The organism is Vibrio sp. 10N.286.52.F8, from assembly GCF_041468745.1.
Lineage (GTDB): Bacteria > Pseudomonadota > Gammaproteobacteria > Enterobacterales > Vibrionaceae > Vibrio > Vibrio crassostreae_C.
Map to the genome: position 1 here is coordinate 1 of NZ_JBFRJF010000027.1, position 49708 is coordinate 49708.

34 protein-coding genes are annotated in these 49708 nt (G+C 44.5%); 14 read left to right on the forward strand and 20 right to left on the reverse strand.

The window, feature by feature from the left end; all coding sequences use genetic code 11:
- Positions 1–235 precede the first annotated feature (235 nt).
- Positions 236–1429, reverse strand: coding sequence for an acetate/propionate family kinase (locus AB4133_RS14190; protein WP_372055964.1), 1194 nt, complete (start codon positions 1427–1429; stop codon positions 236–238).
- A 730-nt stretch (positions 1430–2159) separates the two neighbouring features.
- On the reverse strand, positions 2160–4229 hold the full coding sequence (locus tag AB4133_RS14195; RefSeq protein WP_080582207.1) for a DEAD/DEAH box helicase: 2070 nt from the start codon (positions 4227–4229) through the stop codon (positions 2160–2162).
- Between the two features lie 309 nt (positions 4230–4538).
- Between AB4133_RS14195 and rnb the strand changes: the two genes are divergently transcribed.
- Both rnb and AB4133_RS14205 read left to right on the forward strand, forming a co-directional pair.
- A complete protein-coding gene (rnb, locus tag AB4133_RS14200; RefSeq protein ID WP_372224831.1) occupies positions 4539–6545 on the forward strand; it encodes an exoribonuclease II in 2007 nt (668 codons plus the stop codon).
- 203 nt (positions 6546–6748) lie between these two features.
- Entirely contained in the window at positions 6749–7579 is an 831-nt protein-coding gene (locus AB4133_RS14205; RefSeq protein ID WP_017064362.1) for an AraC family transcriptional regulator, read from the forward strand.
- Positions 7580–7763: 184 nt separating this feature from the next.
- On the opposite strand, the gene AB4133_RS14210 is transcribed toward AB4133_RS14205, so the two are convergent.
- Positions 7764–8126 (reverse strand): DUF3024 domain-containing protein, encoded by a 363-nt coding sequence (locus tag AB4133_RS14210; RefSeq protein WP_017059495.1) that lies wholly within the window; start codon positions 8124–8126, stop codon positions 7764–7766.
- A 264-nt stretch (positions 8127–8390) separates the two neighbouring features.
- Between AB4133_RS14210 and AB4133_RS14215 the strand changes: the two genes are divergently transcribed.
- Positions 8391–9206 carry a phosphate ABC transporter substrate-binding protein gene (locus tag AB4133_RS14215; RefSeq protein WP_017068410.1) on the forward strand — a complete coding sequence of 272 codons (816 nt, stop codon included), beginning with the start codon at positions 8391–8393 and terminating at the stop codon, positions 9204–9206.
- 91 nt (positions 9207–9297) lie between these two features.
- Here the strand turns inward: AB4133_RS14215 and AB4133_RS14220 are convergent, their stop codons facing one another.
- The 3 genes from AB4133_RS14220 to AB4133_RS14230 all read right to left on the reverse strand — a co-directional run bounded on the left by AB4133_RS14220 (position 9298) and on the right by AB4133_RS14230 (position 14619).
- Positions 9298–9984, reverse strand: a complete 687-nt coding sequence (locus tag AB4133_RS14220; RefSeq protein WP_017059493.1) for a MaoC family dehydratase — start codon at positions 9982–9984, stop codon at positions 9298–9300.
- A 334-nt stretch (positions 9985–10318) separates the two neighbouring features.
- Positions 10319–13471 carry an efflux RND transporter permease subunit gene (locus AB4133_RS14225; protein WP_372224833.1) on the reverse strand — a complete coding sequence of 1051 codons (3153 nt, stop codon included), beginning with the start codon at positions 13469–13471 and terminating at the stop codon, positions 10319–10321.
- Between the two features lie 11 nt (positions 13472–13482).
- Complete coding sequence (locus tag AB4133_RS14230) at positions 13483–14619, reverse strand: efflux RND transporter periplasmic adaptor subunit (protein WP_017059491.1); 1137 nt, start codon at positions 14617–14619, stop codon at positions 13483–13485.
- 259 nt (positions 14620–14878) lie between these two features.
- On the opposite strand from AB4133_RS14230, the gene AB4133_RS14235 reads away from it, so the two are divergent.
- Positions 14879–15322 carry a dCMP deaminase family protein gene (locus AB4133_RS14235; protein ID WP_017059490.1) on the forward strand — a complete coding sequence of 148 codons (444 nt, stop codon included), beginning with the start codon at positions 14879–14881 and terminating at the stop codon, positions 15320–15322.
- Positions 15323–15408: 86 nt separating this feature from the next.
- On the opposite strand, the gene AB4133_RS14240 is transcribed toward AB4133_RS14235, so the two are convergent.
- The 3 genes from AB4133_RS14240 to pepT form a co-directional block, all read right to left on the reverse strand.
- Positions 15409–16251, reverse strand: a complete 843-nt coding sequence (locus tag AB4133_RS14240) for a mechanosensitive ion channel family protein (RefSeq protein ID WP_372133027.1) — start codon at positions 16249–16251, stop codon at positions 15409–15411.
- 120 nt (positions 16252–16371) lie between these two features.
- Positions 16372–16839, reverse strand: coding sequence for a DM13 domain-containing protein (locus AB4133_RS14245; RefSeq protein WP_017064357.1), 468 nt, complete (start codon positions 16837–16839; stop codon positions 16372–16374).
- Positions 16840–16915: 76 nt separating this feature from the next.
- On the reverse strand, positions 16916–18148 hold the full coding sequence (gene pepT / locus AB4133_RS14250) for a peptidase T (protein WP_017059487.1): 1233 nt from the start codon (positions 18146–18148) through the stop codon (positions 16916–16918).
- Between the two features lie 348 nt (positions 18149–18496).
- On the opposite strand from pepT, the gene AB4133_RS14255 reads away from it, so the two are divergent.
- The 3 genes from AB4133_RS14255 (at position 18497) to AB4133_RS14265 (ending at position 20978) form a co-directional block, all read left to right on the forward strand.
- A complete protein-coding gene (locus tag AB4133_RS14255) occupies positions 18497–18643 on the forward strand; it encodes a hypothetical protein (protein ID WP_017059486.1) in 147 nt (48 codons plus the stop codon).
- 372 nt (positions 18644–19015) lie between these two features.
- Entirely contained in the window at positions 19016–20068 is a 1053-nt protein-coding gene (locus tag AB4133_RS14260; RefSeq protein ID WP_032545660.1) for an aldo/keto reductase, read from the forward strand.
- Between the two features lie 175 nt (positions 20069–20243).
- Positions 20244–20978, forward strand: coding sequence for an RNA methyltransferase (locus AB4133_RS14265; protein ID WP_065584752.1), 735 nt, complete (start codon positions 20244–20246; stop codon positions 20976–20978).
- A gap of 96 nt (positions 20979–21074) precedes the next feature.
- Here AB4133_RS14265 and fdxA read toward each other — a convergent pair whose 3' ends face one another.
- Positions 21075–21398 (reverse strand): ferredoxin FdxA, encoded by a 324-nt coding sequence (fdxA, locus tag AB4133_RS14270; RefSeq protein WP_004737806.1) that lies wholly within the window; start codon positions 21396–21398, stop codon positions 21075–21077.
- 253 nt (positions 21399–21651) lie between these two features.
- Between fdxA and AB4133_RS14275 the strand changes: the two genes are divergently transcribed.
- The 4 genes from AB4133_RS14275 (at position 21652) to AB4133_RS14290 (ending at position 25905) form a co-directional block, all read left to right on the forward strand.
- Positions 21652–23283 (forward strand): NAD(P)/FAD-dependent oxidoreductase, encoded by a 1632-nt coding sequence (locus AB4133_RS14275; RefSeq protein WP_017059483.1) that lies wholly within the window; start codon positions 21652–21654, stop codon positions 23281–23283.
- 196 nt (positions 23284–23479) lie between these two features.
- Complete coding sequence (locus AB4133_RS14280; RefSeq protein ID WP_017064352.1) at positions 23480–24676, forward strand: DEAD/DEAH box helicase; 1197 nt, start codon at positions 23480–23482, stop codon at positions 24674–24676.
- 133 nt (positions 24677–24809) lie between these two features.
- Positions 24810–25211: a PPC domain-containing DNA-binding protein gene (locus AB4133_RS14285; protein ID WP_017059481.1), complete on the forward strand. Its 402-nt coding sequence runs from the start codon at positions 24810–24812 to the stop codon at positions 25209–25211.
- A 70-nt stretch (positions 25212–25281) separates the two neighbouring features.
- Positions 25282–25905 (forward strand): PolC-type DNA polymerase III, encoded by a 624-nt coding sequence (locus tag AB4133_RS14290; protein ID WP_372224836.1) that lies wholly within the window; start codon positions 25282–25284, stop codon positions 25903–25905.
- A gap of 72 nt (positions 25906–25977) precedes the next feature.
- On the opposite strand, the gene AB4133_RS14295 is transcribed toward AB4133_RS14290, so the two are convergent.
- Positions 25978–26814 carry a DUF6279 family lipoprotein gene (locus tag AB4133_RS14295; protein ID WP_017059479.1) on the reverse strand — a complete coding sequence of 279 codons (837 nt, stop codon included), beginning with the start codon at positions 26812–26814 and terminating at the stop codon, positions 25978–25980.
- Between the two features lie 303 nt (positions 26815–27117).
- Between AB4133_RS14295 and AB4133_RS14300 the strand changes: the two genes are divergently transcribed.
- Entirely contained in the window at positions 27118–27291 is a 174-nt protein-coding gene (locus tag AB4133_RS14300; protein WP_017064349.1) for a hypothetical protein, read from the forward strand.
- A 140-nt stretch (positions 27292–27431) separates the two neighbouring features.
- Here the strand turns inward: AB4133_RS14300 and dbpA are convergent, their stop codons facing one another.
- The 9 genes from dbpA to AB4133_RS14345 all read right to left on the reverse strand — a co-directional run bounded on the left by dbpA (position 27432) and on the right by AB4133_RS14345 (position 46501).
- Entirely contained in the window at positions 27432–28811 is a 1380-nt protein-coding gene (dbpA, locus tag AB4133_RS14305) for an ATP-dependent RNA helicase DbpA (RefSeq protein ID WP_017064348.1), read from the reverse strand.
- 148 nt (positions 28812–28959) lie between these two features.
- Complete coding sequence (locus tag AB4133_RS14310) at positions 28960–29868, reverse strand: aldo/keto reductase family oxidoreductase (RefSeq protein ID WP_017064347.1); 909 nt, start codon at positions 29866–29868, stop codon at positions 28960–28962.
- A gap of 217 nt (positions 29869–30085) precedes the next feature.
- On the reverse strand, positions 30086–30673 hold the full coding sequence (locus AB4133_RS14315; RefSeq protein ID WP_017071598.1) for a hypothetical protein: 588 nt from the start codon (positions 30671–30673) through the stop codon (positions 30086–30088).
- A 210-nt stretch (positions 30674–30883) separates the two neighbouring features.
- Positions 30884–31828 (reverse strand): PstS family phosphate ABC transporter substrate-binding protein, encoded by a 945-nt coding sequence (locus tag AB4133_RS14320; RefSeq protein WP_372224838.1) that lies wholly within the window; start codon positions 31826–31828, stop codon positions 30884–30886.
- Positions 31828–32466, reverse strand: a complete 639-nt coding sequence (locus AB4133_RS14325) for an OmpA family protein (protein ID WP_372224840.1) — start codon at positions 32464–32466, stop codon at positions 31828–31830. The genes AB4133_RS14320 and AB4133_RS14325 overlap by 1 nt, the downstream gene beginning before the upstream one ends.
- Positions 32466–33779 carry a TolC family outer membrane protein gene (locus tag AB4133_RS14330; RefSeq protein ID WP_102321358.1) on the reverse strand — a complete coding sequence of 438 codons (1314 nt, stop codon included), beginning with the start codon at positions 33777–33779 and terminating at the stop codon, positions 32466–32468. The genes AB4133_RS14325 and AB4133_RS14330 overlap by 1 nt, the downstream gene beginning before the upstream one ends.
- A gap of 34 nt (positions 33780–33813) precedes the next feature.
- Positions 33814–35139: an HlyD family type I secretion periplasmic adaptor subunit gene (locus AB4133_RS14335; protein ID WP_372224842.1), complete on the reverse strand. Its 1326-nt coding sequence runs from the start codon at positions 35137–35139 to the stop codon at positions 33814–33816.
- Complete coding sequence (locus tag AB4133_RS14340; protein ID WP_372224843.1) at positions 35132–37291, reverse strand: type I secretion system permease/ATPase; 2160 nt, start codon at positions 37289–37291, stop codon at positions 35132–35134. The genes AB4133_RS14335 and AB4133_RS14340 overlap by 8 nt, the downstream gene beginning before the upstream one ends.
- A 33-nt stretch (positions 37292–37324) precedes the next feature.
- The gene (locus AB4133_RS14345) at positions 37325–46501 is read right to left on the reverse strand and encodes an RTX toxin (RefSeq protein ID WP_372224845.1); all 9177 of its coding nucleotides are present in this window, start codon (positions 46499–46501) and stop codon (positions 37325–37327) included.
- A 249-nt stretch (positions 46502–46750) separates the two neighbouring features.
- Here AB4133_RS14345 and AB4133_RS14350 point away from each other — a divergent pair, with 249 nt between their 5' ends.
- Both AB4133_RS14350 and AB4133_RS14355 read left to right on the forward strand, forming a co-directional pair.
- Complete coding sequence (locus AB4133_RS14350) at positions 46751–48598, forward strand: M3 family metallopeptidase (RefSeq protein ID WP_372224847.1); 1848 nt, start codon at positions 46751–46753, stop codon at positions 48596–48598.
- Positions 48599–48854: 256 nt separating this feature from the next.
- Positions 48855–49706: a hypothetical protein gene (locus AB4133_RS14355; protein WP_372224849.1), complete on the forward strand. Its 852-nt coding sequence runs from the start codon at positions 48855–48857 to the stop codon at positions 49704–49706.
- The last annotated feature ends 2 nt before the right edge of the window (positions 49707–49708 follow it).

Consider the following 49708-nt stretch of genomic DNA (forward strand, 5'->3'; position numbering starts at 1 on the left):
AATACGTGGATTCCATATATGAAATGGGGCAAGCAATGATCGCGCTTAGAAAAGTCTGGGCATAAACAAGCCAACACTAACCTCACTAGTTTGGAGCTAAAAAGTGAATTGCAGCAGTCAATGTAGGGAGCGATGAGTGCTCGGCATTCGCGTGCTTTGCGATGGTCTATCCAACATATGAGCACAAAAAAAGCGAGCACTAAGCTCGCTTTTAACCATCTGTTTTTAAAGTAAATTACAGTAGTTCTACCGACTGTTGAGCAATCACGAATTCTTCATTGGTTGGGATAACCATTGCTAATGCGTTTAGCATTTCAGACTTACCGATGATGCCTTCAGCACCAAAGCGAGCAGATTCGTTACCTGCTACATCTTCAACGAAACCTAGAATCTTAAGGTTGTTTAGGATTTCACGACGAATTGGTAGAGAGTTCTCACCGATACCACCAGTGAAGATGATGCCGTCTAAAGAATCTAGCGTTGCAAGGTAAGAAGCAATGTATTTTGATACGCGGTAAGTAAACACCTCAAACGCAAGCTTAGCGCCTTCATGGCCCTCTTCCATTGCTTCTAAGATGCCACGAGCATCGCTCGTAAGACCAGACACGCCAAGGAAGCCAGACTCCTTGTTTAGAGAGTTAAATACTTGCTCTTGTGACCAGCCTTTCTTAAGTAGGTATTCGATGATGCCTGGGTCTAGGTCACCACAACGTGTGCCCATCATTAGGCCAGAAAGTGGTGTGAAGCCCATTGAAGTATCAACACTGTTACCGTCTTTGATTGCACATACAGATGCGCCATTACCTAGGTGAACAGAGATAAAGCTAGATTTTTCGATAGGCTTGTTAACCATCTTCGCAGCTTCACGGCTAACGAAGTAGTGGCTCGTACCGTGGAAACCGTAACGACGTACGCCGAAGTCTGTGTATAGCTCTTTTGCGATTGCACCAGTGAATGCACGTTGTGGCATTGTTTGGTGGAAAGCCGTATCAAATACAGCAAATTGAGGTAGAGAAGGGAAAGCTTCAATCGCAGCACGAATGCCGACAGCACCTGCAGGGTTATGAAGTGGAGCTAGGTCAGATAGGCTTTCAATTTCGTTCGTTACTTCTTCAGTAATACGAACGGTTTGAGTGAACTTCTCACCACCGTGAACGATACGGTGACCGATAGCCACGATATCAGCAGTGAAGCCTAGATCTTCCATCAGGCCAACCAATTTGCCAATGGCAATTTTGTGGTGGTTATCTTCGCCTTGAATGGCAATTTCAGTTTTCTCGCCTTGATATTTCCAGCTCATACGAGCATCTTCAAGACCAAAACACTCCCCTAGGCCACTTAATACTGCTTCACCAGAAACAGAATCGATTACAGCAAATTTTAGGGATGAACTACCCGAGTTAATAACCAGAACAAACGAATTAGACATTGGATATGGATCCTGTTTCAGTACGAATTGGATGAAGTGTTTACTTCAATTTTAGTTAAGTCCATTATTCAATAATTTTTGAATCTTTCAACTTTTGTTTTGAAAAAATCACTAAATGAACACAATTAAGTTGATCTTGGTCATTAAATTATTTATTTCGAGAGCGAAATTAAAAAATAGTTGAATAAGAAAATTAATGAACAGGTGACGCAAACGAGTGCTCACGTTATTTTTAACTTGATTCAGTTAATTAAAGCGACTCGAACAAATGCAGGTGATCCGCTTAAAAAACAACCACCCTTCCCTTTCGTCTGCTTATCATTACCGATAACTTTTTGCTCGATTTCTCAATTGCTCAGTGTTTGCATCAAAAAGCTCACTGAAGTTGAGAATAGTGATCTGATCTTATTTTGATTGCCTTCGAGCACAACTCTACGAATAGATGCACTGTAACGACGCTTAGATAGCCTTCACTCTTTGTTTTAGAATGTTTTGGTATAGGCTTAGAACGCGATACAGCTAAGTTTTGGCACTAACATTCGTTCTAGGCGCGATGCTTAGTTTCATGGACGAAGCATAGTTACAGGAACGAAGCTTGATTAAAGTAAGTTAGCTACGAATATCGAGCCAACCAAAGCTTAAGTTCAAATAGCAGGCACAAAAAAGCCGAGCATTACGCTCGGCTTTTAAATTCAGTGTCTAGACCTAAAGCGTCTAAGCGACAGGTTGATTAACCTTCGTTGCGCTCTGGACGACGACCACGGTTACCACCGCCATTGCCGTTACCATGGCCACGTTCGCCACGGAAGTTACCACGGTGATCGCCACCACGGTTACGGTCGAAACGACGTTCGCCATCACGTCCGCCAGCAGAGTTACCATCGCGAGCACCATCACGGTTACCACGGTATCCACCACGACCGCCTTCACGGTTACCACCTTCGCGGTTGCCGCCTTCACGGTTACCACGGTAGCCGCCACCATCACGACCGCCACGGTTGCCACCACGGTTGCCATCACGACCGCCGCCGCCACGACGAGGCTCACGGAAGTCATTGAAATCAACAACTACAGCGCCAGCTTCTTTTTGACGAATGCGAAGTTTGCTTAGCTTACCAGCAGTTTCAGAGTTCATTGCTTTTGGCAGTTGAACGTAAGTAGAACCTTGGTCTAGCTTGATAGCACCGATAGAACCTTTAGTTAGGCCAAGTTCGTTTGCTAGTGCGCCAACGATGTCTTTAACCTGAACGCCTTGCTCACGGCCAACTTGTAGTTGGTAAGTATCCCAATCTTGAGTATTGAAGTTGCGACCACCACCGTCACGGCCGTTGTCACGATCTTCACGACGCTCTTTGCGACGGTTCTTATCACGCTCAATAGCAGCGATCATTGGGTCTTCGCCAACGTAGAATAGTGGGCTCTTACCTTGCTGACGCTTAAGAAGCATTGCAGCTAGAGTAGCAGCATCAACTTCTAGAGACTCTTGAAGAGTAGAGATAAGACCTGCAAAGTTTTCTAGTGCTTTGCTTTCTTTCTCAGTTTCAAGTTCAGCGCCAAGCTTAGCAACACGTGCAGCAGCAACTTGGTCACGTAGAGGAAGTTGAATTTCTTCCATTTGAGACTTAGTTACGCGCTCGATTGTGCGAAGCATGCGAATTTGGTTAGTGCGAACTAGTAGGATCGCTTTACCTTTACGTCCAGCACGGCCAGTACGACCAATACGGTGGATGTAAGATTCAACATCGAATGGGATGTCGTAGTTGAATACGTGAGTGATACGTGGAACATCAAGACCACGAGCTACAACGTCAGTTGCAACTAGGATGTCGATAACACCTTGTTTGATGTGATCAACAGTACGCTCACGTAGAGACTGAGGAATATCACCGTGCAGTGCAGCAGCTTTGAAGCCACGTGCAGATAGCCAATCAGCTAGACGCTCAGTGTCTTGACGAGTACGTACGAATACGATTGACGCGTCAGTTTCTTCGGTTTCTAGAAGACGAGACATTGCTTCGTCTTTTTCTACGCCTTTAACAACCCAGAAGTTCTGCGCTACTTTATCAACTGTGTGGTTAGTACCAGCAACGTCAACTTTAGCCGGGTTACGTAGGTAACGGTCAACAATAGTCTTAACCATTGGAGGCATAGTTGCAGAGAAAAGTACACGTTGTGCAGATTCTGGAGCTTGCTCTAGGATCCAAGTAACGTCATCTACGAAGCCCATTTTCAGCATTTCATCTGCTTCATCAAGAACAAATGTGTGTGCTTCATCTAGGTGTAGACGGTCACGAGTTAGTAAGTCTTTAACACGACCTGGAGTACCAACAACAATGTGAGCACCGCGGCTTAGAGCACGCATTTGGTCAACAATTGAAGCACCACCGTAGATTTCAATAACTTTAAGACCTTTGATATCACGGCCAAGGTTTTTGATTTCCGCAGCAACTTGAATCGCTAGCTCACGAGTAGGAGCCATGATGATTGCTTGTGGTTTGTGTTGGTTCAGGTTGATTTTGTTAAGTAAAGGCAGAGAGAATGCTGCTGTTTTACCAGTACCAGTCTGTGCTTTACCTAGTGCGTCACGGCCTTCAAGAAGAAGAGGAATAGCTGCTGCTTGGATTGGAGTCGGAGAAACGAAACCCATGCTATCAAGAGCTGAAAGAATGTTATCGTTTAGGGCTAATTCATTAAATTGAATTACAGATTCGGACATTGGGATCCCACTATATATAAGTAAACAAAAGGTCCCGGGAGCTCTATCAATTCCAATACTGATCCAATCAGATACTGATTCCATTCAGAGTTACGAAGCAGTAATAAAACACTTCAAGCCATTAGGGACGTCTAAGGGAGGCGGATTATTCCCTAAATGCATAAAAAAATCCAGAAAAAATTGAAATACATCACATATTTTTCGCTTTTACATCAATACTGGTTATCATATCGTCAAAACTTGATGAATATCTCGTCACAGCACCCATCTCCTAGCAAATTGACCTAGTTAAATAAGAGGGCAATTAATTAACGCTCACTTCGCCTTTAAGTAGTAATCAAGCCTCGCAATGATTATAGTGTGCTCAATTGTCCTCGATAGATAAAAGTCAAAATGTTTCAAGATAATCCTCTACTCGCTCAGCTCAAGCAGCAAATCCAAGAAACCCTCCCTAAAAAGGAAGGTACCATCAAAGCCACTGAAAAAGGTTTTGGTTTTCTCGAAGTTGATAGCAAAACAAGCTTCTTTATCCCGCCTCCGTACATGAAGAAATGTGTGCACGGTGACAAGGTGATTGCCATCATTCGCACAGAGAAAGAGCGCGAAGTAGCAGAGCCTGAGGAATTGGTTGAACAAGGTCTTACTCGCTTTATTGCACGAGTTAAGCTTTTCAAAGGCCGATTGAACGTTGTTCCTGATCACCCGCAGCTCAAAAAACTGCAACTTAAAGCGAAAGCAATGAAGGGTCTAAACCCTGAAACGCTTAAAGAAGGTGACTGGGTTGTTGCTCATATCGTTCAACACCCATTAAAAGGTGACAATGGTTTCTTGGCTCAGATCTCTGAGAAAATCACAGACGCTGACGACAAGATTGCACCTTGGTGGGTAACGCTGGCACAAAACGATCTACCAAACAGCGAGCCTGAAGGCATCGACAACTGGCTAATCAACGATGACGCCGATCTTGAACGTGTAGACATGACGCACGTCCCTTTTGTGACTATCGATGGCGAAAGCACAAAAGATATGGATGACGCGCTTTACGCGAAGAAGAAAGAGAACGGTGATTTTGAACTGACTATCGCAATTGCTGATCCAACGGCTTACATCTCTCCAGATGATGCGATGGATAAAGTGGCACGCGAGCGCGGTTTCACTATCTACCTTCCTGGTCGCAACATCCCAATGTTGCCTCGTGATCTTGCTGACAACCTATGTTCACTGATCGAGAACGAAGTTCGTCCTGCACTTTGCTGCACAGTAACGGTATCTAAAGGTGGCGTTATCGTTGATGACATTAACTTCTTCGCTGCAAACATCAAATCTCATGCTCGTCTTGCTTACGACAACGTATCAGACTGGCTAGAAACAGGTGCATCAGAGAAATGGCAACCATCAGAAGAGATTGCTGCAATTGTTTCTGATCTTCACCAATTTGCTCAAGCACGTTCAGCATGGCGCTCAGCAAACGCTGTTGTGTTCCCAGATCGCCCTGACTACCGCTTTGAACTGAGCGAAGATAACGATGTTGTCGCTATCCACGCTGACATGCGTCGTAGCGCAAACAAGCTGGTTGAAGAATCAATGATCAGCGCGAACATCTGTGCGGGCCGAGTACTAAAAGAGAGCTTCAACCAAGGTGTGTTTAACTGCCATTCTGGTTTCAAGGCTGAGAAAATCTCCGACGTTCTTGAACTGGTAAACCCGCAAGCGGAAACGCCGTTCACTGAAGAGCAAATCATTTCTCTAGAAGGTTTTGCTACTCTACGTCGTTGGTTAGGTTCTTTAGATAACAGCTACTACGACAACCGTATTCGTAAATTCCAAGCGTATAGCGAGATCAGCAATGAGCCTGCACCGCACTACGCGATGGGATTAGATATTTACGCAACTTGGACTTCTCCAATTCGTAAATATGGCGACATGATTAACCACCGTATGCTTAAAGCACACATCTTAGGTAAAGCGCCAATTCAAACACCAGATGAAACTATCGGTGATGAACTTGCCCTGCACCGCCGTCACCACGGCATGGCTGAGCGTAATGTTGGCGATTGGTTGTATGCTCGCACTCTAGCCAATGCTCCAGCAGAAGAAACTCGTTTCCAAGCTGAGATTTTCGATATTAACCGTGCAGGTATGCGTGTACGTTTACTTGAAAATGGTGCTGCTGCATTTATCCCTGGATCTCTCATTCTTAATAATAAAGAAAGAATAGAGTGCAACGGTGATATGGGTACTGTATCTATCGATAAAGAAATGGTATACAAACTGGGAGACGTTTTAGAAGTAGTTCTCTCTGAAGTTAATCAGGAAAACCGTAACTTAGTAGCAAAACCTACTCAAGTATTTGCGGACTTGCCTAGCGAGCCTGAAACGACAAACGAAACCGAAGCTTAAAGGCGTTAACAGCTACAGCTTTCAAGGTTTCGGCTTTCAAGGTCAAAGCTATCAAGGTCAAAGCTATCAAGGTCAAAAGCTTCAAAGGTTCACTTCTAAAGGCGCTAATTATTAGCGCCTTTTTTGTAAATGTCTCATGCTTAAACAATACTTAAAAAAAACAATCAATAAGCAATCAATTTACAACGTCAAAGAAGCTCACTATGTCATCAATCACAGTTACTCAGTTCAGAAACTTCATTCCCAGGAGACGAGAACGTTATCCTGCCTCTAAAAACGGTATCTTTATAGTGTCGAAAGGCAGCATTTCTTTTGTGTTGCCCAATGGTACTCAAGCCTCGTTGCAAGCGGGAGATTTCACCCTTTACAATTCTGGTCAGATTAAAGACATCACGGTTAACACTGAAAATGGCGAATTCAGCGCAACCTGCTTAGATTTTGATTTGGCTATCTTTCAAAAGTTCATTAATCAGTTCAGCGATTTAGAGTCCGCTCGAATCCCAGACAAGTACATTAAGTTCAATCAAACGGATACTGAGCTCTGTCAGTTGAAAGATCTCATCATGTCACTGGCCAACTCTTCTTCTCAGAATGACTACGCACTCACTCAATTAGGCTTAAGTTTACTGTCTTTGATGGTGGAACAGTACCCAGCTCTATTGGCTATTATTGCTCGAGCTTCAAGGTTAACCGTGACCCAAAGAGTCATTCATTACATCGAGCAAAACATTGAAAACAATATCTCTTTGGATACGCTCGCCAGTTACATGGGAATGTCACCGGCTACACTTAAACGTCGCTTATCGGCTGAAGATCTGTCGTTCTCAAACTTATTAAAGATAAAACGTATTGCTCATGCAGCCACTCAGCTAAGAACATCGGATAAGTCGATCACTCAAATCGCGTATGAGTCAGGCTTTAAAAGTGCCGCTCACTTCAGCACGGCCTTTAAAACGTATCACGGAAAAACACCAAAAGACTTCCGATCGCTAGTGGCACAAGCACAACTGCAGAGCGTAAAGCCGCAAGTTTAAAGAAACAAAGCGATAGATTGATGTGGACGTCTTAGTTGGGAACTGGTGTAAACCAAGTGGCTTCAATATTAAGCCACTTGGGTGTGGGATGAGATGATTTGGCTTTGGGATTCAGTGGTTGAGTTTTGATACTCATTGATTCAGCTTTGCGAGCAGGCCACCAGCAAACGTGAAAACAGAGTGACTATGACCAGAAGTACGATTTAGGGTCTTTTTCTATTTCCGCCAAAATAGCATCAAGATCCTTCGATTTAGGAAGGTACGGATACGGCCCCCAATTCACAGAGTCGGTTTCGACATCCCCTTCAAGCGGCACCATCACTAACCAACAAGACAGCGACTCATCAAAAGTCACGCAGACGATCTCGTTTGTATAATCACTGTGAGATGAGTCGAGTAGATAATGCGCCTGAGAAAACAGCACACCACCCTCACACTCTTCATATAGGGATTTGCCTAGCTCGACAGGTAAACTTCGATTTCGAGATGTACAGAGCCTCTCGGCCCCAATTAAAAGACGATTCAGCTCGATATGAATGACGGACATAACACCCCTTGTAACTTCATAGAAACTTCATAGAAACTTCTAAGTAGTGAATTCCTCTACTTAGCTTAGGACTCAACAAACATTTTAGCGAACAAGCGTAATCAAAATACCTGCCCTGCTCCCAGAAACGAATCTTGCTTTCGGAAACCCAGAAAGCTACGACTCATCAAGCGAACAGCTATACATCGAGAGTATGGAATTTCACAAAAGTGTCATATAACCGACCTATCATATGCGACAAATGTTATTAACTAGGAGTTGTTTATGTTACGAGTCGCGCTTGCCTCTCTTTTATCCTTAGCCCTGTCTTCTCATGCTGCTTTAGCACAAGAAACCACTATTTCGGGCTCCACTTCAGTATCACGAGTGATGGATGTATTAGCTGAGGAGTACAACAAGACTCACCCTGATAACTATATTGCGGTTCAGGGCATTGGTTCTACAGCAGGTATTACCATGGTTAATAAAGGTGTCTCTGACATCGGTATGAGCTCGCGTTATTTAACCGACCGCGAACAAGACGAGAAGTTGAAGGTATTTCCAATTGCCTTTGACGGCCTAGCTGTAGTAACTAACCGCTCAAACGCTGTAAGCAACGTTACACGTGAGCAGCTATTCGATATCTACAAAGGCAAAATCACGAACTGGAAAGCTGTGGGTGGCGCAGATCAGCCTATCGCAGTTGTCACTCGCGAAGCATCTTCTGGCTCACGCTATAGCTTCGAAAGCTTGCTTGGTTTAACGAAGATCATTAATGACCGTCTAGTGTCTGACATCAACCCAAATAACTTGGTTGTAAACAGCAACAGCATGGTTAAAACGATTGTTAACCATAACCCACACGCGATTGGTTTTATCTCTGTTGGTTCAATCGACCGTTCGATTAAAGCAATTACATTTGAAGGCGTAGAGCCAACATCTAAGAACATTGCTAACCACAGCTATGAATTGGCTCGCCCATTCTTGTTGCTGCACAAGACAGACTCAGTTTCTGACGAGAGCAAAGACTTCATCAAGTTCGTGAAGTCAAAGCAAGGGCAAGAACTTATCGAAGAGTACGGCTACACTCGCATTAAATAAGTGGGATAGTTTTATCTAATGTAAACAAAAAGAGAGAGCACTATGCTCTCTCTTTTTTTGAATCTTTATAAATCGCTTCTTTACAAACCACTTAGAAGTGAAGTTGAATCACTGAAACGATCACAGCGCCAGGACGACGAATACCTTCGATTTCGACGCGAATTTCGCGTTCAATCTCTAGGCCTTTCTTAATTGGCGTTACTTTTGTTAGCGTACTTTTAGCACGAACATTACTGCCCGATTTAACAGGGTATGGGAAACGTACTTGGTTAAGACCAATGTTTACGACCATCTTCGCTGTTGGGAATTGAGACTTGTCAGGGTCAACACTGTCAGTCAATCGAGGAAGCAGAGATAAAGTTAAAAAACCATGTGCGATGGTTGTTTTGAACGGAGAGTCTGTTTCCGCTTTTTCAGGCTCAGTGTGAATCCACTGCATATCTTCAGTAACAAGGCCGAACTGGTTAATACGGTCTTGACTTACATTGATCCAGTCGCCAGTATGGATGACTTCACCGATCTGTTGATTAAGCTCATCAAACACAAGTTGTGCTTCTGGCTTAAGTACGATCGGCTGTTCCACCGGCATCTCTGGTGCATCTTCATTGACAGCAGGTTTGTGGTGATCACGAACCCACGCAAAGAAATGGCTATTTTGCGTACGATTAAGAAAGTCGCCCCAGTAATCTCTAAGAGCTGGAGACATCCATTGCATAAACTCTGAGTGTTGCGAAGACATGCTATCGCCTCGGTGTTTAAATAAATCAATGACTTTCATAAGAACCTCAATGCACAAAAAATTTCAATATAACTTCGTAATTTTGAAACACTTCACACTATTGTGCAAATGTTTTCGAGCATACAACCGTTAGCTGAACCTTGTTAAAATCATATTAAACATATACTTACCAATAAAACATCATTTTATTACAAAACCCAAATTAGAGTGTTAGCTCTATCACATGACAAACATTTGTTTATATAAAAGGCGTTTTTATTCATAAGTGGAATAAAAAAAGGCTTAGCGCAATGCTAAACCTTAGTTTTTACAAGGAATTAGTTTTCCGAGGGTTGGTCTTGTAAGAGACGAATCTTACAAGACACTCAATCCTCTATTCGTCATCAAGCGGAACCAGCTTGGTATTACCACCGTGTGCTTTCTCACGCTTACGTTGCACGAATGCGTAGAAGCCAGGGATTAGGAACGTACCCGCCAGTAATACACATAACAGGCCGCCGATCAGTGAAATACCCAGAGAGTTCTGACTCACGTGACCTGCGCCCGCAGCGAAGATAAGCGGGAAGATACCTAAGATGAACGACCAAGACGTCATGTTCACAGCACGGAAACGCAGTGTACCGCCCTTCACCGCTGCATCTTCAATCGGTGCGTCTTTCTCTTCACGCTCTACCTTTGCGAATTCCACAATCAAGATTGCGTTCTTCGCGGCCAAGGCTATCAAGAGAACCAAACCTATTTGTGCATAAAGGTTCAGCGGAGTGCCCGTTAGATTCAATGCCAAGAAGGAGCCTAAGGTTGCGACAGGTACCACGAGGATAATCGCAATCGGAATTGTCCAACTCTCGTATTGAGCCACCATAAACAGGTAGATGAAGATCAGAGCCAGTGCGAAAGCAAAGATCGCTTGGTTACCTGCTAGTACTTCTTGGTAAGCCATGCCTGTCCATTCGTACTGATACCCCTGAGGCAATACTTCTGCAGCTACGCGTTCCATTGCCGCAATCGCATCACCACTTGAGTAACCTTCTGCAGGTTGACCTTGAATCACGGCACTGCGGTACATGTTGTAACGCCATGCTACATCTGGTTCGAAGATCTGATCGTAAGTCACCAATGTGCTTAACGGGATCATCTCGCCATTAGACGAACGAACGTGGAATCGTTGTAGGTCGTCCATGCTGCTACGGTGTTCACTGTCAGCTTGCATGGTTACGCGGAAGTTCTTACCAAACATGGTGAAGTCGTTCACGTACAACGAACCAAGGTTACCTTGTAGTGTTTGGAAAATTTCCGACAACGGAATACCTAATTGCTGCGCTTTCTCACGGTCAATATCGACATAGTAGTGAGGTACGTTCGCACGGAAAGTACTGAATGTGTGTGAAATCTCAGGCTGTTTGCTCGCCTCAGCTATCACGTCATTCATCACCATAGCAAGATCAGTACGGCTTCGGCCTAGCGTATCTTCAAGTACAAACTCGAAACCAGACGCGGCCCCCATGCCCGGAACTGCAGGAGGCCCCATCGCAAACACGACAGCTTGAGGAAGTTCAGTCGCAGCACGACCATTAATACGCTGTGAGATAGCCTGAGCAGAGTGTTGACCATCCAGTGCATTACGGATGTCCCAATCGTGAAGCTTGATGAACATTGACGCACCATTCGACGCAGAAGCGCCCGTCATAAATGCGTAGCCGTTAACCAGTGTTACGCCATCAACACCCGGCTCTTGTTCAACCATTTCAAGCAGCTGCTTAGTCACTTCTTCGGTTCGAGACAAGGATGCCGCGTCAGGAAGCTGAACGTTAACCAGCAAAATGCCTTTATCTTCTTGAGGTACAAACGCCGTAGACGTTGTCTTCGCAAAATAAGTCACAGCCGCCAAAGCCACAAAGAAGAAAGTGAACAGCAGAACGCCTTTCTTAACTAAGAAGCCAGCCACTTGACCGTATTTGTTAGTAACAGACTCTAGACCACGGTTAAATGCTTGGTACCAACGCGCCGTGTTACCACCACCCTGCTTAAGAACCAGTGAACACAATGCAGGTGATAGCGTTAATGCGTTAATTGAAGAGATAACAACCGCGATACAGATAGTCAGAGCGAACTGACGGTACATGATGCCAGTAATACCAGGAAGCATTGCAACAGGGATGAATACCGCAAGTAGAACCAAGGTCGACGTAATGATCGGCCCCGTTACTTCTTTCATCGCAATAAGCGTGGCTTTACGCGGTGAAATGGTTGGGTCTTTAGCCATTGTGGTATCAACGTTCTCGATAACCAAGATCGCATCATCTACTACGATACCAATCGCTAGTATCAAACCAAACAGGGTTACCGTGTTGATGGTGAAACCCGTCATCTGCATGATGGCAAACGTACCAATCAAAGATACCGGAATCGCAACTACAGGAATCAAGGTTGCACGCGCACTACCCAAGAACAGGTACGTTACCGCAATAACCAGCAAGATGGCTTCGATTAAGGTCTTTACTACCCCTTTGATCGACTCAGCAACAAACAGTGTAGTGTCGTAACTTGCTTCATACGCCACGCCTTCTGGGAAGTTCTTGCTTAAGTTTTCCAGCATCGCCATCACAGCTTTGCCACTTTCCAGCGCGTTAGCGTCTGATTGAAGTGACAGCGTTACGATCGACGCATCTTGACCACGGTATTTACCATTACCGTCGTAGAACTTTTTACCAAGCTCAACACGTGCAATGTCTTTTAAGTAAACCGTTGAACCGTCTTGAGTTGCACGAAGAACAACATTTTCAAACTCATCAGCTGTTTCTAATCGGCCTTTTGTTACCAAGTTGAACTGCACTTCTTGTGCGTTGTTATAAGGTGCAGCACCAATACGGCCTGCAGCAACTTGAACGTTCTGCTCTGCCAACGCGCGATTCACGTCTGAAGTGGTGATATTGAGGTTAGCCATTTTCTCAGGATCTAACCAAACACGCATCGCGTATTCACCACCACCCAACACGTTAACTTCACTGATGCCCTTCACACGAGCCAGTTGGTCTTTAATGTTTAGGTTAATGTAGTTGATCAAGAATTGATCGTCGTACTCACCGTTTGGCGAATAGAAGTTCAATACCATCAAAAGGTCTGGTGAACGCTTTTTAACGGTGACACCCACCATTCGAACTTCTTGCGGAAGCTTCGATTCGATTTGAGCAACTCGGTTCTGAACGTTGACCTGAGCCATATCTGGGTCAGTACCAACATCAAAGGTCACATTAAGGTTGTATGAACCATCGTTAGCGCTTTTAGAAGACATGTAGATCATATCTTCAACGCCGTTAACCGACGTTTCTATGGGGTCGGCTATCGCCTGTTCCACCACTTCAGCACTTGCGCCCGTGTAGAATGCCGACACACTGACCGACGGTGGACTAATTTTTGGATATTCAGCCACTGGCAAGATAGCGAGAGAAATCGCACCCGCCAGCGTTAAGATTATGGATATAACAAGGGCGAACTTAGGCCTTTGAATAAAGAAACGACTTAACATAAATAGTCCCCTTACTCAGCTTGTTCAGCAGAAGCTTGAATACGAACAGACATACCATTACGTACACGCTGTAGGCCTTGAGTGATGACTGCGTCGTTTTTCTCTAATCCAGAATGAACAATCACACCACCTTCAACCTGACGACCCATTTCGATGTTTCTGCGCTCAGCAACGGGTTCGGCTTCTCCTTCAACTAATACCATCACGAAGTCGCCTTCGAGGTCGGTTTGCACTGCACGACGAGGAATAGTCACAACATCAATAGGTTGTTTTTCACGTAGATCAACGCGAACGTGTTGGCCTGGAAGTAGTTGCTGATTCGGGTTATCAGCAATCGCACGCATCGCGATCGTACCAGTATTAAGGTTGATACGGTTGCCCAAGAAGTCAAGCTGACCTAGATGTTCGAACGCTTCACCGTTCTCAAGCATGATCTGAACTTCAACACCTGCAGAGTCGCTGCTGCCATCGCCTTCGATGCGGTCCATACCCAGCTCAATACGCTCTCGCTCACTGATGCTGAACGATGCGTGGATTGGGTCTAGGCTAACCAAAGTCGTCAGTACACCTGAAGACGGCGAAACCAGATCACCCGTGCTCACTTTGGTATCGCTAATACGGCCAGAGAAAGGCGCGATGATTTTGGTATGAGAAAGCTGAACATTCGCAGCATTAAGCTGTGCTTGGCTTGCTTCAAGCTGTGCTTGAGAACCTAACAAGTTTGCGGTTAATGCATCGAATTCAGATTGAGAAATACTGCCTTTCGGAAGTAGGTTTTTACCACGGTTAAAATCAAGCTCGGCTTTCTTAAGGTTCGCGTTTGCTTGAGCAACAGACGCTTTTGCGCTTGCAACTTCAGCTTCAAACGAAGATGGCTCAATGGAATATAGCAGCTGGCCCTTTTCGACCATTTGACCTTCATTGAAATGACGGCTTTGTAGGTAGCCAGAAACTTGCGCTGTGATAGCCGTGTCTTCAACGGCTTCAATACGACCGATGTACGACTTACTTTGCTGGTGAGAAACAACGCTAACATCCTGTACAGCTACGAGAGGTAAAGGCGCTTGCTTAGCATTTTGAGCATCTTGCCCACATCCAGCAAGAATAAGAGAGCTTGCAAGAGCCGTAAGGATCAACTTTTTACGCATGGTTATACCGTCACTTATTAGTATTTGAACAGCATAAAATTTACGTAACACACTCGTTACCATTGTCCGAGGAATATCAATTATAACTAGTCAAAGTGTATCAATATGTTAATTGAAACCAAGTGCTTATAAAGTGATTACAAACACGCTACAATTCCTAAGTAAATCAACCTCTCAGCTTTTGTTCTCTATGGATATTGTCTAACATAATGTATTGTCAGACAGATAAGCATTCACATTTAATTGTTAAGGAATTCTCATGATTTCAAAATGGGCTAAACGTTTCTATCAAATGGCGGAATTGGTCGGTTCTTGGAGTAAAGATCCTTCAACTCAAGTCGGCGCCGTAATCACTAAGCACAACCGTATTGTTTCCGTTGGCTTTAATGGCTACCCACATGGCGTGTCTGATAGTGCGGATACTGATGACAGAGAGATGAAGTACCTAAAGACACTTCACGCTGAAGAAAATGCGATTCTATTCGCTAAGCGTGATTTGGACAGTTGTGAAATATGGGTAACCCACTTCCCTTGTCCGAACTGTGCAGCGAAAATCATCCAAACCGGTATTTCTGCGGTTCACTGCCCAGAGCAAAGTGAAGACTTTCTTTCTCGCTGGGGAGACAAAATCAAAGTGAGCCAAGATATGTTTGAACAAGCAGGCGTAAAAGTCGATTGGTTGCCACTGGCTGACCTAGATTAAACGAACAGATAGTTAGAACAAAAAAGCCGAGAGTCGATATTATCGCTCTCGGCTTTCTTTTGTTTGGGGCTCAGCGGACTGCAGGATTAAGCACTGACAGGAAATGCTTCAGCGTATGCTTCCATGAAATCTTTACGAATCTCTTGCTCTAGATGAACCGCCTTCTCGGTTGGACAGAAAATCATAAAATGGACTTCTTGCTCACCTGTCGAACTGCTTGTGATATGGATGTGAGGCTCAGAACCCGGAAGGTCAACACCAGCGTGCTTTTCGATCACACCGTTGTAACGGCGAGCAACATCGATAAACTCTTCGCAATGCTCTTCAATTTTCACAATAAGACCCGGCACCATAGGGTATAGGTTTACAAAGTCTTTCACCGTCACAAAAAAGTTATGATAAACATAGCGCTTCATAAAGTTGAGGTTCTTTACCGGATAGGTGAAGAACATACTATTAGGCAGCGTGGCTGTCTTACCAGTGAAGTGATATTGCCCATGATACAAATCGATTTCTTGAATCACAGTCGCCATCAAATTGTGCTCAATCACCTCACCGCTTATTTTACCCACTTCGATCCAGTCGCCGATTCTAAATGAGCGAGAACTCGCACGCTGAATAGAACCGGTGAAACACAAAATGATCTCTTTTGAAGCCACTACTATCGCAACAGCAATGGCCGTGACAGATAGCGCAAACTCGCTGATTTCGGATTTCCACAGCACAAATAACGTCACAACAATAATCGCGAATGTGCCGTTTTTGGTTCGTGACATCCAGTTACGTTGGTCTTCACTAAGGAAAGCAACATCACCTCTTATTTGAGATAAGGTGATTCGGCGAATGATTAAAATAATAGTGATAATCAACGCACTAAAAATAAACTTATGAGCGAGTAGAAAATCAATTACTTGCCACACTTTTTCCATTACTTATTCCTTAGCATTACAACGACGAGCTTTACAACGATTAGCGGAGACTTCGCTATGAAAAAGCGCTCAAAAATAGAGCGCTTTTTTACGTGCCTAAATCAGCTATTGGTAAGGCTATCATTTTATCTTGGCAGAAGTAATAAATTGGCCAAAAGTTTCACACCAAATCACAACCGTATTAAATCGATTAAGATCAGTACCTTCGGGAAGCTCAACCATAAAGCGGTCGAATGTTTTCACATCTCCGACTCTCAATAACTCGTTCTTGCTGTCATTGAAAGCGTGCTCGGTTTCAATGAACTTAGGCGAGAGATAAACCTTGTAATCAGGTCCCGGCGCCAATTCACCTTCAAAAGCGATCGCACTTTCGGATACTGAGACGATGCCTTCTCCCCAGTGCAAGAAGTCACTGTCTTGTCGATCTTTAGTGAACTCGCCCGTGTAGATAGCCTGCTCACTGATCGCTTCAACAGAACTTGAGGAAGGAGAATCAGGCTCAATCAAGATAGGCAATGCGTAAACACCTAGCCCAAAACCAACAGCACCCACGGCTAAGTGGGTGCAAAGTAAAACTAACTTTTTCATCGCGTACTCCCTTATGCTTAAAGAGAGTATTATTGAATACTCTCAAAAATACAAAGAGATATAACGCTCTGATGTTCTATTTTTGGTAATGCGTTGCTGTACGTTGAGACAATTCGACAATCACTTTTACCGCTTGCTCCATGCCTTGAATGGTAATGAACTCATGAATACCGTGGAAGTTGTAACCGCCAGTAAAGATATTCGGACATGGTAGCCCCATGAAAGATAAGCGAGCACCGTCTGTACCACCTCGGATTGGTTTAACCATTGGCTCGACATTGCACTCAATCATCGCCTGCTTGGCCAATTCAATAATATGTTGATGCGGTTCAACCATCTCTTTCATGTTGAAGTAGCTATCGGTTAGCACCAGCTCAACACGGCCTTTCTCAAGGCGCTCATTCAGCTCATCGACTTTCTGCTGCATGAATGCTTTACGCGCTTCTACACCCTCACGTTCAAAATCACGGATGATGTATCCCAGTTCAGAGCGAGCCACACCCATTTCCGCCGATTTCAGGTGGTAGAAGCCTTCATAACCTTCTGTGCACTCTGGTGTTTCTTGCGCAGGCATCATCAATTGGAATTGCGCTGCAATGTTCATCGAGTTCACCATTTTATCTTTTGCGGTGCCCGGGTGAACGTTCACGCCATGACAGATAACATCGGCGCTCGTGGCATTGAAGTTCTCAAATTCCAACTCCCCTACTGGGCCACCATCGATGGTGTACGCCCACTCGGCGCCAAATTTTTCAACGTCAAACAGGTTCGCACCGCGACCAATCTCTTCATCCGGCGTGAAACCAATGCAGATGTCGCCGTGTTTGATGTCTGGATTCGCTTTCAGGTAAGCAATTGCACTGATGATTTCAGCGATGCCCGCTTTGTTGTCGGCACCAAGCAGAGTTGTGCCGTCAGTCGTAATCAGGTCGTGACCATGTAAAGAATCAAGATCTGGATACTGGCTTGGGTTCAAACTCTCGCCACTTTCCCCTAATTCAATCGTTCCACCTCGGTAATCTTTAATCACTTGTGGTTTCACGTTGGCGCCTGATGCGTCAGGAGCGGTATCCATGTGCGCCACAAAGCCAATCGCAGGCACATCGTAATCGACATTCGACGGCAGTTTCGCCATCAAGTATCCATTGTCATCTAAAGACACATCAACTAAGTCTAATGCCACCAATTCTAACTTTAAGGCTTCAGCAAAGGTAATTTGACCCGGTGAACTTGGGCATTGCTGATTAGAAGGATCGGATTTGGTATCAAAAGTAACGTAATTCAGAAAACGTTCTACAAGCTTTTCCATAATTCATCTCACCATGGATTAAGTAATTGATTTACTGACTTAATTATTATGTCGATAAGTGATACATCGTTAAATAAATACGAGCACAGAGTCAGTAGCGAGGGTTTTCATCTTACGCCCCTGACCATGTATGTAATTGCTCTAAATCATTATTGTGCGAAATTAGATGCGCTTCCTATACTTGAAAACAGAGGGTTTCGTCAGTTCAACATTGCATACGGATGATAAGAGATCGCTTTGTACGCATTCTACGCCCTCCGCTCTCAGCCTAACAAAAGTACAAAGTGGATGATGATCACAATTTATCCTTGATGCAGAATCTGTCATACGTTACACGGAGACACAGTTATGACGATTAATAAATATTTCATTTTCTCTCCTCAAGCCTCTGAGGAAACGCTTCGACCAGTATTAACTGAGAAAGAAGTTCAAAGGCAGGAAGCTCTAAGACAGGCGCAGATCCAGGGTGGATTAGACACAAACGCGACCTCGTAACTCAATGAATACCTAGCACTATTAAGACCCCTATAAAAAAGCTCTACGCTCTATCCGGTAGAGCTTTTTTTATTTTTGATCTGTTCTCCTCTCCCCCACTCCCAAACAAGCTGAACATTAAACCTTCGCTCATTGCTTGTTGTTCTTCACTTCTCGATCACCAATTGGCTCATAGTTTCTCGCGAATGTATTTTCACGCATTGCACACACTAGCTTGCAGCGCTGAGAAATGACTCACTAAACTCCCCGATGCCATACCTTGTCGTGTCATTTTGTGCTAATAATTCATATTCGTTTTCATTCCTCACTCGCCCTCTTTTCAAAACTATAATGCGAGTACCAGAGAACCTAACCACAGGAACCCCGAATTCAATGGAATATTCAAAGCTAGGAAGTAGTCAAATTCCCGTTTCCCGTATCTGTCTTGGCAGCATGACTTGGGGGCTACAAAATACGCAGCAGCAAGCCGACCAACAGATCGAATACGCATTAAGCCAAGGTATTAACTTTATCGATACTGCAGAGATGTACGCGGTTCCACCTTCTCCAGATACCTACGGAAAAACAGAAGCGATCATTGGTAACTGGTTATCGCGTAACCCACAGCGTCGACAAGAGTTGATCATTGCGAGCAAAATTGCCGGGCCAGGGCTTCCTTGGGTTCGAGATGGCGGCCCGATAACGGGTGAAGCGGTGATCGCAGCCGTTGACGCATCATTAAAACGCCTACAAACAGACTATATCGACCTTTACCAACTTCATTGGCCAAATCGTACAACGCCTCACTTTGGTAAGCATTTCCCGAATCACATTCGATTCAGTGATATTGACCGAAAGCAGCATGAAGCTGAGATGTTGGAAATCCTACAAGCACTGGCAAGCTGCATTAAGGCGGGGAAAATTCGCCATGTCGGGCTTTCAGATGATTCTACTTGGGGCATTAACACTTACCTCAAGCTGAGTGAAAAACACGATTTGCCACGTATGGTTTCGATTCAGAATGAATTTAGCCTACTGCACGCAAAAGACTGGCCATATCTGATTGAGAACTGTGTGCATGAAGATGTAGCTTACCTGCCATGGTCACCTTTAGCTGCAGGCATGTTGAGTGGAAAGTACATTGATGGCGCAAGACCGGAAGGCAGCCGTTGGACTTACATGCAACGTAAAGGCATTTTCCGTGACACTGAATCTGCCAACGAAGCGGTTAAAGGCTATGTTGAAGTAGCAAACGCTCATGGATTTACTCCGAGCCAACTGGCATTGGCATGGTGTAATCAAGTTGATGGGGTGACGTCCACTATCATTGGTGCAACGACCATGGAGCAGCTAAAAGAGAACGTAGCCGCTTTCAGTAAACCGTTATCAGAAGAGATCCTGACTGATATCAACACAGTGTTTAAGCGCTACCCTGCTCCGTATTAGGCTGTCAGTTCAGCTTAACTTAAGTAAGTAAATCCCATAAGAGCGCGCTATTTAGTGCGCTTTTCTTTTTTAAGTGGATCGCTTTTGCTTTTTATATGGATCGCATTGAGCTATCACGCTTTTGGTTCGCTAACCTTTGCTCTATAATGCGCGGGCTTATATCTAGGATAAAAACATGATTTCAAAAAACCAATTAAAACTCCTTCGTGCTTTGGGGCAAAAGAAACAACGTAAAGCCCACGGCCTGTTTCTAGTTCAAGGTGAAAAGAACGTTCTTGAGCTGTTCAATAGTGACTTAGTGGTGAAGAATGTCTTTGCTACCGCTGATTTCTTATCTGAAAATCATGCTTCACTGATTGAGTTTGATTGTGTTGAAGCCTCGCTGGATGATCTAACCAAAGCGAGCACTTTGGTCAGTAACAACGCAGCGATTGCGGTTGTTGAGATCCCAACGTTTGAACTACCAGAAGCGACAGGACTGATGATTGCACTTGATGGCGTTTCAGACCCTGGCAACCTAGGTACGATTATTCGCGTAGCAGACTGGTATGGCATCAAGCATATCGTTGCGAGCAGTGATTGCGCAGACCCATACAACCCTAAAACTATCAGCGCGACTATGGGCAGCTTTGGCCGAGTACACGTAAGTCAAACTGACTTACCAGCTTACTTAGAGCAAGCGAATCTACCGGTTTACGGTGCATTTTTGGAAGGCGAAAGTGTTCATAAGACTGACTTCACTGCAAATGGCATTTTGCTGATGGGCAGCGAGTCTCACGGTATTCGTGAACACGCCGCTAAATACGTGACAGATAAGATTACGATTCCAGCATTCGGTGGCGCAGAGTCTTTGAACGTTGCAATGGCGACTGGCATCATTCTCGACAACATGCGTCGTCAGCATAGCTAGACCTCTAAGCTAACTAGCCAATCGACAGTGTTCAGATATTAAAAAAGGCGTATTGATTAAATCAGTACGCCTTTTTATTTGAGTTCTTTTCAACAATTACTTTTCTAGCATTGCCAACTTATCAGGCACACCATTCCACTTTTCCGCATCATCCATCGCTGGTTTTACTTCTGTTTGCACAGGCCAAATCTCAGCAAGTTCTGCGTTCACTTCAATGAAAATCTTTTGATCTTCAGGCAGTTCATCTTCTTGGAAGATCGCTTGAGCATCACATTCAGGTACACATAAACCACAATCGATACATTCGATCGGGTTAATTACCATGAAGTTTGGGCCTTCATGGAACGCATCTGCGGGACACACTGCCACACAGTCTGTGTATTTACATTGAATACAATTATCGCCTACGACAAATGCCATGATGCTCTGCTCTATAAGTTAGTCAAAATTGAAGAATGGGGATAATACTCATCCCAAAGCAAAATTCAACATCATACGGCTCTAATATCGTGTCTATTTGCTCCATGTTTCCAAATTAGTATGACAGATAAATCAATTTCTCGTAAAATGCGCGCCATTGTGAGCTTATCGCTTCTTTGAACATCAGCGTTTCCATCAAACTCTGTATTAAGAAACGATCTAGCTAAGACACCTATAAAAACGAGACATCGAAATGATACGTTTAACCGAAATTAAACTCCCACTAGACCATGAAGAGTCTGCTATTCAAGACGCTATTGAAGCGAAACTTGGTATTAACTCTGATCAGGTACTCTCTTTTAATATCTTTAAACGTGGCTACGATGCTCGTAAGAAATCAAAGATCTTACTTATCTACACGCTTGACGTTCTCGTTGAAAACGAAGCTGAGTTGTTAGAACAATTCATTAGCGACCCGCACGTAAAAGTGACTCCTGATATGGAGTACAAGTTTGTTGCTAAAGCGGTTGAGAACCAAACTGAGCGCCCTGTGGTTATCGGTTTTGGCCCATGTGGTCTATTCGCTGGCCTAGTGCTTGCTCAAATGGGTTTCAACCCAATCATCGTTGAGCGTGGTAAAGAAGTTCGTGAGCGTACGAAAGATACCTTTGGTTTCTGGCGTAAGCGTACGCTGAACACAGAATCAAACGTACAGTTTGGTGAAGGCGGCGCAGGTACTTTCTCTGACGGTAAGCTGTACAGCCAAGTTAAAGATCCAAAGCACTACGGCCGTAAAGTAATTGAAGAGTTCGTTGCTGCGGGTGCACCAGAAGAAATTCTATACGTAAGTAAGCCGCACATCGGTACCTTTAAACTGGTTACCATGATCGAAAAGATGCGCGCTTCTATCATTGAACTTGGTGGCGAAATCCGTTTCAGCACTCGTGTTGACGACGTTCATATGGAAGATGGTCAAATCACTGGCCTAACGCTTTCTAACGGTGAAGAGATCAAATCTCGTCACGTGGTATTGGCTGTTGGCCACAGTGCTCGTGACACGTTTGAAATGCTGTACGATCGTGGCGTTTACATGGAAGCGAAGCCTTTCTCTGTTGGTTTCCGTATCGAACACAAGCAATCGATGATCGATGAAGCTCGTTTCGGTAAGAACGCAGGCAACCCAATCCTAGGTGCTGCGGACTACAAACTCGTTCACCACTGTAAGAATGGCCGCACTGTATACAGCTTCTGTATGTGCCCAGGTGGTACTGTGGTTGCTGCAACGTCTGAAGAAGGCCGCGTAGTAACGAACGGCATGAGCCAATACTCTCGTGCAGAACGTAACGCAAACAGTGCAATCGTTGTAGGTATCGACCCAGAGCGTGATTACCCAGGTGACGCACTGGCTGGTATCCGTTTACAACGTGAACTAGAAAGTGGCGCTTATGTACTTGGTGGTGAAAACTACGATGCACCAGCTCAGAAAATCGGTGACTTCTTGAAAGGTCGCGATCCAAGTGCAATCGGTGAAGTACAACCGTCGTTCACACCGGGTATCCACCTGACTGATATTTCAAAAGCACTGCCTGATTTCGCTATCGAAGCGATTCGTGAAGCAATCCCAGCGTTCGAGAAGAAGATCAAAGGTTTCTCTACACCAGACGGCCTACTAACTGGTGTTGAGACTCGTACGTCTTCTCCTGTATGCATCAAACGTGGTAAAGACTTCCAAAGCATCAACCTTAAGGGCTTCTTCCCTGCTGGCGAAGGTGCAGGCTACGCAGGCGGTATCCTTTCCGCTGGTATTGATGGTATTAAGGCTGCAGAAGCGCTAGCACTATCAATGGCAGAGCAAAACCAAGCCGAGAAGATTGAGATCGCTTAAACGCTTTCGATAAACCCAAGCTAAATAGCGAACACCCAAAACTGAAAATCCAGTGTCTTGTCGACACTGGATTTTTTTATGTGCATGTGACTAGCGGTGAGCAAGCAACATGGTAGAATGCCGCCATTAATCTTATCCTTGTATAAGATTGTTAAACCTTTCCATCGCTATTTAGCCAAATCATACCGAGAAACTTATGCCATTTTCCAAGCTTGGATTAAGCTCACCTATTGTTAAAGCCGTTGCAAAACAAGGCTATGAAAAGCCAACCTCTATTCAAGAAAAAGCAATTCCGATTGTTCTTTCTGGTAAGAACCTTATTGCTGCAGCACAAACAGGTACAGGTAAAACTGCGAGCTTTGTTCTCCCTATCTTAGAAATGCTAAGCAAAGGTGAAACGCAGCGTAAAAAACGTATCCGCGCAGTTATCCTGACACCAACGCGTGAGCTGGCAGTTCAGGTTGAACAGAACATTACTAAGTACGCGAAGTTCCTAAACCTAACATCATTAGCGATGTACGGTGGCGTATCTTACCAACACCAGAAAGATCGCCTGATTGAAGGTGTCGACATTCTTGTGGCAACACCAGGTCGTTTGATCGACATGTACGGACAACGTGCCGTTCACTTTGATGAAGTGGAAGTACTGGTTCTAGATGAAGCTGACCGCATGCTAGACATGGGTTTCATTGAAGACATCAACAAGATCATCGCGCGTCTACCACAAGACATCCAAAACCTGCTGTTCTCGGCAACGCTTTCAACGCCAGTGCGTGCACTAGCGAAAAGTGCAATCAGTGAAGCGGAAGAGATTTCGATTGCCAAGACTGATGCGTCTAAAGCGAACATTGAGCAATGGTTGGTAACGGTAGATAAAGACCGTAAGTCAGCACTATTGAGCCACATGATTACCGAAGGTAACTGGGACCAAGCGCTTATCTTTATCGAAACCAAGCACGGCGCGGCTAAGTTGGTTGCTCAACTTGAGAAACGTGGTATTCAAGCGGAAGCTTTCCACAGTGGACGTAGCCAAGCGATTCGTGAAAAAATCTTGGCTGACTTTAAGAAAGGTCGCCTAAAATACTTAGTCGCGACGGGTGTTGCTGCTCGTGGTATCGATATCGACAACCTAAGCCGCGTAGTGAACTACGACATGCCATTCCCAGCAGATGATTATGTTCACCGTATTGGTCGTACAGGCCGTGCTGATGCATCTGGCGAAGCGATCTCTTTCCTATCAAAAGATAACTTCAAAAACCTGTGCATTATTGAAAAGCGTCTTGGTCACTTGATTGAACGTCGCGTTGTTGAAGGTTTCGAACCACGCAAAGAAGTACCCATTTCAGTATTGAACTTCGTTCCTAAGAAGAAAAGAGAACAGCAACAAGACTAAGTAATTTCAGCGACAGAAAATGCAAAGTTGCATTAACCAAAAGAAAAGTCGCGTTAGCCAAAATGAAAATAAAACGAAGCCCTATGTGGCTTCGTTTTGTTCTTTGAAATACATATAACGTTGAGGCAATAAGATGATCACTCCTATCGCAACGAGATTAACCCGCGGCCAAGACCTAAAGCTAGAGATCCAGAGGCTAGTGACAGCGCACAATATCTCCGCGGGCTCTATTGCGTCTTGTGTCGGATGTGTTTCTCAACTCAATATTCGCTTAGCTAATGCCAACAACACCAAGCTAGTTCAAGCTCCGTTCGAAATAGTCTCGGTGATGGCAACGCTAACCCCAAACCACCAGCATATTCATATCTCCGTTGCTGATGAGAATGGCAATGTAATTGGTGGGCATTTGCTTGAAGGGACGATTATCGCGACCACGGCTGAATTGATTGTTCACCGCTACGATACCTTGACCTTCAACAGAGAGCATGACGATTCGACGGGTTACACTGAACTTACTATCAGCAATAGCAAATAACTGATTTACCCATAGCAACACCAAACGCCCCATACAAAGCGATACTACCAAACAGCAATTAGGAAACACGATGGCTCCAAACTCCGCAGATTCCGTTATCGTTCTCGATTTCGAGACCACAGGCTTATCACCAAATATGGGCGACCGAGCGATTGAGATCGGTGCGGTTAAACTCGTTAACGGCGAAGTCGTCGACACCTTCCAGCAGCTCATGAACCCGGGATTTCGTGTGAGTGGATTCATTGAAGGTTATACCGGAATCAGTAACCGTATGTTAAGCACAGCGGCCAGTTGTAGTGAAGTGATGGATGAGTTTGCAGACTTCATTCAAGACAGCCAACTTGTCGCTCACAATGCCTCATTTGATAAGCGCTTTCTTGATGCGGAATTAGATAATATTGGTCGCGATTACAATGGACAGTTCGCTTGCTCAATGTTGATAGCTCGTCGTCTAATCCAAGACGCACCAACTCATAAGCTAGGCGACCTTGTGCGTTTCAAAAATATCGACAACGACGGTACTTTCCACAGAGCGTTAGCCGATTCAGAAATGACAGCAAGGTTGTGGTTATTAATGATCGATGAGCTGCAGAGTGACCACGGTATTCAACAGCCGAGCTTCCAATTGATGCAGAAAATATCGAAGACAGCCAAAGGTTCGATTCCAAAACTACTGATGAACAACAGGGGTTAGGTTCCGAAATTCACCTTAAAGTGGGATGAAAGGCTAGCTCGACAATAACCGCTAGCCTTTAAAAGGGACGCTCTACTCTTGCAATGACTTCAACGTTCCTTTGAGGCTTTCTAATTCATTCATAAAATACGCCCACTGCTTGTTACTGCTGGTCGCGGCGATATCTACTAAAAACTTGGCTGATGTTTCCATATTTTGGTTGAGTTGTGACTCAAGTTCATCAGGATAATAAGCTTCATTGTTTAAAAGCAACTTCATGATAATCGGCTGAGCAATATGCAGATCGCTCTTCTTTGCCATCAGCGTCGTTAGCTCTTGATAGGTGTTGTTTTGATATTGTCGCCAACTGCTATTGGTATTTACCCACTCTTTAGACCAAGCCAAAATAATCTGTTTTTGTTCTTTCGATACTGAACCTAACCACCGTTCTGCGCGCTCTTCTATTCTGCTTCGGTATCGCTCTCTCGAATCGGCATCGTTCAACGACAACCTTTCTTCATAATAGTCTTGCTGCTTTTCACGAAAGTTCTTTAAAAACTCCCTGTCTTGCTTAGGGCTAAGCTGCATACTCAAGGCGTAAATATCTGGAGCGAACTTATTGACGATTGTGCGAATATGCTCTTTCGTTTGTTCACTTTGGCCCACAATAAAAGCGGGATTCATATCCGACCGATCTACGTTTTGAATCGCTTCTAATTGCGAGATGTACAGAGGTAGCTGAGTTTCTTTATGCCATTTTTGTAATATATCTAATCGCTCTTCAAGCTCTGATTCTTGGCTATTTGAGAGGGAAACAAAATCTTCTATATAGCTAACGACAAACCAACCTATATTGTTATAGGCGAACTTGGTCCCGCACCCAGTAAATAGAAAACAGATCACTAAAACTAACCACCGGCACTTTCTCATTCTACCCTCTCACGACATTCAACAAAGCCACAAACCGATTAACTCATCCCTTTAAGGTTAGCCCAGTTTTTATAACGCTAATTCTAGCTCTTATAAAAGTAGTCTTAATAAACAGTGGTCGTAAAAACTTTGAGATAAATTGAGACCCAAACTTGCTAATCTAGCTATTTAGGCAAATGATTAAACTAAAAATAATTAATGGCAGTGATGTGACTTGATTTTATTACTCATTTGACGTGATACGAACCCTATAAATGAGTTGGGTTGACGTATTTAAAATGATTGATATTTGGGAGGGAAGCTATGGCCGCTATTCCTGATCATCCAAGCGATTTAGAATATGAGCTTTGTTATTTTGATGATGGTTCAATAACCACAATCACGATATTGGTTCACAATCGACAGGAAGCGATGACTTGGTATCTTAGCGAAGGAAAACATATCAACGATCTTTATTCGATAAGACCCGATGAATAATGCTTTGGTATAGAGGACTAGGTCGATAAACCTAAGATAAGAAACTTAAGTGGCATTTTGTGGAACACCCTTTACTGCAATGCCATTAATTAGCAATGTCGTTAATTAGACATATCGCAGCAAAGGGATTCAGTCTCGAATTACTTCAGGATTCGGGCGCGGAATTGACGACCCTTCATTTTACCTGATTCGATTTTGTTCAGTGCTTTTTTAGCCACAGATCTTTCTACCGCTACGTAAGCACGCATTGCAAACAGATTGATCTTACCTACTGATTTACCATCAATGCCGCCTTGGCCCGTCAGTGCGCCAAGAATATCACCAGCACGAAGCTTAGCTTTCTTACCGCCATCAATTTGGATGGTAACCATGTTTGAGTAGTACGGCTTAGCAATTGGTTTTGCTGGCAGTTCAGATGGCTCGATTGGCATGTCCATGTACTCATCAATTTGAGCAACACGGTACATCTCTTTTTCACTAAAAAAGCTGATCGCTACGCCTTTGCTTCCTGCACGGCCAGTACGACCAATACGGTGTACGTGAACTTCAGGGTCGCGAGACAATTCAAAGTTGAACACAGCATCTAGGTTATCAACATCAAGACCGCGAGCCGCAACGTCTGTCGCCACTAGAATCGAGATGGTTTTGTTTGAGAACTGAACCAAAGCTTGGTCACGTTCACGCTGTTCCATGTCACCATGAAGTTCGATAACACTGAAACCGCGGTGGCTTAGCTCATCGTTTACGTTCTGCACTTCTTTCTTAGTGTTACAGAACACAACCGCAGACTCCGGTTGGTGATGAAGTAACAGCAACTCTAGAGCGTCATCACGAGCTTCAGAACCTTCTAACTTGTAGAAGTGTTGTTGGATGCTTGAGTGATCGTGTGTTGATTCAACCTTCACCATTTCTGGATTGCGCATAATGCGGTCTGCAACAGATTTGATCTGTTTAGGGAAAGTCGCACTGAATAGCAGAGTTTGGCGTTCTTTTGGCGCCGCTTCAATCACAGCATCCAAAGCGTCTTGGAAACCCATCTCTAGCATGCGATCCGCTTCATCTAACACAAGTGTGTTCAGCTCAGACAGGTCAATGCGGCCTTTCTCTAGGTGATCAAGAATACGACCAGGTGTGCCCACAAGAATGTGTGCGCCATGCTCTAGTGAACCAATCTGTGGGCCCATTGGCATACCGCCACATAGTGTCAGCACTTTAATGTTGTGAATACCACGAGCAAGAGTACGAATCTCTTTTGCTACTTGGTCTGCAAGCTCACGAGTCGGACATAACACTAAAGACTGAACACGGAAACGCTTAACGCGTAGGTTCTGCAGCACGCCTAAACCGAAAGCAGCTGTTTTACCTGAACCCGTTTTACCCTGACCGATAACGTCCTTGCCATTTAGGATAGTAGGAAGACTTAACGCTTGGATAGGCGTCATTTCAGTATAACCAAGAGAATCTAACGTGTTTAGAAGCTCTGGTTTAAGGGCGATTGAAGAGAATTTTGAAGTGCTCAATGGAAATATCCAACTGGTGAAAAACAGAGTGCATTATGAGTGTTTTTGAAAATTATTCCACCTTAATCACAGTTTTGGAGAAACATGTTAGGCGAACATAAAAAAGCCAGCTTTGTTAGCTGGCTTTAACTTCTATACGAATTGCTTTCTATGGCACACCGTGACCTTTAGATGCCACCCATACGCGATACCACTGTTCGCGCGTCAGCTCGATTTTCAGTGCATCAACGGCCGTCTTCACACGCTCAATCTTACCAGAACCAATAATTGCAATTGGACTAGATGGTAAACGACGAACCCAAGCGTAAATCACTTGATCAATGCTGTCTGCACCGACTTCTTGACGAATCGCCTCTAGCTCATCACGAACGCGAACCGCTTGCGCTGAATCACCACTGAAGATGCTACCACCACCGAGACAAGACCACGCCATCGGGCGAATGCGGTTCATCTGCAGTTGATCTAGCGTGCCATCATGAGCCACTTCGAAGTTCAATGGGTTGATTTCAACTTGGTTGGTCACTAACGGCTTACCGAGTCGAGATTGAAGCAGTTCGAACTGACGCGGTGAAAAGTTAGAAACACCGAAGTGCTTAACTTTACCTACTTTGTGTAGCTCTGCGAACGCTTCTGCTACTTCATCGGCATCCATTAACACGTCAGGGCGGTGAATCAACAATACATCGATATCGTTAACACCTAAGTGCTCTAATGAGTTATTTACTGATTGGTAAATATGCTGCGCGCTGGTGTCATAGTGATTGATCTTACGATCTGGAGTGTGGTCACCACATAGGTTGATATCGCACTTGGTGACGATTTGAATATCATCACGAAGGCTTGGTTCAAGCGCTAAAGCCTCACCAAACAACTTTTCACATTGGTAGTTACCGTAAATATCCGCGTGATCAACAGTTGTGATGCCAAGATCAATATGTTGCTTCAGGAAAGTCAGGCGTTGTTGCGGGGTCATGCCCCACTCTGCTGTACGCCAGTATCCTTGCACCAGCTCAGAAAGTTCTGGGCCTTGTGGCGCTATCGTTACTCTTGCAACCATGGGTTGTCTCCTTTATCAATACTGAACGTATCCTAAGCTCGTTTTACCGAAGGCTCAACGTATAACAAATGGCAAAGCTAAACGCTTATTAAAAATGTGAGAGCCGCAGAAAAACGAACACTTAAATGAATTATAACTTGCTGTCTGCCCGCGAGCCGTTCTCCTGAAAGGCTTGTTTAGCCTAATAAATAACGAAACTATCTATAAATTTGAGCAATTAAAAACGATTAAGTTCAACCGTTAAGTTGTCACCATCACTCTGTAACTGAATCCAAGGAGAAGTAGAGCTAGAAGAAGATAAGCTAGGCACATTCCACACACTCAGTTGCTCTGCTGAACCGTGAGGCGCGTTGATAAATTCGACCAGCTGTTTATCCACCTTATCGAAACCAACACCTTCATTTCGAGCTTGTTCGAGTTGAGCTGTAACATCGAATTCATCTTCACCAATACGAATTGAACTGAGAGCAAAGCCATCTTGGCGAAGGTATGCCTGAAGCTTTGTGTAACTTAGGTCCGAATATGGCAGGTTTAAGCGAACCGTTTCGACACTTGAGTCCCCCAACTCCAGTTCAACATACACATCCAGGTCGTAATATTGGGTTAAGTCACTGCACAACAAAGTACCTTCGATCTCACCACAATCCATCAACTCGATATCATTAATATAGTTTTGAGAATTCGGCAGACTTGGGCTGCTGTTAAATACTGTTCTTAACCACCAGCTTTCGGTTGCTTGCGCTGAAAATGAAATAGCATTGAGGGACAGCATTAGAGGCAAGATTAGAACTTGAAAGATTTTCATCGACTGGGCTTATTTAGCGCTATATGAAGTGTCCATTATACGTGACCAAACGACAAACAACTGCTCGAGTCGCAAATTTTAGGCGAAAAAAAACGGGCATACATGCCCGCTAGATAATTTCATCACCGAATAACGTAATCCGTCACGTTGAGAACCATTACGAAAGAGAGAATATCACTCTCCCACAACAGTTACAACATAGCATACCCATTACTTGTAGCCACCTTCAATAGCAGGCTCTTCAAGCGACAATCTGACTTTGTTACGTTGAATAGCTTCTGGCGGCAAGCTGATGAAGCCGTATTGGTTCAAAACGACTTGATGATCTTGTGACAAGGTAAGCCCAACAAAAAACTCCTCTTGTTCCGTAAAGCCTTTGCGATGCGCTGGAATATTCAAGTACATGTAATAAACCGTTGCTAACGGGTAACGACCAGAGAGGATCGTTTCTTTGTTTAGGTCGTAGTTCACACCTAGGTTATCAACCACGCTCAACCATTTCACATCAGAGATCTGATCTGAGTAAACGGTGTAACCAATGGCGGCATCTTCGTCTTCAATCTTATTAATCAGATCAGGTAAATCCGCTAAGAACTGAGTATGGGCATATTCTCCTTCTGTTCCACATTCGACCCAACTTGAAAAGGTAGTATGGCCTTTCAGGTTGTGATCAATGGCAAAGGGCAACATATGAGTATCTAGGCTTTCACCGTTACGAATATCACTACTTGCTGACCATTTTGGATGTTTAGGATCGTTAGAACAACCAAACACATCAATTAATTCAGCGACGGTGATTGATGTCGCAGGGTTATTTTTATTGGCTAGAATCGCAATCACGTCAGCGGTAAACATCAGCTCTGTTGGCCTATAACCGTAACGCATATCAAACCTTGCCATCTCTTTGTCAGTCCACTTTTTGGAAGTGATACCAACACGCGAGCGCTGCATGATCATCTGTTCTGGGACGCTGTCACTCAACAAGATTTCTAAGTCGATCTCTTGGCTCTTAAGCAGATCTTCTACAAGCCCCTGCATATTCGGCTCAATCGCGACCAAACCAATGTCACTGGCATCATTCGCAAATGTCGATACAGAGAACAACGCAGGTACAGCAGCAAGCAGCAAGCCCGATTTATTAGCTAGACATTTCATTACTGGCCTCCTACTGGATCAATCGACGTTTTAGACTCAACATCGCTATTACTATCGAGCTGCATTTCTGAAGTGAAGATGTTCCAAGATGGGTTCACTTCCATGCTTTCTGTTTTAATCACCGCGATCGTTCTACGCTTACGCTTGTGAAGATGCTGAGTTAAGCTGGTTATCTGAGTAAACTCTTGTTCAAAGATTCGCTCACCATTGATGCCTCTATCAATCAATGCGTCTCGAATCACGCCCGTTCTTTTCTTGGCCAATGCTTTGTTATACACGTTTGTACCTTCAGCACTGGTATCTCCGACCAAGGTAATCGAAGCATCAGGCTGCTCTCCTAGTAAACGCACCAACTCATTTAATACAGCGGTATGATCAGGTTTAAGGTCATACTTATCAAAATCAAATGCCACACTTAATACTTCAACGTCTTCGACAATTTTCCAATTGGCACACCCTTTAATGTCTACCGTTACACCTTCTGGCGTATCGGCACATAGATCTCGCTGGTTAATCACACCATCTCGGTCATTATCCGCTAAGTCATCAATTTGGTGGCGTGTCATTGTCGTATCAGGCGTTTCTGCACATCCCATTAGCAAGATAGAGCTAAGTAGCGCTAGTTTAAAATATCTCATTACTTATTCTCCCCTTGCCACTCTTCTGGATGTTCAATCCTCAACGCATACGTCAACATACCCATCGCATTTAACACTCGATAAGCCGCTAACGTTTGATCATATTCAGTGCTGATGAAGTTTCTTCGAGCCAAAAACACTTCTACTTTTGCATCCAGTACATCAAGAAGGCTTCGTCTGCCAACATTGAATTGCTGGATATAGCCAAGCTCTGCAATTTTCGCTGCATCAACATTCTGTTGAAGTAAGGATTTTTGCTGCTCAAGCATTTTGTAAGCGTTCCAAGCCAGTTGTGTACCTTCTCGAACCTCACGCTCTGTTCGTAATCGGATCGCCCTTGCCTCTTCCACTCGCCAAGCTGACGATTCAACCCTGGAGTCAGTAGAGAAGCCATTAAACAGGTCATAATCCATCGTCAACATGATACGTGCATCTTCATCGACACCGCCTGGCGGGTTAGATACGTTGTCATTCTTATTGGCATGAAGCTCAAGTTTTAGTTCTGGGTAGTAATCCCCTTTCTCGCGGCGCATCTCTTTACGAGCCGCGTCGATATCAAGCAAAGAGGCTTTGATTTCAGGGTGATTCTCGACAGCTTGTTCAAGTGCGACCTGTGCTGAGCTTGGTAATAGAGCGTAATCAAACCGGGGGTAAACCAAGTTCACCGCAGGTTTGCCAACCAAGCGTAGATACTGAGTTTGCAAATCAAACAGGTTGTTCTGAGCGGCGATAAGTGAAGACTGCGCGGTCGCGACACGGGCGGAGATTTGAGCCAGATCCGAGTTGCTACTCAAGCCTTTGCTCTTTTTATCTTGGATATCTTGATAGATCTCTTGGTGCTCTTTTACATTACGCTTAGACAATTCAAGTAGCGTCTCTGCTTTTAGGATATCGAGGTAATTTCTCACCACATCTAACGATACGTTTTCAGCTCGCGAAATCAGAGTTAGACGCTCAGCTTCTGCTTCGAACGTCAGTCGATCGACATTCGATGTGGTTTTAAAACCATCAAATAGTAACTGGGATACTTTAACGCCAATTTCCGTTCTCGTTAGGCCTCTATCATCGCTATCGAGTTTGCTGCCACTGTTGTAGCGTGTCTCTTCATAGCCTGCTGCCGCGTACAAGTTCACTTGTGGCATATACAAACCACTCGCAGCGTCTCCGTCTCTGACCACCGATTGGTATCGGGAGTATTGCGCCAATATCTCTGGGCTATAGTCGATGGCAAAGGCCACGGACTCTTCTAATGAAGCTGCTTGAGACAGCCCACTCATTAGCAAGCAAGAAGAGAGTAAGAATTTTGAATGCATTACACTTCCTTTTATATTTATGCTTTAACCCACTTCATCGTTCACGAAGTGAGTTTTCCTTAGCTCGTAAAATAGGTTTTAACCAATAACTCAATACTGTTTTCTCTCCGGTTAATATATCGACCGCGACTTGCATCCCTGGGATAATGCTAAAGGCAGAGTTTTGTTGCTGGTCTTCGTTTAACTGAATATGGGCACGATAATAGGCGTTTCCGTCTTCCGTTTGTAAGGCGTCGGCACTCACGTAAATCACCTCGCCTTTAAGTCCGCCATAAATAACGAAATCGTAGGCCGTGAATTTCACTGTTGCACCTAACCCGTTATGAACAAACGCAATATCTTGCGGAGAGATTCTCGCTTCAACAATCAGGTCACTGTTTGATGGAATGATCTCAATGATCGGCTCGCCGGGACGAACTACACCACCAATGGTACGCACAAAGATCTCTTTGACTGTGCCATCAACGGGCGCGACAATTTCAGTACGCTTGAGTTGGTCGGCAATCGCCTGCTGGCTTTCGTTCAGCTGCGCTATCTTGCTCGCCACTTCATTCAACTGGCCTTGCACTTTGGTACGAAAATCTAAAGCGATACTTCGATGATCCGCTATCGACTCTGAGTAGGCAGCTATCTGCTTCTGCGCTGCTACTTTTGAGCTAGCAATATCACCTTTGAGTTTGACTACATCACGGTTGAGTTTAAGTAGCTCAACTTCCGCAACAGCACCGCTCGCTACCACGTCTTTCAGCATGTTGCGCTCACGAATCACAATCTCGAGGCTGCTTTCAAGAGTCTGGATATTGTTAAACGTATCGACACGAGCTTGGTCTTGTTGCTCGATACGAAGTGCCGCCTCTTCCAGTTCAGACTTCAACTGTCCTAAACGTTCTCGGTAGTTCGCCTTGGCATTCATTAACGCAGGGTGGCTTGATACATCAACCGCAATATCTTGAGGCACCAAGACCACTCGCTCATACCACTGTTTCGCATCGTTATTTAAAACGACCGTCGACAGCTCAGCCTTTAATCTTAATTGCTGAGCAAGCAAGGTATCCGCTTGTTGAGCCGACTCTAAAAACGCCGCCTTAAAACGTGTGTCTTCTAACTTAGCTAGAGGTTGCCCCTTCACTACAGATTGGCCTTGTCGCACCATGATCTCTTGAACCAGTCCACCTTCTAAGCTCTGAATGGTTTGCACCGAAAGACTTGGAACGACTTTACCTTCACCGATCACGACTTCTTCTAATGTTGCCCACGTAGCCCAACCGATAATTGATACAATGAGTAGAGCACTCAACCAAATCAGCTTTCGAGAGCGGAATGCTAAGTGGTTGTTGGTCCATTGAATATCATTACTCATGACGACCTCCCTTCACCACAGATACCGTCTTAAACCGGCTCGTACCTTTAGGTACACTTTTCTTCTGTAAAGAGAGAATTTCTTTAGGTTCACCTTCTGCCACGATTTGACCTTTATCCAATACAATCACTCGATCACACATCATCAAGAATGAAGACTTATGGGAGCTGATTAGCATTGAGGTTTCTCTCGGCATACTTTGAAGTGCATTAAAGAACTGAATCTCGGCCTGATTATCTAGCGCGCTGGTGGGCTCATCCATGATCAATAACTTTGGACAACGATACAGAGCTCTCGCAATGGCAACGGCTTGGCGCTGACCACCAGAAAGTAACCGACCACCCTCACCGACAGGTGTTTCAAGGCCATTGCTTAGGCGCCCCATGTAACCATTCAAACCCGACTGTTGAAGAGCTTGTCTTAGCTTTTCTTCATCAACGTTGGTCGCACCAAGCGTAACGTTGTCGTAAACACTGCCAAAAATAAGATTAGTGGTTTGCCCTACCCAACCCATGCCACTACGCAGAACGCTGGTTGGCCATAATTGCCCATCGATTTCTTGATAGAAAGCTTGTCCTGTTGTTGGCAAATACTGGCGCGCAACAATCGATAGTAGAGTTGTTTTACCCGCGCCTGCCGCACCGACAAGACCAACTCGCTCACCCGGTTTGATCTCTAGGGAAATCTCCTTTAATGCAGGGCTTTGAGTCTCTGGATAAGTAAACGTCACTTCATCTAACCTAACCCCACCATCAAAGTCTCCCTTATCAATCACTTGGTGTTTGGACTCTTCCTGAGGTAGCTCCATAATCTGATTCAGCCCTTCAACGGCCGAACGTGTTTGCTGGAACCTCAGCAATAGAAGAGAAAGCTGGTTCACCGAACTTGCAGCGCGCCCACTCAACATCACAACGGCTATCAAACCACCCATACTCAGCAAGCCTTCAGAGATCTGATACACGCCGAAGATGATCAGAGTGATGGTAACGATCTGCTGACTGGACTGAATAGAGTGCGTCACGATATTGGAGTAATGACGAGATTGAGTCTGCCATTGAGAGAGCGACGAAATCGTCTGTTCCCAACGCTTCTGGGTAATACCCTCAGCATTGTTTTGCTTGATATCCGGAAGGGTTGTTAAGCAATCAAACAGCTGGGCTTGTCTTTGTGTCGAGAGACGTGCGGTTTCATCGAATGTTTTCTCGACCTTGCCTTTCATCGCGATGCTCAGCACAATCAAAACAAGCATGATCGCGACAGGTATGAACATCATTGCGCCACCGAGCCAGCCGATAAGCAGTAGGAATAACAAAGTGAATGGCAGATCGACTAAAGTGACTAACGAGATAGAAGTGAAGAAATCTTTCACGCTATCGAAGTCTTGAAGCTGTCTGGCAAATGCGCCTACCGATTGAGGTCGATTTTCGAGCTTCATACCAAGGACTTTCGAGAACAGCTGAGAAGACAACTTGTTATCAATATAGCGCCCAGCCATATCAGTCACAGAGCTTCGTGAGCTTCTCAATACCCAATCAAAAATAACAACGATACCAACGCCTGCTGCTAATACCCAAAGCGTGTTAAACGCTTGGTTTGGCACAACACGGTCGTACACATTCATGGTAAATAACGGAACCACTAGCGCAAGCACGTTGATCAAGAACGAAGCGATAAACAGATCGCGATACCAAGGCTTCACTTGTTTGACCACCCGCCACAACCAACGGGTGTTGGATTTACTGTCATTGCGCTCATGTGCCTGAACACGGGCGTCATCAAGCGCTTGAGCACCCACTTGCCAAACAAATGCATCCACTTTAATGACTAAGTCTTTAAGGAGAATTTGTTGGCTTAAGTTGGATTCACAATTCAATACTTGAAAGTCGCCAACGGAGCTTTGGGTTACGACAAGAGGAGACCCTGTCGCGGACTCAACAGCAACAACAGGGAACTGACATTGATTCAATAATTCTTTTTTAACGTGGCTCAGCGTTAACCCCGATTTCTCAATGGCTCTTGGGAAAAGGGATTCATTGAGCCTGCCTTCATTTAAAGGTAGGCCAGACACTATTTTGGAAGGGTGACTGCGAACATTAAAATGCTCACACAACCACTCAACACAAGCTAGCCAGCTGTCTTTTTGTTCTACCAATCTAAACTTCCTTTTATAGACTGTACATCTAACTTACAGCGTTAAATTATTGTCTTCTATCATTTTTTGTAAAATTTGTGCTTCTAATGCACTGCTACTGTCACCTTGATACAGATCGTCGTACGTGACATCAGCTAGCAAGATGTTTTGTTGAACGTCTTCGTCACCATTAGGTTTAATAGAAATGGTCACACCTTCACCAGATTCTTCTAAATCTAGATATTGTGTTGCCCCTAGCCCTGTATTAAGCCCTAGGCTTCCCAAAATACCCGAGAGGTCAATTGCATCAGTGTCTGGAGACGCATCAAAATCTTGAATCACATCGTAGCTTGGTGCTTCTGCACTCCCTAAGCCTGAAGATGCGAACACAAAATTGTCAGAGCCTGTACCGCCAATCAACAGATCGTTATCATCTGTCGCGGTAATCGTAGAATCCCCTTCAGCGACAAACTCAATCGATACGGTTTGGGGTAACCCGACCGCTTGGTTATTGCCTATCTCTGCAGACGGCTCTATCGTTAGGTCAAATTGATCACCACTGTTGTAGCCCCCGGTAATCGCTAGGTTAGGCACATCTGCCAAGTTCACCACATATTGACCATAGACCATAGAGCCGTGTGAGAACGTCAAACCTGCGGGAATATCATAAATTGTAATGAAGCCCACTTCTGAATCAGCAGGGTTTACAAGAGAAAGGTCTAAACCAAGAGGAATCGTGCCACTTGCTTCTGCCACGATCGAAGAATATTCAACGCTCAATAACGGTGCATCAGGCTCTGGTGTGATAATAAGCGTCATGTCTTGCGAGCTCGGGTCACCCGTGTCGACCACTAACTCACCGAGTACCGTATTTTGATCAACCGTTCGGCCGGTAATCGTAATATCGAGGTTACCAAACGCATCGCCTGCAAAGAATTCGAGCTCATCAACAGAACTTGCTTTAACGAGGATCGTCGCCTGTATGATGCCACCAACACTGGTGAAAGAACTGGTTTCTGATCCAATTCGAATTCGGTCTAACCCAACTAACCCTGATGGGTCCGAAGTTCCATTCACTGTTACCGTAATTGCTAAAAACTCATCACTGTTAGTTTCAAAGCTATTGGCATCAAGAGGAATCACGATGCCATCATCTTCACTTCCAGTGAGCTGTTCAGGTAAATCGAAGAACTCAACTTTGTCACCTATAGGGTTAACACCTACAGTAAATTCAGATTGTGTATAACGGATATCCGTCGTACCAATTTCTTGAGTAATCGCCTCTAGAGACAGATTAATGTCACCACTAAAGTCTCTTGGTGGCAGAATGACTAGATTAGATAACTGACTTGGATCTAACTGCCACTCATAGGTAGGGTTTCCATCGAAGGTACCGCCATCAGCACCATTGTTTGGAACCAACTCATAGTTGTCTCCGATTTTAATCGCGACAACTGCGCCTTCAGGAACTCCCTTCAACGAAAGCGACATGTTTTCAGAACCATCTTGGTCAATCAGCTCTGCGCTAAGTGATGACAACGAAATGTAATTATCTTCATCTCCGATAATATCCTCTGTTATCAAGTTCGCCGCATCAGCGACTGGCTCAACAGTAATAGTCACGACCGTCGTTTTATCTTGCGTATCCGTTTCTGTCACGCAATCCGCTTCATCGGTAATATTTGCTGTCACAGTGAGGGTAATTTCACCACTGTAATGCTCAGGTGGCGTAACTAACACATCACTCAAACGGCTAGGGTCTGTGACCGTCCAAGTCCCATCGCCATTATCAACTAACAACCCGGTGTCAGTTGGAGTTTCAGACAAGGTCGCTCCATTCGAAATGCTCACCGTTAGAGAGTTAACGGTTTCTTTACCGGTAGCGCTATTGCCTTCACCAGTGATTAATTGTCCATCTTCAACGCTATCACCAAGAACCAGTTCAAGGTTAAGGTCTGTCGCGATGTCTTCTTGAATGGTTGTGGAGTCGGCTTCAACCGTAATGTCATCGACCACAGGCAGAACTTGGATACTAATGGTTTGGGCCGTCGTCACCGTATCACCGCTACATGGTGAGGTCTCAATTGTCTCTATGGTGAAATCAATACACCCTGCAAAATCTTCATCCAAGCCCGTTAACGTTAGTTTCGAAAGTCCATCTGCAGTGATTGAATAACCGACGATCTCACCAGAAGCATCGTATTCAGCAATCACACCATCACCGGAGATCTCAACGCCTTCAGGAAGTGAATCGGCAGGAATATAGAAAGAGATTTCATTGTCTGGATCACTGCCAACATCGGTGTTTAGCAAGCCAGTGAGATCAATATCTTCCCCTTCAGGTGTTTTAATTTCGCCATCGGGTTGAATCGGGCTTGGTGGGCCAACAGGGTCACAAGAACCGCCACCGCCGTCATGACCAGTAATTTGCAGCGGGAAAGTCGCATCAATATATCTCGCATCATCACCATCAATCACACGAGCACGAACCACAATATCCAGTACCGGAGTATCACTTGGGCTGGAAATCGTCGCATTATCTAAAATGTACGCTGCGAGTTCTTGGAAAGAGTCACTCGTTAACCCATCCGCAGATATGATCCAATTCCCAGAGCTATCTTGAGCGGCACCATTAGGGTGCTCAACAATCAACGAATAGCCGTCGGGAATCTCGATCAAAATATAATCGAGGTACTCTGACCCATCGATATCCGCGTCGACGAACGTCACGGCGTTAGAGATATCAACAGGCGAGCCGTCTGTACTCTGTAACAGCTCTGTAGAGCCTTCTAATCGAGTATCTAGCTCGACACGAGCATCTACAGTCACGCTAATAGAACCAGTAATATCTTTAATATCCGTTGCACCAGTTGGAGAGGTATCCGTGACTTCATAGGTGATAGGAATTGAGAATGTTCCGCTTAAATCTTCTGTCGCTGTAACAGAAAGCCTGCCGCTGCTTAGAAGATCCGAAAGCGTTGGCGTTGTTGAGTCCAGTAGAGTATCCAAATCTAAGCCTGAAGCTGGGACCTGAATAACACTCCCATCAAAATAAAGAGTGAGATCTGCAGGTAGGCTATCAATGACATATCCCGTCAAGGATTCGCTGCCATCAATATCCTGATTCACTGAAGGTTCAAGGTTCAGGCCGATTTGACTGTCTTCGATGCCTTGAGTACTGACCACTTGACCGTTTTCTTGATCAACGACCGGCGCTAGCTCTACTTTAAGTGTCATAGGAAACTCGCCCGAATCACCATCGGGCTCAGTTGAGATAGCAATAACGGTGAGTTCTAATTCACCACTAAAATCAAGAACTGGCTTGAGATACAGATCATCCAGTTGAGCGTTAGAGACTTGGAATACGGGCCCTGTCACATCATCAACATACGCAATCGTCAGCGATACTGGTTCACCCAACGCATCCACCAGCAAAGTGCCTTCAGGAATGTTAGTAAGCAGTATGTTGATCTCTTCTGAAACATCGTCATCCGTCGTTTGTATGAGGAAGTCGAGCTGTATTAACCCATCTTCATTCAAGACCGATTGGTTGCTGATGACTTTACTGTCACTGTCGTATTGCCAATGACCATTACCACCGTCTACCGCGATAGGTTCATCCACAACACCTTTCAAAAAGATATTGATGGTTTTTGTATCACTTGACGCTTGCCCATTGATAGGAATAAGTGAATCGATCGTCGACTCAGTCGCTATTGCTGTTACGTCTATTGACAGATCTTCAGTAAAGGAACTGATGTCTTCTTTAGGCTGAATATAAGCAACACCATTGGCGATAGCTTCGGCAGTGACTGAATAGGAGTTATTGCCTATCTTTGCGGTACCATCACCTTCAACAGACCAGCCATCTTGAACTTGGATAATATAACTTAACGATTCAGAACCATCGGTGTCCGCCAAAGCGCCTTCAATAACGTCTTTGAGGTAAATAGCTTCATCCTCTAGTCCCTTGTAGTCTTTAACAGACACATGAGGAGTATCAGCATCAGGTGAAATATCGACAGTAACGGTATGTACAATACTTGCCGTTTTATCATCTGGGTCAGCGAATGAATTGCCAGACTCTGTTGCAACCGCAGTAATCTCAAACTCAAAGCGACCCGCTAGGTTGTCGTCAGCCCTGATTTCCATTTTATCAATCTGAGCCTGTGTGTAAGATTTCCCTTCTTTGACTGCGTTGCCATTTAACGTCAAATTCAAGCCGTCAGGAATCCCACTAATCTGGTAGCTCAATGTTTCTGACGTATCTTGATCCACCAGCTGAGCTGTTATGTCCAAACTGACTGGGTCTGAGTCATCTTCTACTGAATGATAGGAGAATACGGAAGCCGACCAATCCGGTGCATCAGCCACCGGTAAAACAGACACTGCAACATCAGCCGTCAGTTCTTTAGGATCCGTATCAGTGCTAATGATTGCGTTGATCGCTAAGATAACCGTTGAGGTGGTATTGGATTCATGAAGCGCGGGACGATAAGTCAACTGTCCATTAGGCCCAGTGAAATGACTATCAATCGCTGCCAATTGACTTCCAGACAAGGTGACCTTGCCGTCTACAACTTGAAGCAACACCCCATCAAGGTACAAGCTACCACCGTTTAGCGATGCTTCTGAGAACTCGATAGCAGTAACGGTTTCGCTTTGGTCGACATCGCCGGTTGCCACACTTACAACGATAATCGCGTCATTGTCTTCTGTGGTTTCAGAATCTTCATAACGAATAAAACCTTCGTTATCATCCAGAATAAGCTCAGCAGTACTGGTAACTTTATCACCGTCCGCATCTCGCACCAGATAATCGATGTCATCGACGATCTTAGGATCTGCAGGGTTTGTTGATACATTGGGATTTGTAGTCAGCTGGTAGCTACCATCTGAAGAAAGCGTAAACTGACCGTAAGTAGACCCACCATCATAATCATTAATTAGATTAATCGTGATAGGAGTGCCTGCGTTATCAAAGGTATAGGTAGTACCGCGATAGTCAAAACTTACAATGGTTGCGCCATCGGCACCTGCGAATTTTTCTGTTAGAAATTGTCCATTAAGGTCATCACCCTCAACCATTTCAATTGCCCCTGAACGCGCAACTGGGACAGCATCTGTTACGTTGACAGAATAAATTGCCGGATCAGAGCTATCGCCGTCCGCATCGTTGACCACCAATTCAAAATTGAGGGCTAGATTATTCTCTCCATCAGCATTGGCGTGATCGAGAGGTGCATAAAGGTCGAACTCTGCAGTCCCGTCAGTATTAAAACGAATCCTAAATATATTGTTTCCATCAGAATCTTGACCGTAATACCAACCATCAGAATCGACAGCTTGCAGTGAAATGTCTTTCCCTGCACTCGAATATGAAAGTGCATCAAACGCAGCGGTGTCGACCGTCACAGAGACAACATCATCGGAACCTTCGATGATTCCTAACGAAGGGCTAGAATCTTCAACACCAACCTGTTCGCTGTCTCCAAGCAGACCGTCTTCATCAACAGAAATGCTTCCGATAACAGTAATTTTAGGGTTTGCACCATCGTAAATCTTAATATCAGATTCTTGTGTATCTCGTGAACCGTCTGAATCGATTGTGACGATTGAGGCTGGAATCGACAGCTCTGTGTCCTTCACACCGGTTCCGTGGTCTATTGACTGGTACAAATCAATCTCAACCGTGACATTCGTGGAACCATTGGCTTCTAAGCTAAAATCTTCAGGAAGTCTCACTTGGAAAACAGCATCGCCATTCGACAATACCGCATCAAACGTTCCATCCCCATTATCTCGCCAAGACAATGCTTCACCATTACGTGTCACCGCCTCACCGTCACTATCAAGAACGGCTTGGCCAGTTGTCACATCTAACCCCAAGAACACGAGTGGATCGTTGCCCGCATTCACGGCTAAGCTTGCACTCGCTGTTGTTCCAACACCAGACGGGGTTGTATCAGCAACAGGGTTTTCACTCAACTCGACCATGCCAGAGCCAATCGTAGGCTCCCCACCATCCGTAATCGAGACGTTCAAGGTTAATTGAGTTTCATCGTTGTCATCATCTTTTGCTGTGATGACAAAAGGAATTTGGTCGGTTCCATTCGTTTGGTCGAGGCCCTTGAATAGTTCAAAGGTGTAAGTGACATCAGTATCGGTCTCACCTGACAGAGAGGTAAAGCTCAAGGTGAACGCTTTATTTTCAGCACTTTCAGAGCCAACATAACCAGTAAGTTCATTTCCGTCTGCAGAGACCACATAGATGATCTGTACACCCCCACTAAACAACTGCGGCTGATCTCCAACATCAAAAAATACAGACTCAACAAAGTCACTTCCGACGTTGAGATTGAAAGTGCCAGTATCTGAAACACTGCCGTGAATAAGATCTGATTCGTCCACAGCAGCATTGCTAGTTGAAGTTAATATTGGGTCGGCTCCATCCTGGATGATCCAGTCGAATTGCCCTTGTTTTAAAGAAGTGCCATCTAAATCCGTTCCATCAATAATAAGTGGCAGGGTGATGGAGTCGTTGCTGAACAGGTGGTTGATAGGCTGTTCTAACACTAATGTGACATCTGCTAGAACATCGATACCACTAGCGACTGCACTCAACGTTAGCGTGAATATCGTTTCACCATTTGCTTGTGCGGTAATCGTTTTACCATCATTCGCTAACGTGTAGGTTAGAGGAAAGTTCTCATCTCCGGTCGTCAAGCCCAAGGCGTCTAACTGCACCAGAGTATTAGCATTAAATACAATAGAAGCGGGATCTGGATTATCTGATCCAGCGGAAACGGTAAACTGGCCGACTACAGTTTGAATTCCATCAGACACATCACCTTCAGAGCTGGTCGTTGTCCCATCAACAACTAGCCCTGCATCACCATCAAAAATATCAATGACCGCAGTGCCGTTTCCGAAATCATTACTGATGTCGCCAGCAACATAGTTGAAGGTGATGTTCTGATCAACTGTGTGGTCCAAATTCCTGTTGGCGACGAACGTCCAGTGGCCATTCGCAAATACGGTCAAGGTGCCTTCGCTAGTAGCAAATGAAACCGGAGAGCCACCAACAATCGTCTTGGTCGTACCATCAACTTCAACACTTTTTATCGTAAGTTGAGTATCCAAATCGATGTCGTTATTCAACACGTTCCCTGACGCAATCTCACCCTCGATCATTTGATAAGACTCATCAAAAACCAGAGGTTCAGAATCTTTGATGACAATAGGTAAACGTCCTATCACTAACTCCGTTGTACCATCAGCATCGGTTTGCAAACCTTCGATGAGCAAAGCCGTCAGAATTGAATCTAACCCAGCCTCCTGATCAATCGCCTTATAAAAATTGATATTTACGTTGCTGCCGGAAATTGACGCATCGAATACTTTTTGCCCATCGCTTCGTGTGCCAATTAGGCTTTGTTTATCAGCCGATACAGCAACGGTTATCGATAGGGTTTGAGAAGTTAGTGACTCTGCGATGCTTTGATCATCGCTAAAAGAGAAGTCCGCATAATCGATGCGAATATCAGAGGTCTGAGTTTGATTTCCAAAAATCCCGACAACAGTTTCTGAGAACACAACCGACTCGGGCAGTATAATGCTTGGCATATCATCGATAGCTTGATTGCCTACCGTATTGAAAACTTTGGCATCAACCGTCCATTCTGACGCCAAGTTTAGGGACGAGACATCTATATTTTCAACAACCCAATTACCTGATGCATCAACAACACCCTCAAACACAAGAGTCTGAGAGCCATCATTAACTTCAATATAAACAGGAAGACCTTCGGCAACATTGGTTGTGCCTTGCATGGTTGTAAGTTGGCCGCCACGAAATGCCAAAATACTAAAACCGTCTAGCGTATCAATGTCTATAACAGGCGAAACAGTATCAATAACAATTTGCCCTGCGCTATTTATTGCAGAAGCAGGGTTACCGGCAACGTCAACAGTGTCAGCCTCAATTTGAATGCCACCATCGGAAAAGCTGGTTAGATCCACGCCTTCAACTGACCAAGCACCATCAATCACAGTTGCCGTCAGAACAATGACATTCGTTGTGCTGTCAGAAATACGAATATTGACCGTTTGGCCATCTTCTACGTTCTGTACCGTACCAAAGAATTTAGCCGACTGAATTTCGAAGCTATTGAGGACACCGTCGCCACCATCATCAACCGCAGCGGTGATGTCCGCTAGCGTATCTTTCACGATCGTGTCGGTCGCTGTTGTAGGGTTTCCAGCAATATCGATAGTATTGGCAACAACGGTTAGCTCACCTTCTGCAAAGCTTGAGTAGTCTTGAAGAGTCAGAGTCCAAGTTCCGCCGGATACTTCCGTTGTGTATTCTTGTATCGTTCCTTGGCTATCGGTAATTGAAATGTTGATGGTTTGCCCATCTTCTACATTGGCAATCGTACCAACTAGCACCCCATTCGATATTTCAAATTGATTGTAAAACTCATCACCAAAGCCATCGAAGTCAACCTCAATGTTGGCTAATGTGTCTTTGATTGTGGAATCGTTAGCTGCAATGCTATTGCCAAAATCATCAGCAATGACAGCATCGACTTGAAGATCCCCCTCCTCCAATGAAGAGAGGTCGACGCCATTGACGACATACGTTTCATCGCTTGTGATGGCTGTGGTGGTTACTGTGTTTCCGTTAACATCAGTGATGGTCAGAACAACGGTACGCCCGTCTCGAACATCCACTGCCGTGCCCGTAATCGTGACACTTGGTACTTCAAACTGATTTTCGTAACCGTCTCCACCATCCAAAATATCAACGGTTAATAGTGCACTAGGTAACAGAATATCAAGGTTACCCTCATTCGAGGTTGTATCTTCGTCGGCATATTCTGCAGGACGCGTATCAAAACCCGCCTCAGCGAGCGTTTCATCTAAGGTGGAACGAACATAAACAATAAATGAGGCGCTGGAACTAGGTTGGTCATTTACTGAGTTAGGCTGTTGAGGTGCGCTTTCAATGTTGTTGACGAGTTCGGTGACCACCTTTTCCAACTGTTGTTCAACTGCGGCGATTTGTGGTTCGGTTAGGGGCTGAGCCTCTTGTAAATTCTGAGGTTCAATGCTGACGACTTGCACGCCTTCAACTTTTGGCTGCGTAGCAGGTAATTGAAGCCAAGTCCCATCAGGGAATACTTGCCACACAACACCACCAACTTCGATATATAAAATAGGATCCATCCTAAACCTCTTCCTTACAAAAACGCTGACCTTGAGAACATCAATTTACTCAATAAAAAGCCGGAGAAATCAGCACACTCTCTTTAGTTAATACTAGCAAACAACAAACCATTAACAGTTAATTATCACTAATACGCTGTAAAGTAAACCGATAGGCTGTGACTGCATTCAGTTATATCTATCGTCACAAAATACATTCAATGAATGTGTCATAATGTTGAAATTACTGGTTAAATTTCAAGGAATGTCATGACTGCAACGAACTATCTCAACCAATTGAATCAAAAGTATCTTGCGACTCATAAAGCGAAAGAAGACTTCTTTTGGGATACATATATGGGTATCAGTGACGACCACGATGGTTCGACACTCGCACAGACTCAGTGGACGGAATTTCTAAGCTCTGCCGAACAGATTACTGCTATCGAAACGCAACTCGCTGCTATTGATGAAATTCAAGATCCTCTCGAAAAAGAGAGTACGCTGACAGGCTTGAATGGTTGGTTGGCGACCTTTAGATCTCACGCTATTGAGTCTGAGCAGTCACAGAAGCTTAAATCCGATCTCATAAAGTTTGAGGCTGAACTGTTTGAGAAAAAACAGAATCATGTAATGACTTACGTAAATGAAACAGGTGATGAAACAGAAGGATCGCTGCCCGTTTTAGGTTCAGCCGTTAGAAGTAATGGTAATGAACAAGTTAGGCTTTCTGCACATCAAGCATTATTAGATTTAGAGCAATGGCTGCTGGCTAACGGCTTTATTGAGCTGATCAAAAAACGTAACCAATTTGCTCAATCACTGGGGTTTAAAACCTTCTTTGATTACTCGGTGGTAAAAACCGAACAGATGACGACAGAACAACTGTTTACGATTCTGGATGACTTCGAAGCACGCACGCGTGATAGCCATCAGCAAAGCCTAGCCAATTTGGCAGAGCAGAAAGGCGAGAATGCACTTCAAGCCCATAACTTTACCTACTCTTTTGCAGGTGACGTTATGAATGATCTTGACCCGTATGTTCCGTTCTCAAAATCATTAAGACGCTGGATAGAGTCTTTTGGTCGCCTCAACATTGAATACTCTCAAGCGACATTGAAACTCGATTTACTTGATCGCAAAGGAAAATACCCTAATGGCTTCTGCCATGGCCCTATCCCTTCTTTCTATGACCAAGATGCTTGGGTTGCGGCCCAAGTTAATTTCACTAGCAACGCTAAGCCCGATCAAATAGGCAGTGGCTATGATGGGATTAACACACTATTTCACGAAGGTGGTCACGCGGCGCATTTTGCTAATGTAAAAATGAACGCCCCTTGTTTCTCTCAAGAGTTTGCGCCGACTTCGATGGCTTATGCTGAAACACAATCCATGTTCTGCGACAGCTTGTTAAATGACGCTGACTGGCTAAAACAGTACGCTCTAAATGCGGACGGGCAACCTGTGCCAGATGATCTAATTAAAGCCATCATCGACAATAAACAGCCCTTCCGAGCTTACCAAGAACGCAGCATTCTTGTGGTTCCATATTTCGAGCGAGCCCTGTACGAATTAGCTGATGAAGACCTCACGCCTGAAAAAATCACGGCACTTGCTCGTAGCAGTGAAAAGGCAATTCTTGGATTGTCTTGCAGCCCTCGTCCACTGATGGCGATCCCTCACTTATTGTCTGATGAAGCATCTTGCTCATACCAAGGTTATCTATTGGCTCATATGGCGGTGTATCAAACACGAGCTTATTTCACCGACAAGTTTGGTTACTTAACAGATAACCCAGAGATCGGGCCTTTGTTGGCGAAACACTATTGGCATAAAGGCAATAGCGTGAACCATAACGGTACAATCGAAAGCCTGACTGGGGAAGGTTTTAATGCCAAATATCTCGCTGACGAGTGTAACTTATCGCCAGAGGAGGCTTGGGCGATTGAGGAGCAAAAAATCAAACAGCTGTCGACAAGAGAACGTGCACCAGTCGCGGATTTGAATGCGAAGGTATCGATCGTTGATGGAGCAACTGAATTAGCGAATAATGCAAAGTCGAATGACCAAATGTGTGATGATTTTGAGCACTTTATTATTGAGCAATACGGTCGATAGATTGAGTTTTAATGCTAATGAAAAAGGCAAAAATGAGTAGTGACATAACTCATTTTTGCCCCATTCGTTGTTACGCGTAGATAACCTCTCAATTCACTAAAGCATTATTTGACTAACTTTTACTAATACCAGTAATGTGTTGAAAGGATATGTGAGGCTTTACCTATCAATCACTTTGTGAGCCTAGAGCTTTGCACCTCGCACACTTATGAATACCCAGATAGTCAACCCAGCAAACAACGGTCAGTTAAGCTAAATGGAAAGATTGAGCATTACTACACACCTGATTGCAGTCCTCACTGCTTTCTCCGCATTCACGATGCCTATAGCCCTTGAGGTTCTTAACCGTGTAAAAACCCACTACGGGTCTGCATACTACATGGATGCTATCGAACAAAAAATGGGGTTCAAAATTCAATTCCTTTTCCGTGAACTCATCCTCACACTGATTACACTGATTTGTTTTGCGCTTTATGTTAGCTCTGTTGATAAGAACACTTTCTCTAATAACTATGTTTTGTTTTTCGAAACTTTATTCTTGCTCATCACGTCGACCTTACTCATCAAAGAGTTCAGGTTTATACAAATAGTTTTCCTCGCCACACGTTCAGACAGCTTGGTCACAGAACACCTTATTTCGAAACTATCAAAGACCGATAGCAGCGATGCAAGTCATGCGATAGAAATTGAACTACTTGTGCAAATTGCAAGCTTCAACCTTGGAAATTCAACAGCTCATTTCGAAACACCAACTGAACTAAAGCTGTTCAAGCTAATTGAAAGCGCCTACACCAACCAGAGTAACTCCATCTCTCCCGTTACGATAAAAAAGTTACTTGGTGCCTTAGCTGTGACTTTAACGTCAGCTAGAAGCACAGGAAATCGCGATAAATACGTATCTTTACAAAGGGACTATGGCAAGCACTTGGTATTGTTCTTCGATAGAAAGATTAAAAATTATGATGTATTTGAACGCTTTAGCACGAGCCTCTACGAAGAAAGCATAAAAGAACTAAACTCTGACCAATTCTGGCTTTTGAGAGCTGATTTTCTAATTAGCGTACACACATGGGACATACAAAGCCCGCAAACTGTAGTGGTACGCTGAAT

Coding starts and splice junctions, on each gene's coding strand:
- AB4133_RS14215 (WP_017068410.1), top strand. CDS start 8,391: ATGTTACGAGTCGCGCTTGCCTCTCTTTTATCCTTAGCCCTGTCTTCT.
- AB4133_RS14225 (WP_372224833.1), bottom strand. CDS start 13,471: ATGTTAAGTCGTTTCTTTATTCAAAGGCCTAAGTTCGCCCTTGTTATA.
- AB4133_RS14335 (WP_372224842.1), bottom strand. CDS start 35,139: ATGAGTAATGATATTCAATGGACCAACAACCACTTAGCATTCCGCTCT.
- AB4133_RS14315 (WP_017071598.1), bottom strand. CDS start 30,673: ATGAAAATCTTTCAAGTTCTAATCTTGCCTCTAATGCTGTCCCTCAAT.
- AB4133_RS14320 (WP_372224838.1), bottom strand. CDS start 31,828: ATGAAATGTCTAGCTAATAAATCGGGCTTGCTGCTTGCTGCTGTACCT.
- AB4133_RS14240 (WP_372133027.1), bottom strand. CDS start 16,251: ATGGAAAAAGTGTGGCAAGTAATTGATTTTCTACTCGCTCATAAGTTT.
- AB4133_RS14275 (WP_017059483.1), top strand. CDS start 21,652: ATGATACGTTTAACCGAAATTAAACTCCCACTAGACCATGAAGAGTCT.
- AB4133_RS14195 (WP_080582207.1), bottom strand. CDS start 4,229: ATGGAATCAGTATCTGATTGGATCAGTATTGGAATTGATAGAGCTCCC.
- AB4133_RS14350 (WP_372224847.1), top strand. CDS start 46,751: ATGACTGCAACGAACTATCTCAACCAATTGAATCAAAAGTATCTTGCG.
- AB4133_RS14345 (WP_372224845.1), bottom strand. CDS start 46,501: ATGGATCCTATTTTATATATCGAAGTTGGTGGTGTTGTGTGGCAAGTA.
- AB4133_RS14210 (WP_017059495.1), bottom strand. CDS start 8,126: ATGTCCGTCATTCATATCGAGCTGAATCGTCTTTTAATTGGGGCCGAG.
- AB4133_RS14255 (WP_017059486.1), top strand. CDS start 18,497: ATGACGATTAATAAATATTTCATTTTCTCTCCTCAAGCCTCTGAGGAA.
- AB4133_RS14245 (WP_017064357.1), bottom strand. CDS start 16,839: ATGAAAAAGTTAGTTTTACTTTGCACCCACTTAGCCGTGGGTGCTGTT.
- AB4133_RS14205 (WP_017064362.1), top strand. CDS start 6,749: ATGTCATCAATCACAGTTACTCAGTTCAGAAACTTCATTCCCAGGAGA.
- AB4133_RS14300 (WP_017064349.1), top strand. CDS start 27,118: ATGGCCGCTATTCCTGATCATCCAAGCGATTTAGAATATGAGCTTTGT.
- AB4133_RS14330 (WP_102321358.1), bottom strand. CDS start 33,779: ATGCATTCAAAATTCTTACTCTCTTCTTGCTTGCTAATGAGTGGGCTG.
- AB4133_RS14190 (WP_372055964.1), bottom strand. CDS start 1,429: ATGTCTAATTCGTTTGTTCTGGTTATTAACTCGGGTAGTTCATCCCTA.
- AB4133_RS14280 (WP_017064352.1), top strand. CDS start 23,480: ATGCCATTTTCCAAGCTTGGATTAAGCTCACCTATTGTTAAAGCCGTT.
- AB4133_RS14325 (WP_372224840.1), bottom strand. CDS start 32,466: ATGAGATATTTTAAACTAGCGCTACTTAGCTCTATCTTGCTAATGGGA.
- pepT (WP_017059487.1), bottom strand. CDS start 18,148: ATGGAAAAGCTTGTAGAACGTTTTCTGAATTACGTTACTTTTGATACC.
- AB4133_RS14265 (WP_065584752.1), top strand. CDS start 20,244: ATGATTTCAAAAAACCAATTAAAACTCCTTCGTGCTTTGGGGCAAAAG.
- AB4133_RS14220 (WP_017059493.1), bottom strand. CDS start 9,984: ATGAAAGTCATTGATTTATTTAAACACCGAGGCGATAGCATGTCTTCG.
- rnb (WP_372224831.1), top strand. CDS start 4,539: ATGTTTCAAGATAATCCTCTACTCGCTCAGCTCAAGCAGCAAATCCAA.
- AB4133_RS14290 (WP_372224836.1), top strand. CDS start 25,282: ATGGCTCCAAACTCCGCAGATTCCGTTATCGTTCTCGATTTCGAGACC.
- AB4133_RS14235 (WP_017059490.1), top strand. CDS start 14,879: ATGATTTCAAAATGGGCTAAACGTTTCTATCAAATGGCGGAATTGGTC.
- fdxA (WP_004737806.1), bottom strand. CDS start 21,398: ATGGCATTTGTCGTAGGCGATAATTGTATTCAATGTAAATACACAGAC.
- AB4133_RS14310 (WP_017064347.1), bottom strand. CDS start 29,868: ATGGTTGCAAGAGTAACGATAGCGCCACAAGGCCCAGAACTTTCTGAG.
- AB4133_RS14355 (WP_372224849.1), top strand. CDS start 48,855: ATGGAAAGATTGAGCATTACTACACACCTGATTGCAGTCCTCACTGCT.
- AB4133_RS14230 (WP_017059491.1), bottom strand. CDS start 14,619: ATGCGTAAAAAGTTGATCCTTACGGCTCTTGCAAGCTCTCTTATTCTT.
- AB4133_RS14285 (WP_017059481.1), top strand. CDS start 24,810: ATGATCACTCCTATCGCAACGAGATTAACCCGCGGCCAAGACCTAAAG.
- AB4133_RS14295 (WP_017059479.1), bottom strand. CDS start 26,814: ATGAGAAAGTGCCGGTGGTTAGTTTTAGTGATCTGTTTTCTATTTACT.
- AB4133_RS14260 (WP_032545660.1), top strand. CDS start 19,016: ATGGAATATTCAAAGCTAGGAAGTAGTCAAATTCCCGTTTCCCGTATC.